Consider the following 56067-nt stretch of genomic DNA (forward strand, 5'->3'; position numbering starts at 1 on the left):
GCCGTCGGGCAGTCAGTCTGGAGTGAGCGGGAAAACTCCGATCCGCGAACAGGGAGATGGAGACCATGGCGAACCGAGTGACCGTCGGCCTCGACGGGTCCCCGGAAAGTACGGCGGCTGCCCGCTGGGCAGCCCATGAGGCCGAGCTTCGCGGTGCCTCCCTGGACCTGGTCCACGCCGAGGAATGGCTGGAGAATCCTCCCCTTCCCGTCACAACCACCGAGGAACGTCGGAGGTGGGCAGAGGCCGTCCTCCGCGACACCGCCGATGAGACGCACCGCGCACTTCCGTCGCTGAAGGTCGACACCCGCCGAGTGGGCGGGCTACCTTCCCTGGCCCTCGCCCGCGCCGCCGAGGAATCCGACATGCTCGTGCTTGGCTCGCGCGCGCTCGGCAGCATCGCGGGTTTCCTCGTCGGATCCACCAGCGCCGCCACCGTCATCGAGGCCGTGCGCCCCGTCGTGCTGGTCCGGTCCATGGACCGCGCGGGCAATCCGCCGGACGGTACCCGCGACCGAGGGCCCATCGTGGTCGGCGTGGACATCCACCAGCCCTGTGACAAGTTGCTCGCCTTCGCCTTCGAGGAGGCCTCCCACCGCCGCTGCCCGCTCGTGATCATCCACGGCTGGTCGCCACCGCCCATCCTCAGCTACGCACCGGCTCTCGACCCCGGGGTCCAGCAGGAAATGGCCCACGGCATCACCACCACACTGGACGAGATGATCAGCCCCTGGCACGAGAAGTACCCTTCGCTGCAGGTCGACTCCCGGGCCACCATCGGCCAGCCGGCGATTCAGATCCTCGAGGCGGCCTCCACCGCCGCCCTCGTCGTCGTCGGCCGCCGCATCCGCCACTCCGCCTTCGGCACTCACATCGGCCCCATCACACACGCCGTGATGCACCACGCGGTCGCGCCGGTCGCCGTCATCGCCCACGAGTGAAGCCCACAGCACAGGCAGGTAAGTCTCATGAACGCATCGTTTCCGGACCTGGCAGCGATTGTTCCGCTCATCGAGGACGCTGCCATGGCTCCTTCCATGCACAACGCCCAGCCTTGGAAGTTCCTCTACCGACCGGCCTCCGGGCTCATCGAGCTGTACGGCGACCCGGGCCGTGCCATGCCCCATGCCGACCCGGACCACCGCGCCCTCCATGTGGGCTGCGCCGCCGCTCTGTTCAACCTTCGAGTGTCCGCAGCCTCGGCAGGCTGGGGCGCTGACGTACGGTTGCTGCCCGACCCGGACGATCCGTGGTTGCTGGCCGCTGCCAGCCTCCGGGAACCGGGGCCCACGGACAGCGATCTCGGAACCCTGCATCCAGCCGTCCGGCGACGTCACTCCAGCCGATTTCCTTTCGTGGAGGAGGAGATCCCTCCAGCACTGTTGGACGGCTTGCGAGCCGCAGCTCTTCTCGAAGGGTGTCGCCTGGCCGTACCGGACGCTTGGCACACCGACACCGTGCTGGGGCTGGTACACGACTCCGAGCATCGCGAGGAGATGGATCCCTCACTGACGGCAGAGACGATGGCGTGGACACATTCCGGCACACCGGACGAGCAGACCCGTCCCGACGGAATTCCTGTGAACGCCTTCGGTCCGAAGCACTCGGGTCGGGGTGGAGTCGTGCGCGACTTCGGTCGCTCTCGGCGCGTTCCCGGTCGTGGGTGGGCCGCCTTCGAACAGAAGCCGCAGATCGTGCTGCTGGGTACGTCGGGTGACAGGCCCGAAGACTGGCTACGAGCAGGACAGGCTCTGCAGCGGGTTCTCCTTCAAGCCACCGCCGACGGGCTGGTCACGTCCATGACCTCGCAGCCGCTCGAATGGCCCGCGCTCCGCTGGACGGTGCGCGATCCGGGCTCGGCGATGACCCACGTCCAGATGGTGATTCGGCTCGGCTACGGACCGCAGGGTCCGGCAACGCCCCGGCGCCCGGTAGCCGAGGTGCTGGACATCCGATGAGATCGAACGTAGAGCTGCGGCCAGGACCTTCGTTGCCGTGAGCACGCGGCGTCGCCACTCGCCTCAGTCCGGTTCCATGTAGGGGCGGCGGAAGACCGGGGCCTGGCCGGAACCGTACGGGCGCACGGCCGCCATCGCTTGGATGACCGCGGCCTCCAGAAGGCCGCCGGTGTCGATGGGGACGGCCTCCTCCCACGGCGGCTCCGCGGCTGCCATGGCCGTGGCCACCTCAGGGGTGGCGTCGGACGCCCCCGGGGCGCGGGTGCTCAGGCGCGCTGCCGACACCTCTCCCGGAGCCTGGCAGTGCAGGGCCACCAGGTCGGCGCTGGTGCGTTCGGCCATGCGCAGGGCGGCTTCACGCTGTCCGGCATCGGACCAGGTGGCGTCCAGAACGACGGACTCGCCCCGGGACAGGAGGGCGGACGCCCGGTCGAGCAGCACCGCGTACGTCCTCGCGGTCCACTCGGGCGTGTACAGCCCTTCGCCGTAGCCCGCGGCCGCGGATTCCTCCGCCGGGATGCCTGCCAGCTCCTTGCGGAGACGGTCGCTGCTGAGCAGCGTGACACCGAGGCGATCGGCCAGTGCGCCGGAGAGCGTGGACTTCCCGCTGCCCGGGAGGCCGCCGACGAGGGTCAGGCTGACAGCCGAAGTGCGCAGGTGGCGCAGCGTCGTGGTGACCAGTCGCCGCGCTGCCGTCTCTGCGCCGCGAGCGCCTTGAGCTGCCTGGATCAGGGACACCTTGGCGCGGACGAACGCGCGGTAGGCGACGTAGTGGTGCCACAGAGACGGCGGTGCGGGGTCGCCGGAATACTCGCCGTACTGGGCCAGGAAGAACGCCGCGGTCTCCGGGGCACCCGTCTGCTCCAGGTCCATGGCGAGGAAGGCCGCGTCGTCGAGACCGTCGACGGAGCGAAGCCGGTCGTCGAACTCCAGGCAGTCCAGGACGCGGGGGCCGTCGTCGAGACAGAAGATGTCCTGGGCGAGCAGGTCGCCGTGGCCGTCGACCACCCGCCCCTGCTCGATACGCGCGTCGAACAGTTCCTCGCGGCCGGCGAGATAGCGCCGCACCAAGCGCTCGATCTCCTCCACCCCGTCGAGCAGCTGGGCGTCGTCGGTCAGTTCCCTGACCTGCGTGAAGCTCGCTTCCCAGCGTGCGGACAGCGCGTCCCGCCTGCCTTGCTCGTCGATGTCCGGGCCGCGGGGCGCGTCCGCGTGACGGGAGGCGAGGAGGCGTGCAACGGTCCGCAGGGCGTCGTCGACGTCGGCGCCTTGGCTCACGAGCAGGGACAGGCGTCGTTCCGCCGGCATGCGGCGCATCACCACGAGGGGTTCGGGCGTGTCCACGTCGGGGCTGCGGAATTCTCCCAGCCCCAGGTAGACGTCAGGGGCGAAGCGGCGGTTGAGAGCGACTTCCTGTTCGCACGCGGTCCGCCGGGCGGCTGTGGTCGTGTAGTCGAGGAACCCCAGGTCGACCGGCTTCTTGACCTTGTAGGCGCGGTCACCGACGAAGAACAGCACGGCCGTGTGCGTCTCGCACACCTCTGCCCGCGGGAGCCGCGGAACATCGACGTCGGCGCCGGTCCGGAGCACGGACGCGTCGGCCCGTTGCGCCGAGCCCATCGACTCCTCGGGGTGGCCCGGCTCAGTCATGGGGAATGACGGCGACGGGGCAGCGCGCGTGGTGGATGGCGGCGGTGGCCACGGAACCGATTGGGGGCGCGAGGGCGGGGCGGTGCCTGCGCCGGCCGACAACCAGTAGTCCTGCACCTTCGGCGGTCCGGACCACGACCTTGGTCGGGCTTTCAAGACCGACACCGGGAGTTACCTCCACGGTCGGGAACTTCTCGCGCCAGGGGCGGAGAGCCTCACTCAGGAGCTTCTGCGCGTCCTGTCTGATCTTCTCGGTCACGTCGTGGTCCACGCCCCAGGGAGCGTGAGCGTGGAGGGGCATGCTCCGGCCATGGACGGCTTGCAGGGGAACACCCCGTGCCGCGGCGGCGGCGAAGGAGAATGCGAGCAGGTCGTCGCACGGACCGTGCAGTTTCAGCGCCACCACTACGCCGCCCGAGGCGCCTGGAGCGGACGACGTCCCCTCTTCGCGCGTCCCGGCGCGTACCAGGACCACCGGCCGCTCGGCCCGTGCCACGACGGGCATGCTGATGTCACCCAGGAAATAGCTCTCGACGGGCTCCATCCCCCGCGAGCCGAGCACCGTCATATCGGACTCCGCTGCTGCCTTCAGCAGTGCCTCCTGGGCATCTTCGGCGACCAGATTGCCGACGATGGTCAGTCCCGGGTGGCGCGCCTGGAGCTCGGCCTTCGCGTTGTGCACGATCCGCTTCGCCCAGTAGTTCTGATCCATCTCGGAGGGAACGTGGGTCGGTTCCGGCGCCAGGAGGGGCCACGCGTGCAGCAACCGCAGCGTGAGCTTGCGGCGGGCGGCTTCGTCAGCGGCCCAACGGGCGGCGGCAAGGCTCTCGGGTGAACCGTCGAGGCCCACGGTGACGACTGGCTCCATGCCGACTGCTCCGTCTGGTAGATGACTGGAATGACGGTGAGGTATCCGTCCGGCCTGCCCGGAGCCCTGTCGTCTCCGCGCTCGCGCCGGTAGCCGTGCAGCGACCGTAGGCGGTACTCGCCGAAGCAACTACGCCAACGCGCCGAGCACACGGTCGCATGTCACCCGAGCAGCACCTGGGCGGGATCAGTGGGTGCGCTCGATGTCCAGTTCCAGGAAGTGGGCCGAACACGAGATGCACGGGTCGTGGTTGCGGACGGCCCGCTCGCACAGCCGGGTGAGCTCGGCCTCGGAGCCCTCACCCCGATCGAGCCCGGCTTGGACCAGCCGGCGCAGGTCCTCCTCGATGGCGCCCTGGTTCTGGGCGGTCGGCGGAACGATGCATGCGTCGGTGACACGGCCCCCGCCGTCGAACGTGTAGCGGTGGTAGAGCAGGCCGCGCGGCGCCTCCGTGGCACCGTGCCCGGTGCTGGCCCGGGCCGGCACCTCTACGTACGGGCGGGCTGGACGCTCGTACTCCGCGATGATCCGCAGGGCCTCTTCCACCGCGTACAGGACCTCCACCGCCCGGACGAGGATGCTTCGGTACGGGTTCCGGCAGACCTCTCCCCGCCGCCCTGCGCCTGCGCGCGACGGAGGGTCACCCAGTCCGGCCTCCCGTGCCGCTTGTAGGGCCAGCGGGGACAGCAGGTGACCGCTGACCGCCCAGCGGGCGAGGGAGCCGGTGAGATGCCTTCGACCGTCCAGCCGGGAGTGGAGGGCTGTGGAGTGTGACACCTGCTCCTCGGCCACGTGGTCGGTGAAATCCCGCAGGGGGAAGCTGTACGGCGGGAGCGTCCCGTCGTACCGGAGCACGGTGGGCACGCCGGACTCGATGGCGTAGGTGTCCTCCTCGGCGAGGGCGAGCAGGTCGGCTTCGCACTCGGCGTCCGGGAATTCGAAGCCGGCAACCCAGCGCACCGTGTCCCAGGCGTCGTCGAGGGCGGTGCGCAGCCGTTCTTCCAGGGGGCGGAGTTCGGCGCGGGTCGGGGCTCTGTGAAAACCTCCGAGCCGGACGTTGACGGGGTGGATGGCCCGGCCCCCGAGCAGTTCGACCACGGCGTTGCCGGTCTGCTTCAAGCGCAGTCCGCGCTTGACGTGCTCCAGATGGGAGCGGGACAGACCGATCACGTCGTCTTCGCCGAGGAAGTCCGGTGCGTGCAGCATGTGGATGTGCAGCGTCTGGCTCTCGATCCATTCGCCGCAGTACAGCAGGCGGCGCAGGGCGGCCAGTTGTCCGTCGACGACGACGCCGCACGCGTCCTCGACGGCACGGCAGGCACTCATCTGGTAGGCGACGGGACAGATCCCGCAGATGCGGGAGGTGAGATCGGGTGGCTCCGTGTGCGCCCTGCCCCTGAGGAAGGCTTCGAAGAACCGCGGTGGCTCGTAGATCTTGAGCCGCGCCTCGATGACGGTGCCGTGGTGGATCCTCAGGTGCAGCGCGGTCTCGCCCTCGACACGGGCGAGTGAGGGGATGCGGAGCTCCTGGGACCGGGGCGTGGGATCGCTCATCCGGGGCCTTCCGCGTCGGTCGTACCGGGCTGTCCTTGCTCCTCCACGGCGGTGAAGGCGGTCACGTTGAAGGTGTGCAGGTACCTGCCGATGTCCTCCTCGCTCATCCCGTCGCGCTGCATGAGCGGGACCAGCGCGGGAAGGTTCGTGGTTCCGGCCGGCCCGAAGCAGCCGTAGCAGCCGCGCCCGTAGGTCGGGCACAGGGCTCCGCAGCCCGCGTGGGTGACGGGGCCGAGGCAGGGCGTGCCGTGAGCGACGGTGACGCAGACGTTGCCGCGCCGCTTGCAGGAGAAGCAGACGCTGTGGTTCGGGATGGCGGGCTTGCGTCCGGCGAGGAACGCGGTGATGACCTCGACGAGCTGGCCGCGGTCGATGGGACAGCCGCGCAGTTCGAAATCGACCGGCACGTGGGCGGAGATCGGCGTGGAGGTCGCGAGGGTCTCGATGTACTCGGGGCGGGCGTAGACGGTCGCCAGGTACCCCTCGACATCGGCGTAGTTCCGCAGCGCCTGCACGCCGCCAGCCGTGGCGCAGGCGCCGATGGTGACGAGGTGGCGGGCATCGGCGCGGATGCGCCGGATGCGCTCCACGTGCTCGGGCGTGCTGACCGAGCCCTCGACGAGCACGAGGTCGTACGGGCCGGGCGCGGGCTCGCTGGACGCTTCCAGGAAGTGGGCGATCTCCAGTTCGGCGGCGATGCCGAGCAGTTCGTCCTCGCAGTCGAGGAGGGTGAGCTGGCAGCCGTCGCAGGAGGCGAACTTGAAAACGCCGAGGCGTGGGCGGGCAGGAGGCTGGGGCGGGGCGGGGGTGCTCATCTCATAGTTCCCGGACGGTGAGCAGGGGCTCGGCCTGGTCGTAGCCGACGACCGGGCCGTCGCGGCAGAGAAGGAGGGGCCCGAGCTGGCAGTGTCCGCAGTGGCCGGTGGCGCAGCGCATGTTGCGTTCGAGGGAGACCTGGATGCGGTCGGGACGTACTCCTTGGTGGATCAGTGCCCGGGCGGTCGCGCGCATCATCACCTCGGGGCCGCAGACGAAGGCGACTGTGTCCAGCGGCGTGAAGCGGGCCTCGCGGAGCAGCGTGGTGACGACTCCGACCCGGCCGGCCCAGCCGCCGGAGGGCCGGTCGACCGTGACGGCGCCGAACGGCTTCTCCCAGGCGGGGAACTCGTCTCCGTAGAGCAGATCGGCGGGGGTCCGGGCACCCGCGAGGACGTTCAGCCGCCCGAAGGCGTGGGGCTCGGCCAGAACGGTGTCGACGAGGGGACGCAGCGGGGCGAGCCCGATGCCGCCTGCGATGACGAGCAGGTCGCTGCCGTGGGCGGCAGCCGTGTCCCAGGCGGTACCGAAGGGGCCGCGCACGCCGACCCATCCGCCGGTCCGCAGGCCGCACAATGCGCGGGAGACGGCCCCCACGGCGCGGACCGTGTGCGTCAGCCGGTGCCCGTCTCCGAGCCGAGACACGGACACCGGGATCTCGCCGACACCGAACGCGTACAGCATCGCGAACTGGCCGGGTGCGAAGCGGTCCAGGGCGTCCCCGGCAGGCTCCAAGACGAGCGTGACCGTGTCGTGCGTCTCGTCGCGGCGGTCCACCACGCGATAGGACAGCGGTGCGGGTGTCATGGTGCTGCTCCGCTCCCCTGCGGTCCCGGCGGTCCGTAGAGGTCGAGCAACCGGGTGCGGGTGGCTCGCAGCCGGTCTCCGATGGTCTCGGCGACGGCGGTGACCAGTGACAGGCCCAGCGCCGTGTCCTCGGCGCACAGGTCATGGACGGCGGCGGCATCGAACTCCCAGGCGCGGACGGGGTCCCGTGTCTCGGCCGCCAGATGCCACTGCCGAGGTGGGCACAGCCATGACCAGCCGAGCAGGCTGCCCGCACCGATGGTCTCGACGACGGCTCGCCCCCGACCGGGCATGTGGATGTCGAGCGCGACCGTGCCCGAGCGGATGATCCAGAAGCGGTCGGCCTTCTCCCCTTCCTCGAAGATCCGCGTGCCGCTTGGAAGGGCGACGTCCCGGGCGAGGGCCATCAGCTGCCCGCGGTGCTCCGCCGTCAGAGCGGCGAGCACGCCCTCGCCAGGAGGACCATCCGGATGCCTGGTCACGGCGTGTTCTCCCGCTGCGTGGCCTCCTGGTGCAGGGCGTGGGCTTCCTCGGTGAGGTCGATGCCCGTGGGACACCACACGATGCACCGGCCGCATCCGACGCAGCCGGAGCTGTCGAACTGGTCGTGCCAGGTACCCAGTTTGTGGGTGAGCCACTGGCGGTACCGGCTGCGCGGGGTGGACCGGACAGGACCGCCGTGGAGGAGCGAGAAGTCGAGGTCGTAGCAGGAGTCCCAGAGGCGCCAGCGCTCGGCGTGATTGCCGGTCAGGTCGGTGACGTCCTCCGTGGTGGTGCAGAAGCAGGTGGGGCAGACCATGGTGCAGTTGCCGCAGCTGAGGCACCGGGCGGTGACGTCGTCCCAGCGCTCCGCTTCCAGGTTGTCCCGCATCAGCGCGCGCAGGTCCACCGGCGGCATGGAGCGGCCCATGCGTTCGGCGGCGGCGCTCACGGCCTGGGTCGCAGCCGCTCGGGTGGAGCCATCGGGGCTCCGCCCCGGCAGTTCTGCGAGGACCGCGGCTCCCTCCTCGCTGCCGCTCCGGCACAGGAAGCGGTGACCGGCATCGTCCACGACCTCGGTGAGAGCGAGGTCGTACCCGGCGTCGGCGGCCGGCCCGCTCCCCATCGAGACGCAGAAGCAGGTGGCACCCGGCTCGGTGCACTCGGCCGCGATCAGGAAGGCGCCCGTCCGCCGGGACAGGTAGGTGGGATCCCGGTACCTGCCTCCGCTCATCACACGGTCCAGGATCTGAATGGCACGCAGATCGCAGGGCCGCACGCCGAGGAACGCGTACGAGATGCTCTCCGGCTCCTCCTCCCGGACAACCGGAGCACCGTCCGTACCGCGGTCCGCGGACCACTGACGGACGCGCTCCGGGTGCAGGAACGACTTCCATGACTGGGGTCCCGCGCTGTGCGCGAAGGCCGCCCCGTCCTCGCGGCGACGGAGCCGGTACCGCCCCGCCTCCAGCTCGACCCCCCACCCGTAGGGCAGTGCGTCTGCGGTGTCCAGCTCGTCGAGGACGATCGCGCCGTCGCGCACGGTCGGGCCGATCACCGTGCGGCCGCGCCGCTTCAGGACACGCACGAGCGCGTCCAGACCGTCACGGTCGAGGACCGCCTCGGCCTGGTAGTCGAGGACGTCTCCGGCATCCGAAGCGTCGGTCATGGTGCACCTCTCGGTCTCCACGTGCCTGGATTCGGCAGCATGTCAGACCTCCCGGCTCCGGGGTTCGAACCCGGTCCGGCGAGTCCGCTCGTCGTGCCGGCGAACATCCGCCTCGATACGCAGGGTCAGAAGCGGCAGGGCGGCCGCGACCGCCGGCGTGAGCCCAGTGCCCAGCGAACGGTCCGCCCCCTCGACCGCATACACGATGAGCCGGCCGGGGCCGCGCCCGACGCGGTCGGCGAGGCACACGGCCTCGGCGAGCCCCAGCCCGTGGGTGCTCTGCCTGCCTGCGGCAGCGGGGTGCGGCATCTCGCCGGGAGCCACACACCACCGGTGTGTTCGCCCTGGCTGAGCCGCAGGTGGGAAGCAGGCGTCGACGACGAGGGTGAGGGCCTTGCCTTCCCAGAGGCCGATCAGTCGGCCGGGGTCTCCGTCGCACTGTGCGAGGTCAGTGCCGGACGGGAGAGGTCGCTGTGCTTTCCGTGCGCGCAACAAGGAGATGGCGGCCCACCCCAGCCCGTCATCGCGCCGGAACTCGTTTCCGATCCCGATGACCGCAGTACCGGCGAGGGGCTTCACAGGTACCCACTTCCTTGTCCGGGCGTCTCCAGGAACAGCCTGCCCTGCTAGCGGGACGAGGTCCTGTGCCGCGGGGCAAACGGCGTATGGCGGTACCGAGTGCGGGACGGCGCACCAAGGCTCTGAGGCCGATCATGGGACTGACAACCGTGGAAGGGGACCGTTCGGCACTGGCCCTCCGATCAGCAGGGCACCGGAACCACCGTCGGCACGGCCCACCGGGCCACACGCGAGGCCGACCTCAGGAACGCGTCCCCTCCTCGCCACTCCACTGCCGATAGGCCGCCACGACTGTCGGAAGCGTGGGGTAGAGACGGCTGGCTCCGATGGACGCGGTGAGGCCGTACGCGTCGAGGTCGTCGCGCAGGTCCTCCTTGACCCGGGCCAACGCCAAGACGATTCCCCGGCGTTCGAGCTCGCGGCGAAGGGCGTCGACAGCATCGAGGGCGGTGATGTCAACCTCTACGTTGGCCTCGGTGTTCAGCACGAACCACTGGACAGGCTCGCGCTGTACGTCGACGGTGGCCAGGGCGCGACGGCGGAAGTCTTCTGCGTTCGTGAAGAAGAGCGGCGAGTCGTAACGGTAGATCAGCAGGCCGGGGATGGTTCGCGCCTGGGGACAGTCGTCAACGTCATGCATTCCGGCTACGCCGGGAACGAGACCCTCGATCGCGTCGTGCGGGCGGGCGACCCGTACCAGCAGCTCGGCGACGGACAGAGCCACCGCCGCCAGCACTCCGGCCAGGATGCCGAAAGTGAGGACACCGAGGGTGCAGCCGAGGGCCAGGAGCAGCTCGCGTCGCCGGAACGCGGCAAGGCGGCGGAACTCGCTCAGCTCCACCAGACGTACGGCGGCGTACACGACAATGGCGCCGAGGATCGCGCTCGGGGTGTGGGCCAGGAGTGGACCGAGGAAGAGCAGGACGGTCAGCACGCAGGCGGCGGAGACGAGGGAGTACACCTGGCTGCGCGCGCTCGCCGAGTCGGCAAGGGCCGTGCGACTGGCGCTGCTACTGACGGGGAACCCCTGGACCATCCCGGCCCCGAGGTTGGCGGTTCCCAGCGCCAGCAGTTCCCGGTTCGCGCGCAAGGGGGTGGGGTCGTCAGGGGAGGCGAAGGCCCGGGCCGTGAGGATGACGTCGGTGTACCCGACGAGCAGGACGCCGAGGGCGGGAAGCAGGAGCTGAGGAACGTCCACGAGAGCGGGAAGCGCGGGGGCGGGCAGGCCCGCGGGTACCGCGCCGATCACGGAGATGCCGTACTCGTCCTCGAGTCCAAAGGCAGCAACGGCCGCCGTCGCCAGCACGAGAACGAGCAGCGGGCCCGGCAGCAGTCGCGATACATGCGGCAACGCCAACAGCAGAGCCAGCCCGACCGCACCGAGGATCACCGTTGGCCAGTGCACCTGGGATGCCTGCCGGAAGAACGAGAGCAGCTGCGGGAAGAACTCCGAGCCCGTGGTGGAGACGCCGGTCAGGCGGGTCACCTGGTCCACGGTCATGATCAGGGCAACGCCTGCCAGGTAGCCGACCAGCACGGGCCGGGACAGCAGATCCGCAAGGAAGCCCAGCCGCAACGCCCAGGCTGCCAGGCACAGCACACCCACCACCACGGCGAGCGCCGCTGAGAGGGCCGCGTACCGGCCAGGGTCCCCGGCGGCCAGGGGTCCGACCGCGACGGCGGTCATCAGCGCCGTGGTCGACTCCGGCCGACGGAGAGCAGACGGGAGGTGCCGGACAACGCGTACAACACCCTGGCCGGAACGACGGCCCACAGCCCGGCGACGGGCGGCAGACCCGGGACGCCCGCGTACGCCATGACCTGGGGCACGAGGTACGCAGCGACAGTGACACCTGCGAGCGCGTCCCCTCGCGGCCAGCCACGCCGGTAGCCGGTAGCCGGTAAGAAAGGGCGGCTTCCAGACGAACTCCCGTGGCGGCACGCCCCCTCCTCCGTCGACAACGACAGGCTTGCGCACGAACGACGCCTTCCAGGCAACGCGGTGTCGACGCCGCGGCGTCGGATGGGCGGACGGGCGAGGTCGTCCACGCCGGAGACTCACGGCAGGGCGCGATCACCCGTGCCCGCCTGCCGTCCGTGGTCGCGCGCGAACGCGTCGAGAGCCTGCCTGGGCGGGCCCTGGGTGTGCAGGAAGCGCTCGTCCAGGATGCCCGCGAGGTCTTCCAGGGCGGAACGCAACACCGTGGCGGCGAGCCGGACATCCCGGTGCCCGGCCTCCGAAGCCTCATCGGCGATGTCGAGGGCGTAGCCGATCTGGAGGGCCAGGGAGGTCCGGTCGTCGCCGTCGTGGAAGTAGTAGGACTCCGCGTACTGGAGGAAGTCGACCGCTGCCACGGACAGTGCTGTGGCCAGGCCGTCCAGCATGGCCGCCCCGGCCGGGGAGTCGATCTGTTCCTTCGAGGGGTGGGTACGGGAGAGGTGGGAGAGCCGCAACGCAAGAGCCCTGCGGCGAGCCAGAGCCGGATAGATGCCGAGGATCCAGGAGACCGTCGCGGTCAGCAAGGCGAACCCGACCAGCGCCTCCAGGGGTGCGAGGAGGCGCAGCCAGCCCTCGGCAGGTGCAACGTCGCCGAGACCGAGCGTGGAGAGCGTGACCAGCGAGACGTACGTCGCGTCCAGCAGGCCTGCATGGTCGTCGGGCTGCAACCCGCCCGCGTACACGAACGCGTCGGGCATGTGAGGCCAGTAGATCAGTGCCCACCCCGCCGCCACGGTGAGGGCCCACAGGGCGACGACAGACACCATGGCAAGCGGACCCGCCAGGCCGGCTGCCGTACGACGGGTGCCCAGGGCGAAGGACAGCCGCCACAGTGTGGTCATGACCAGCCGGCTCAGCCCGCCGTGACGCGTCGGGTGCCACAGCGTGTGGAACACGTCCCGGAGGATCAGCAGTACCAGGGCGGCGCCCGTGGCCGTCACCAGCCAATCCATCCGGAACCCCTTTTCCGCTGCGTTTCGCCCAGGTTCGCGCACCTCCGTGGTCGCTGATCGCAGCCCACGCCGTCCCCCGGTGTCAGAAGCGGGGCCGGACCTCACCGGCAGCCGGAATCGGCCGAGGTTCCGGCCACAGGCGGAACCCGGTGACGAGTTCGGACCGGATCCGCAGGATGCGGGGCATCGCCTCGTTCCTCCACGGATCGAGCAGCGCCGCGAGCCGTTCGGCTTCGTCGCGGTTCACGACGAGCTCGGCGTAGCCGACCACCACGACGCTCCAGCCGAGATGCGTGTCGGGGTCGATGGCGTCGGCTTCGTAGGCGAGGACGATGCCGGGCTCGCCCGGCATCGCCACCAGCGACGCGTGTGAAGCGCCTTCGTCGAGCTGCACGAGCACGTCCTCCCCGTGGACGATGTGGCTCATCGGCCGGATGACTGGCAGCGCTTGGTGGGTGAAGACGATGCGGCCGAGCGAGACGGTACCCAGGAGCCGCAACGCTTCGGAGCGGTCCAGCTGCTCCGTGGACCGCGCGGGGTCCGGGGCAGGGCGGTGGTCCGGTCTCCTGGCGGTTTCGTGATCCATCACGCGGCCCTCCGCTCCGGCCCTGTCTTGTCGGCCTCGGCTTCACTCAGCGTCTTTTCCGTCTCGCACGCCGTGCCAGGGCCGAATGGTCCCCTGTCCTGCGGAATCGGGGGCCGGTCGGCCCATCCCCGGCACCTGCAGTGCCGCTCAGACTTGAATCGGAATCGGCCGGAGGCCGCCATGAGGACCACTCCCCCTACGGGGGTGGCCGAGCGGACAGGTTCTGGATCGTCCGAACGGGCATCGTCGCCCTGGGCACGGCAGTGGTAGCTATCCCTGGCGGCCGGTGTCGGCCACCCGAACCGCCAGCAGTGAGGAGTCCGTCATGCCCGCGTCCCGGTACACCGTCAGCGACGTCATGACCCATACGGCTGTGGCCATCGGCCGCGAGGCTTCCTACAAGGAGATCGTCGAGCTGATGGACCAGTGGAAAGTCAGTGCTGTTCCCGTCCTGGAGGGCGAGGGGCGCGTCGTCGGAGTGGTCTCCGAGGCGGACCTGCTGCCGAAGGAGGAGTTCCGGCGGGACGACCCCGTGCTTCCTGATCAGCTGGAAGAGGCTTCCAAGGCAGGGGGTGTACTGGCCGAGGAACTGATGTCGAGCCCAGCCGTGACTGTGCACCCCGACGCCACACTCGCCGAGGCTGCCCGGATCATGGCGCGAAAGCACGTGAAACGCCTCCCCGTGGTGAACGGTGTGGGGATGCTGGAGGGAGTCGTCAGCCGGAGCGACCTGCTCAAGGTGTTTCTGCGACCGGACGAGGAGATCGGCGTGGAGATCCGCGACTCGGTTCTCGCCGGGCTCGCTCCTCCCGTACATCTGCAGGCGTCGGTGAAGGAGGGCGTCGTCACCTTGCGCGGATCGCTCCGTGATCGCGCACTGGTGCCGCTGATGGCCCGTGCGGTCCGTGCCGTGGAAGGCGTGGTGGACGTGCGGATGGAACTGGAAGGGCAGCCCACCGGGGCCTCCTGAGGCCTCTTACCGCCCCGGAACCCGGGGGCGCCGCCCAGGTGCGTCCGCCTGATCCCCTGAGACAATTCGTATGAAACATACAATGCGGATCGATCACAGGGGCGTACATGTCCGACGTACCGGCAGCCTCCTACGAGGGAACCGTCCGGGTCTTCCTCTTGGACGACCACGAGGTCGTACGCCGCGGCCTGTACGACCTGCTGGACGCGGAGCCGGACATCGAGGTCGTCGGCGAGGCCGCCACCGCCGAGCAGGCGCTGGCCCGCGGACCGGCGCTGCGCCCGGACGTCGCCGTACTCGACGTCCGGCTGCCCGACGGCGACGGGATCACCGTGTGCCGCGAGCTGCGCTCGCGCATGCCGGAACTCGCCTGCTTGATGCTGACCTCGTTCGATGACGAAGACGCGCTGCTCGACGCGATCATGGCCGGTGCGGCCGGCTACGTCCTCAAGCAGATCAAGGGGTCCGACCTCGTCTCGGCCGTACGGACGGTGGCGACCGGGCAGTCGATGCTGGACCCGGCGACGACCGCCCGTCTCATGCACTCCCTGCGGGACCCGGAGACCGTCAAGGCCCCGGATGACGATCGGCTGGCCGCTCTCTCCGAGCGGGAACGTTCCGTACTCGAACTGATCGGCGAGGGCCTCACCAACGCGCAGATCGCCAAGCGACTGTACCTGTCCGAGAAGACGGTCAAGAACCACATCTCAAGGCTGCTGGGCAAGCTGGGGGTGGAGCGCCGGGTGCAGGCCGCTGTCATCGCGACGCAGGTCCATGAACACGAGCCTGAGCGCGGCAAGGGCCGGAGCTGAGTGACTGCGGGGCGTGCTCACTCGGAGGGTGGGAAGCGGCCTCCGTCCAGTGGGACCCGCCATTCCAGTTTCGTGCCCTGCCCGGTCGGCCCGTGCGCCGAAACGGAGAGTTCACCACCCAGGCGTTCGGCCCGTTCACTGAGATTGCGCAGCCCGCTGCGACGACCTCCCTCCGCCATTCCCACTCCGTCGTCGGTGACCAGTACGGTCAGTACGCCCTCGACGGCTGCGATGGACACTTCCGCCCGGCTTGCCCTCGCATGCCGGGCGACGTTGGTGAGCGCCTCCCCGACCACGGCGAGTGCCTCGTCCGCGGTCTCGGCGGGTACGTCGGTGTCGATCAGGCCCTCCATCCGCAGGGCCGGGGCGAAACCGAGTACCTGGGCAGCCTCCTCGACGGCCTGAACGGCACGGAGCCGCAGCTTCGGCGGCACCCCGGATACTTCGTGTTCACGAAGCCCGAAGATCGTCGACCGAATGATCTTGATGGTGGCATCCAGGTCGTCGATCGCCCGGGCAAGTCGTTCCGAAGCCTCGGGATGCTCGACGAAGGGTTGCGCGCTCTGCAGGGTCATACCTGTGGCGAAGAGGCGCTGGATGGCGAGATCGTGCAGGTCACGGGCAATGCGGTCGTGATCCTCCAGCATGCTCATCTGCTCGGTGTCCCGGCGCCGGTCTGCGAGCTCCAGGGCCACGGCGGCCTGGCCGGCGAAGCCGGGCAGGGCTGCGATCTCGGCGCGGGCGAACGCCGGGCGGCCGCGCCTGCGGGCCAGGATGAGGACGCCGCTCAGCTTCTCCTTGGTGCCGAACGTGACGGCGACGGCGGGGCCGAAACCCTTCCACCGTTCCGGCTGCACGGTGATCCGGTCGTCGGCCCCGACGTCGGCCACGGTGATCAGTCCGTCCTCCTCGCCGAGGGCAGCGGCGGCCAGGGTGCCTTCACTGCTGGGCAACACGATGCCGCGATGTGCCTCGGCGCCCTCCCCCAGGGCCAGCGAGCCGCGCAGCTCCCCGCTCTGGCCCACAAGGTAGAACACACCGATGTCGGCGCCCGTGATGTCGCGAGCTCGCTCCAACATCCCCTCCAGCACCTCCGTCTCGGCCGAGCCGGAGAGCAGAGCACTGGTGAAGTCGGAGCTGGCGGCCAGCCAGCGCTCCCGGAGGCGTACCTCTTCGAAGAGGCGGGCGTTCTCGACGGCAATGCCGGCCGCCACCGCCAGCGTGGACAGGACCGCCTCGTCCTCCTCGTCGAAGTCGATACCACCCCGCTTCTCGGTCATGTAGAGGTTGCCGAACACGTCCTCGCGAACCCGGATGGGGACGCCGAGGAAGGAGTGCATCGGGGGGTGGTGGGGAGGGAAGCCGTAGGAGGCGGGGTGACCGGACAATTCCGAGAGCCGGAGCGGCTCGGGGTGCCGGATGAGCTGGCCGAGGATGCCGTGGCCGGAGGGCAGGTCGCCGATCTCGGCCCGGAGGTCGTCGCTGATGCCGACAGGAAGGAACTGGGCGAGCTTCTGGTCGTCACCGATGACGCCCAGCGCTCCGTACTCCGCGTCCACCAGGACGACAGCGGCTTCGACGATGCCACTCAGGACCTGTGGCAGATCGAGCTCCCGACCGACGGACATCACAGCCTCGAGGAGCCCGTTCAGCCGGTCCCGGGTGCCGCGCACCTCGTCGATACGAACCTGGAGCTCCTCGAGCAGTTCGTCCAGCCGGAGCCGCGGAAGCCCAGGACGCACGGGACCCAGCTCGTCCCCGCCCATGCGTACCTCCAGCGGCGCCCCGGGGAAGTTCGGCCTGCCTCTTCACCGTATCCCTGCCCCCACCTTCCCGCTCAGGCTGAAGGCATCATCCGGAGTCGTCCGCGCCGAGATGCCGAATGTGTGCGTCCGGTCCCGGGAAGAAGAGGGTGGTCCTGCCGGTGTCCGACCAGCGGACGTCGTAGGGCGGGGTGCCGTCGTCGTGGTGCAGTCCGACGACTTCGCCGTCGCGACCCGCTTTGCCCACCGTCGGCCCGCCCACCACTATCTCGTCACCGACGCGAGCGTGGGGTCCGTGCTCGGACGTGCGCGTCTCCATGATCATCATCTCCTTCGGAATGCGTGCCGTGCGAGTCGGGCCGCCGCGAAGCCACTGGTGAGGGCGGCTGATGCTCGGCCAGTCGGCGTTCCGCTTCGAGGTCGGTGAGCCCGCCGGGCGCGCGCACCGGTACCTCTGCGGGGGCCGGGGCCATCGCCATGGCGGTCCTATTCGGCCGGAACCGTGATCACCGGGCAGAACGCCCGGTGGAGCAGTCCGTGGACAACGGAGCCCAGGCGCATGCCGGAGTAGCCTCCTCGTCCGCGACGGCCCACCACCACGGCCAGGGCGTGTTCGGCGGCTTCCGCGAGCTCTTCCACCGGGTGCCCGATCGGGACCTCGTGGGAGAGCACCACGTCCGGGTACTTCTGCGACCAGCCGGCCGTGGCCTCGGACAGCATCCGCCGCTGAGCCTGCAATGCGACCTCCTCGTCGTGGAGCAGGAAGACCGGCGGCTGCCACACTGCGATGGCGCGCAGTGCTGCGCCGCGCAGGTCGGCTTCCTCGAAAGCAAGCGCCAGCGCAGCCTTCGAGGACTCACTGCCGTCGATGCCGACGACCAGGTAGGGCGTCTCCTGGGTGGTGTGCTCGGGGTTTCCCACCACGACGACGGGGCAATGCGCCTGGGCCAGGACCGGGACCACCGTGGAACCGGCGCTGAAGAGTTCCGCGGTCCGGCTCAGGTGACGGGATCCGAGCACGAGCATGCGGGCCTGGTGAGACAGGCGTCCGATGGCGGGAACGGGGAATCCTTCGATCAGATCAGTGGCCGCGTCAAGCCCCAGGTGTCGGTCCCGCGCCCAGTCGTAACCTGCCGCGAGGGCTTCAGAGCCCGCCTGGCGCAGAGCCGTCCTGCGGGGTGTGTCATCAACCTGCCGCGTACGCTGCGGCGGAGGCACAGCCACGACGAGTCGGAGCCCGATCCCACGACGGTGGGCCTCGTCAGACGCCCAGGCAAGGGGCAAGTGCCAGTCCCTGGCCGGGTCGATGCCTACGACGATCTCGCGGCGTTCGGCGGTGGCCATCACGATCCACTCCCGTGCTCGTCCGGGTGGCGCGGGATGAGCAGCACAGGGCAGTGCGAGTGGTGTACGAGGCTGTGGGTGTGCCGCCCGAGGGTGGGTCCCAGGTATGCGGACGCCCTGCGACCGCCCATGACCAGCAGGTCGGCGTGCCGGGAAGCCTCTACGAGAACACCGGCGACGGACGCGCTCTTCTCGGCATCCGCCCGCACGGTGAGGTCCGGGAATTCCCGGCGGATTCGCTCCGTCAGCGCGGTCAGGTGCCGGACGTACTCGTCGGCGATCTCCTTGATGTCGTCCATCATGGTCATCACGTCGCCGACGGACTGGAGCACGTTCCACACCTGGAGCAGCCGCAGCTCGGCCTTGCGCAGCTCGGCCTCGCGCGCCGCGTAACGCACACAGTCCAGATCTCGCTCGTCACGGACCCCGGCGAGTACCGTCCCGCTCTCGGCGCCGCTTTCGGTTCCCCTGACGATGATGACGGGCGTCTTCGCACCGGCCGCCACCTTCAGGCCCACGGATCCGAGCAAGAGGGAGTTGAATCCGCCCAACCCCCGGTTGCCGACCACTATGGTGCCGCGACGACCAGCGGCCCGGTGCAGGCTGGCCACGGGGTCGCCACGACCGAATTCCGTGGTGGCGACCAGGCCGGGGTGCTGCTTCTTGACCGCAGCAGCGATGTCGTCGAGCAGTTCGCGGCCGGCAACACGGACGCGCTCGATGGTCTCGACAGATGCGTAGAGTGCCCGGCCGTCCGTGTCGGCGCCGTACACGATGTGCAGCGGACGCCCTCGGCGTTCGGCCTCTCCCGCTGCCCAGAGCGCGGCCTGACGGGCGGGCTCGGAGCCGTCGACGCCGACGACGACGGAGCCGAGTTCGGAACCGCTGACGGTGTGCTCCATGATTCCTCCTCGCCCAGGGCCAGTGAGGGTCTGACCTCACAGTGACACCGCAGGCCCCTGTGGGAAGAGGGCCGCTCAGGACCTTCATGGGGGCCAAAGGTCCCGGTCGGGCCTCCTTCGTGGTCACGCTGTGGTGTCCAGCCACCCGCTGTACGGCTTGAGGGACTCCTGCAGGGACGGAGCTCCGGCAGCCTGCATGTCGCCGTAGGCGGCTCGCTTCATCTGGAGGGCGAGATCCTCCATGGCACGAGCGACCGCGAGTTCTTCGCCGATCTCCGGGACGTCGTCGTCCTGGGGTGCGCAACGGGCGGTGCCGTGGCCCGTGAGCCTGTTCGTGCCCGTGTCGAGTTCCAGGCGTGCCTTCGTCGTGTGGTCCTCCTCGAAGAGGTAGAGGCGGACCTTCCATTCGGCCGTGTGTGACATGGGAGCCTCCGGACGGGTTCAGGCGTTCGTGCTTCGGCGAGTGCGTCGGGCCCAGCGCCGGAGTTCGTCGGTGCCCCACACGAGGACCGGGAAGGTGGCGATGAGCGCGACGACATCGAGGGAGAGGGCTGCGGTGCCGAACAGGTCTTGCAGCGGCGGCGCGTAGACGAGCGCCGCGGTGAAGACCAACTCGAAGGCGATGCCTGCGAGGAGCAGGTGGTTGGTGAACAGGCCGATCTCGCGCAGAGCGGCGTGGTCGGTGCGTGCGGCCATGGCCGTGCCGACCTGGCAGGTGACGATGCCGGCGAACGTGGCGGTGGTCGCGGTGACGTACGCATGGTGGAGGGGGGTGCCGGGGCCGGTGGGGTCGCCGGGGTGCCAGCCCGCCCGCCAGAGCACGTAGAAGAACGCGGTCATGACCAGGGCGGCGGACACCGTACCGAGCCATCCCCAGCTCCGGATGAGCATGTCGCGGGAGATGACCCCCTGCGAGCTCGGTCGCGGCGGACGGCTCATGACGCCCGGCTCGGCCCGTTCCCGGCCGAGGGCGAGGGCGGGGAGAGTCTCGGTGCCGAGGTCGATGGCGAGGATCTGCAGGACGGTCAGCGGCAGGGGGATGGTGCCGGCCGAGAGTGCGAACACCAGGAAGGGCACGACCTCGGGGGTGGCGTGGGCGAAGATGTAGACGATGAACTTGCGGACGTTGTCGTATACGCGGCGCCCGGATTCGATGGCGGCGACGATGGTGGCGAAGTTGTCGTCGGTCAGCACCATCGTGGACGCTTCGCGTGCCACGTCGGTGCCGGACCGGCCCATCGCGACCCCGATGTGCGCACGGTGAAGTGCCGGGGCGTCGTTGACACCGTCGCCGGTCATGGCCACGATCTGCCCGTGTGCGCGCAGCGTGTCGGCCACGTGCAGCTTGGTCTCCGGAGAGGAGCGGGCGAAAACGACCTCGGCATCGCCTTGTGCCAGGAGCTGGTCGAGCTCCTGGTCACCCACCGTCTCGGACTGGGCCACCACCGTGAGGCGCGGTACTCCGATGCCGACCTCCCGCGCGACGGCGGCCGCGGTGGCGCCGTTGTCGCCGGTGACGATGTGGACCCGGACGCCCGCGTCGTGACAGCGGCGGACTGCCTCCGCGACCTCGGGCCGCGGAGGGTCGTACAGGCCGACGAGCCCCAGAAGGCGCAGACCGCTTTCCGCGTCGTGGCGCCGCGCCGGTGTCGCGGCCCCCTTCGGCAGGTCGCGCACGGCGACGGCCAGGACGCGCATGCCGTCGTGGGCGAGCCGGTCCGCGGCAGCGAGCGCGGCGGTGGGGTCCCCGCCGTCAAGGGCGCCCACCACCGACTCCGGCGCGCCTTTGACGATGATGTGGGCGCCGTCCGGTTCCGCCTGCTGCACGACGGACATCAGGCGCAAGCGGGGGTCGAAACGGAAGAGGACCTGGCGGTCGGCGTCCCTCCTGTCGAGGTCGATGGGGGCGCCGTGGGCGCCGGCTCCTTCGACCAGGGCGATCTCGGTCGGGTCCCCGTGCAGGTGGCCCTGGGCATCCCGCGTGACCGTGGTGCACAGGGCCACTGCGCGGGCGAGTTCGCCTGCCCAGGGGCCTTTGCTCGTACCGTGTTCAGGTGTCCACACAGTCTGGAGCCGCATGCGGTTCCGGGTGAGGGTGCCGGTCTTGTCGGTGCAGATCACGTTGGTGGACCCGAGAGTTTCCACGGCGCTCAGCCGCTTGACCACAGCCCCCTGACGGGCGAGGGCCCGTACCCCGACGGCCAGGGCGAGGGTGATGATCGGCAGCAGGCCCTCGGGCACGTTGGCGACCAGCAGGCCGATGGCGAAGATCAGTGAGTCGGTCAGCGGGAGTCCCACGGCCACGCCTGCCACGAGGAACACCGCGCCCATGGCCACCGCGACGGCGGCGATCAGCCAGGCGACCTTCTTGACCTGCCGCTCCAAGGGGCTGGGGTCGCGCTGGGTGCGCTGGCTGAGTGCCGCGATCCGTCCGAGTTCGGTGTGGTCGCCCGTGGCGAACACGATCGCCTGGGCCTGGCCCTCGGTGCAGGCAGTACCGCTGAAGACGAGGTTCGGCTCCTGGAGCAGCGGAGCCCCTGCGAGACCGGGGCCGGCGACGCGTTCGGCGGGGGCGGACTCCCCTGTCAGCATCGACAGGTCGACCTCGATACCGCCGTCTGTGAGGCGTCCATCGGCGGGGACCTTGGCGCCCTCTTCGAGGACGATGAGGTCGCCCGGCACGAGCTCGCGCGACTCGACGGCCGACGGTTGGCCGTCGCGGATCACCCATGCGTGCTCGGGCAGATACCGGGCCAGGGTCTCCACTGCCTGCTCCGCCTGGCGCTCCTGCAGGAGCGCGAAGGCGGCGTTGACGATGACCACGGCGACGATGGCCCAGCCGAGGACCGCTATGTCCGCCACGAAGGCCAGTGCGGCAGCCGCCCAGAGCAGCATGGCCAGCGGGTGGACGAGCTGGCGGACGAGCTCCCGGCCCACCGAGGTACGGGCCTTGCGGCGGACCTCGTTGGGGCCGTAGACGGCGAGGCGGCGGGCCGCCTCGCGCGCGGAGAGTCCACTCGGCCCGGTGCCGAGTTCGCGCCTCAGGAGCGGCAACGGTTCGAGGGGGTCAGGGCTCAGGGGCAGCCCGTTGGCCGGAAAGGGGGGCCGGGTGGCTGCCTCAGTCATCGCCAGGTCCCTTTTCGCGCCGCAGCCTGCCGGACCAGCGCGGCTCCACGGCCTCCCACTCGTGCTCCCACTGGGCCAGGCTGCGGGTCTCGACAAGAAGCAGACGAAGGCGGACCACTGCCCCTGTGGCGAGGGCGAGCAGGCTGAAGGATCCGACTCCCGCGACTGCGGCCGTGAGGACGCGTCGGGCTTCGGCCGACGGCGCCTGCGCCTCCCTGCCCGCGTCATCGACCCAGATCGTGACCGTCCGGCCTGCCGGAGTGCCGAACGGGACGGAGATCGTGTCGGAGTGCTGGTGAGCGGCCGGGTACTCCCAGACGGCCGGAGCAACCGTCCGGGAGGTGCCGCCGGAACGGTTGGAGACCGCGCGCCCCACGGCACCGACCGTCGTCGCCTCGATCCGGTGCCGGTGGCGGGCCGCTTCCCGGGCAGTGCGGCTTTCGGCATCCCAGACGGCCGTCGTGACGACGACGCCGCAGGACAGGGCGATCAGGAAGGAGAGCACGAAGGCGATGTTCCAGCGGCGCCGGGTCCGGTCGGCCGGACGACGCAGCTCGTTCGGACGTCCGCCGAACAGCCGACGCACGCGGTCGGCCGTCGCCGGGCGCGATCGGGTGGGCCCGTCTCCGGGCGTGCCGGGCTCGGACATCGTGCACCTCCGCGCTCTGATACTGCCCGGCCGCTCAGTGGGGAGCGGCGAGTTCGGCGCTGATGTGGTGGGCCCACGTCCGGATCCGCTCGGGATTGCGGAAGTCTCCTCCCTTGCCCGCGCGGACCATGGCCCGGGCGATGAACCCGGGCGTACTGGCGGTGATACTGCCGCCGAAGGTGATGTGCTCGCGTGCGCCGAGGCGCTCCATCTCCCGGGCCACCGCAGGCACCGGCGCGATGTCGTGCTGCTCGGCGGAACTGTCCACGGGGCCGCTGCTGAACAGGTAGACCGGGCGGTGCTGAAGGTAGTGCTCGTTGCGTTCGGCGCAGCGCTTGGCCTTGCCGCTCCAGTGCCCGGCGTACAGGGCGCCGCCGAGCACCACTGCGTCGTACCCGCGTACGTCGTCCACGTCGTCGGCGGGGACCACGACGGCGTCGAGGCCGTCCTCACGCAGGGTCCTGCCGATCTCGGACGCGATTCCGGCGGTCGCACCGTGCTTGGTGCCGTAGGCGACCAGGACGCGCTTGGACGTCATGACGAGTCTCCCTTGCCGTCCGCCGTGGTGCGCTTGACGGGGATGCTGCGCCTGGACTCCTCGGGCGAGGCCGGCATGGGCACGCGCACGGTGAGGATGCCGTCCTCGTACGCTGCCTCGACTTCGTCGGAGGGGATCGGCCCGGGCAGGCGCACAACTCTCTGGAAGGAGCCGTAGCGGAACTCCGAGTGATCCTTCTCCTCCTTGCTCTCGGTGTGCTCGGCGCTGACGGTGAGGGTGTCCCCCTCAACCGTGATCTGGATGTCCTTGTCCGGGTCCATCCCGGGAAGTTCGGCGCGCAGCGTGTACTGCCCCTCCTTGTTGGTCACCTCGATCGGGATCGGGAAGGTGTCGAACGACGACCGCCACAGCGGGAACCGTGGGAATTCGGTGCCGAACCAGTCCCTGAAATCGGGGAACGGGCTGCGCCTGCGCTCCAGGTGCGTTCCTGACATGGTGTGCTCCGTTCCGGCGCCCGATCAGCGCCTTCATGCGTTGCCTTCCTCCACTTTCACGAGACGGACGGCTGCTCCGCTTGGGACCATCGGGTCCCTGATGGGGCCGTTCGGCCCTCCCCGTACCGGACCGATTCGGCGGCGGCCACGTGGTGCTTGACCGCGGCGAAGCTGTCCGGGGCGACGGAGATGGAGTCGATCCCGGCCTTGACCAGGAACTCCGTGAAGGCGGGGTCGTCGCTCGGGCGCTGGCCACAGAGGCCGACGGGGCGGCCCGCTGCCTGGGCACGAGGGACGAGGATCTCGATGCTCCGGGTGACCGCCGGGTTGGTCTCGTCGAAGACGTGGGCGAGGGCTTCGGAGTCGCGGTCGACACCCAGGGTGAGCTGGGTGAGGTCGTTGCTGCCGATGGAGAAACCGTCGAAGCGTTCGGCGAAGTCCTGGGCCAGGATGACGTTGGCGGGGATCTCCGCCATGACGTAGACCTTCAGCCCGTTCTCCCCACGGCGGAGGCCTTCCTCAGCCATGACACCAAGCACCCGGTCGGCCTCTTCGAGGCTGCGACAGAAGGGGATCATGACGACGACGTTGGCCAGGCCCATCTCGTCGCGGACCCGGCGCAGGGCCCGGCACTCGAGGGCGAAGCCCTCCCGGTATCCGTCGCTGTAGTAGCGGCTCGCGCCCCGCCAGCCGATCATCGGGTTGGCCTCGACCGGCTCGAACGGCCGACCTCCGACAAGGCGCGCGTACTCGTTGGTCTTGAAGTCGCTGGTCCGTACGACGACGGGGGCGGGCCACCGGGAGGCGGCGATCCGGGCGATGCCGTACGCCAGGCGATCGGTGAAGTAGCGGGTGCGGTCGAGGTATCCCTCGGTGAGCTGGTCGACGGCGCAGCGGTCGGCGGGATCCAGGCGCTCGGGGTGCAGCAGGGCCATCGGGTGGACCTTGACCTGGTGGGCCACTATGAACTCCAGCCGGGCCAGGCCGACGCCATCGGCCGGCAGGCGCCACCACCGGAAGGCGGCGGCCGGGTCGGCGAGATTGAGCATGACGTGCGTCCGGGTGGCGGGGATGTCCGCGAGGTCGGTCTCGGTCTCCTCATAGGCGAGCACCCCGTCGTAGACCTTGCCGCGTCCGCCTTCGGCACAGGAGACGGTCACCTTCTGTCCGTCGTACAGGGCCTGAGTCGCACGGCCGGTACCGACGACGGCGGGGACGCCGAGTTCGCGGCTGACGATCGCAGCGTGGGACGTGCGGCCGCCGTGGTCGGTGACGATGGCGGAGGCGCGCTTCATGATCGGTTCCCAGTCCGGGTCGGTGATACCCGTGACGAGCACCCCGCCGGACGGGAAGCGGTCGAGGTCGACGGGCGAGTCCAGGACGACGACGGGCCCGCTGCCGATGGCCTCGCCGACAGCGATGCCGTCCACGAGAGGCGTACCTGGCACGGCCGTCAGGCGGCAGCGGCGCAGGGTGGAGGCGGCGCGGCGGGACTGAACGGTCTCGGGCCGGGCCTGCACGATCCACAGGTCGCCGGTGAGGCCGTCTTTGGCCCATTCCAGGTCCATGGGGCAGCCGTAGTGCCCTTCGACGGTCAGCGCCCAGTCGGCGAGGAGCCTCACTTCGGTGTCGTTCAGGACCCTCTGCAAGCGCTCCTCGTCGGTGGTATCAACGGTCCGCGTCAGTCCATGTTCCGCATAGACCGCCTTCCGCCGCTTCACTCCGACACGTACGTCGATCAGCGGGTCCAGATCCGGGTCCTTCAGGCTCGGCTTGAAGACGGTGTACTCGTCGGGGTCGACCTGCCCGCTGACGACCGTCTCGCCCAGTCCGCACGCCGCGCTGATGACGATGACCTCGGGGAATCCGCTCTCCGGGTCGAGGGTGAAGATCACCCCGGCACCGGCCAGGTCCGACCGGACCATGATTTGAACACCGACCGAAAGAGCGACCTGGAGGTGGTCGAAGCCCATCCGCTCCCGGTAGTCGATGGCTCGATCGGTGTAGAGGGACGCATAGCAGCGATGCACCGACTCCAGCAATTGGGCGCTCCCGCGCACGTTCAGGTAGGTCTCCTGCTGGCCTGCGAAGCTCGCCTCCGGCAGGTCCTCGGCGGTGGCGCTGCTGCGTACGGCAACCTCGGGGTCCGCGCGGCCTTCGTCGCGCCCCAGCTGCTCGTACGCCGAGACGATCTCGGCCCGCAGCCCTGGGGGCAGCGGCTCGGCGAGGGTCATCGACCGTATCGCGGCCCCGACCTCATCGAGCGCGGCGCCCTCGTGCAGGCGCGCGATCTGTTCCTCGATCCGCCCCCGGAGTCCGTGTCCGTCCAGCAGCTCTCCGTACGCGGCGGCCGTCGTTGCGAACCCCGGAGGGATGCGCACGCCGGCATCGGCCAGGTGGGCGGTCATCTCACCCAGTGAGGCGTTCTTGCCCCCGACACTGCCGACTTCCTGCCGGCCGAGTTCCGCGAACGGTATGACGCGCCGCGTGCTTGCCATGACGACCTCCGGGCTCAATACGGGAGCGGGCGGCCGGACGGAGTGCGCAGGTCCGGCGGCGCGGGCTTGTGGGGCTGCTTCTGGCGGGACTGGATCCTGATGCGCTGCATCGTGGCCACCTCTGGGAAACGGAGCCCGTATCGGCATCCGGATTCCACGATCACACCGGGAGGTGGCTGCGCCGCAGTGCCGAGAGGTGCAGCGGCAAGGGGCCGACCGGGCCTCACCGGGGAGGGGCCGACCGGCCCATGACAGGCCGAGCAGGGAACCGAAGGGCTCATGCCCGACAGGCGCAGAGCGTGCAGGCTGGGGGTATGTCCGAGACGACGACCACCGACCTCTACGAGGTGACGATGGCGATGTCCTACCTGCGAGAGGGCATGCTCGCGTCGGCCACCTTCAGCCTGTTCGTCCGGGATCTGCCGCCCGGCCGGGGATTCCTCGTCTCCGCCGGGCTGGAGCCGTCCCTGGACTGCCTGTCCCACTTCCGGGTGAGCGCGGATGACGTCCGCGATTTCGCCGTCGCGCTCCACAGACCGCCCGAGGACGTGTCCGGCCTGCTCGGCCTGCGCTTTGACGGGGAAGTCCGCGCGATTCCGGAGGGCCACCTCGTTTTCGCCGGGGAGCCCCTGCTGGAGGTCACCGCCCCGCTTCCCCAGGCCCAGCTCGTCGAGACGTATCTGCTCAGCCAGATCTGCCACCAGACCGCCGTCGCCTCGAAGGCGGCCCGTTGCGTGATCGCCGCGGAGGGCCGGCCCCTGGTGGACTTCTCTCTGCGCCGCGACCACGGCCCCCAGGCCGGGCTGCAGGCCGCCCGGCTCTCCGCCATGGTCGGTTTCACCGCGACCAGCAATGTTGCCGCCGCCACCCGATACGGCATCCCCGCCGCCGGAACCATGGCTCACTCCTACATCGAGTGCTTCCCTAGCGAGGAGGACGCCTTCCGGGCCTTCGCCCGCACCCATCCGGGCCCGCTGACGTTCCTCGTCGACACCTATGACACCGCACGCGGCGTCGCAATCGCCGGCCGTGTTCTCACCGAGCTCCGGCGAGGGCCGGGCTGCGCGATCCGGCTCGACAGCGGCGATCTGGGTGAGCTCGCCAAACGGTCACGCCAGCTGCTCGACGCGGCCGGGCTGACCGACGTACGCATCATCGCCAGCGGTGGTCTGGACGAATACTCCGTCGCCGAACTCGTGCGCACTCGGGCACCGATCGACGTCTTCGCGGTCGGAACCCGGGTGGGCGTCGCCGCCGATGCTCCCTACTTGGGACGCGGCGTACAAGTTGGTCCAGTACGACGGACGCCCGGTAATGAAGCTGTCCTCCGCGAAGGTCACCGCCCCGGCTCCCAAACAGGTGTTCCGCGGCCCCGGCTGCGCGGATGTGATCGGTCTGTCCGACGAGCAACCGCCTGACGGTACGGTGCCCCTGCTCCGTACGGTGATGCGGGACGGCCGCCGGACCGGCCCGCCCGACACCCTCGCCGCGGCCAGAGCCCGCTTCGAGGCTGATCTCGTGGATCTGCCGGAGGCAGCACGCCTCATCCATCGCCCCGAGAGCCCTGTGCCAACAGGTTCCCCGCAGTTGAAGGCCCTGACCTCGGTGGTGAGGGACCGTCTCAAAGCGGCATCCGCCGCCCCCGCTGACAGGAGCGGATGAGCGGGATCCGCTGATCAGCCGACTTCCATGCGGAACCACCGCTGCCGACCGGGGCCACGGACGCGGCCCGTCCACCGGGCAGGTACAGCGGAAGGGGAGGGGCTATTCGGGAGAAGGGGTGCGCGCGTGGCGAGCCGACCGTTGCCGAGCGTGCACAGAGCTTCCCACGCCTATCGTGCGGGTTCGATTCCCGTCTTCCGCTCCAAGACAGAGCCCCAGGTCAGCAACCTGGGGCTGTTGTCCAAACCCCTCAGGGCCCGCTGCCATTCTCGTGCCCCAAGTGCCGTAACGGGGCTTCAGTCCATCCGGGGGAAGAAGGAGGTGCCGGACGCGGACCGGCCGAGGCGGCCGGTCCGCAGTCGCTGGCGCCGGCCTGTCAGTGGCCCTCCTTGCGCCTGCCTCCGATTTGGAGCGGCCGCATCATCTCGTTGTCCTCGTGCTCGACGATGTGGCAGTGCCAGACGAAGCGACCGGGGTGATCGAACCGCGCCTTCACCCGGGTGATTTCTCCCGGATAGGCGATCACGGTGTCCTTGAAACCGAGCTCCCAGCTCTCCGGCGGAATGGGTGCCCCGTTGAACGGCTGCCGGTTCACCACCTCGAACGCCACCTCGTGGATGTGGATCGGGTGGGCGTCCACAGTGAAGTTGTGCAGTTCCCATGTTTCGGTCGCGTTCAGCCTCGGGTTCTCCGTGACCGGGTCGTCCCAGGCGAGCGAGACCGGATTGCCGGCGGAGTCGACCGTCCCGAGCAGGTTCTGGACGGGCGTTCCCGGTGGCACCAAGGGGTTGCTGGAGTTCGCCTCGTTGAGGGACAGCCGACGGGTGACGCTCGCCGAGCCAAGTGGCCTGATCCTGGGCAGCCTGAGCCGATCCGGCGGGACGCTGGTGTCCTTGCTCGCCAGAGGGCCGACCACGAACTTCATCACCTGCCCAGTGGTGGCCGGATCCGCCACAGGGAAGGCCACGCCCGGTTCGCCCCGGCCGAAGGGTTCGTCCGCGCCCTCGTTGATGAGGTACAGCTCGGTGCCTTCCGCAATCCCGGTGAAGTCGACGATGACGTCGGCCCGCTCCGCATTGGCCAGCCGCAGCCGCTCCAGCCGCACTGGTGCGGGCAGGAACCCGCCTTCGTTGCCGATCTGCCAGAACGGTACGGCCGATCGGGCCGGTCTGACGGTCGGACCGTCCGCGATCTTCAGGATGAGGAACCGGGCATTGCATCCATTGAGGAAGCGCAGCCTGTAGCGACGCGGTTCGACTTCGAGCTTCGGCCATGTCCGGCCGTTGACCACCATGGTGTTGGCGAAGAATTCGGGGTTCCAGATGGGGGACACATCGGTCGTGGGAATGTACGGACCCGCGAACCCGTCGAAGAATTCCCGGGTCGTGGGGTAGAACAGCGAGCCGTCCGAATTGAACGAGCGGTCCTGGATGGCCAGGGGGATCTCGTGGTATCGGGTACCCGGCCGATCTCCGGAGGCGGGCGCCGGGCCGGGCAGGGCCCCCTTGGGCAGGTCGCACTCACCGCCGCGGAGCAGATAGAAGCCGGCGGGTCCGGCGTAGACGTTGAGCCGGGTCAGACCCAGGGTGTGGTCGTGGAACCAGAGGGTCGATGCCCGCTGGTCGTTGGCGTACTGGAAGGTCGCGGTACCCGGATCCCACTTCAGGCGGTGCGCATCGGCGAACTTGTCCCGGAACTCGTTGTAGAACGAGCCCACGGTGGCGAATCCCGGAGGAATGTTGTTCGCGCGTGGCAGGTACCACGCTTCCGTGTAGCCGTCGCTCTCCTCGGTGGAATGCCCACCGTGCAGGTGCGTGACGATCGGTACGGGGCCGGTGTACGGACCCGGCGTCGATGTGAAGGTCGGCCGCGAATCCCGCCCGGCATTTCCGCCCGGCGGGTTCGCCCAGTGCAGGGTGGGGTCGACCGCCAGCAAGTGCGGGAGGAAACGGCCCTGGCTGTCGACGAGATCGTTCACCCAGGTGACCCGGACATGCCTGTCTACGCTGGCCTCGATGGTGAACGACGGGTAGTTGAACGTGCTGTTGTCCCCGAGCGAGCCGTATCCCCACAGGGTGGTGGACGGCAGAGTGGGAGGCAATACCTGCTGGCTGAATTGCCGGACGCCGATGACATACGTATCGATGCCGTGCCGCTCCGGGTGCCGGGCGTTCGGCATCACCGGCGGGATCACCAGGTTGGTGACGTATTTCGGGATGGTCGTGGGGTCCAGGGTGGAGACTGGGAATTTCCCGACAGACCTGGCCCCCGGAACCACCGCGGTCTCGTTCGGGAGTGCCACCGCCTCATTAGGGGCCGGAAGGACCAGGGCCGCTCCACCAACGGCCCCGGCTACGAGCAGGTCTCTTCGCGCGATCATCTCTCTCGCCTTCTGCAGCCCGAGGGCATCGATCACTTCCTCACTCAATGTTAAGTGGGGTGCACGGTAAGTAATCGAAGGATGCCCGGCGTAGCGACGGGCTGTCGGGGCAGGCAGCGAGCGAGCCGCAACCGGCACAGTCATGGCCAATATCCGTTGCCGGCAAATAGCCTGCGCTCAGCCTCGGTTTTCTCGTGGTCCGTCGGCCTCCTGGAACCCCAAGGATGCGGCCGGGCGGCGTCGTTGTGTGCGGGCCGGACCTCGTCGAACGTCTCGACCGCTCCGTCCCTGAGCGCTTCCGTGAACGCGTGCTCTTTTCGGGCGGCGACCGTCCATGCAGTGCCGCAAGCCGGCGGATCCGCGGCGTTAATCTGTCGAAATCGGACTTCCACTCACAGCATGCAGCGCGGCGGAATCGAGGAGGACCCCGTCGGTGTCCAGAACGACGGCTCGAAGCGGACTCACTGCCTGATCACCCGGCGCCCAGTGATCCGGATCGCGGTGACCTTCATCCAATGGGTCCTCGGGCCGCCGGCCCAGGGCAGGGAGTACGCGACTGCGTCAAGCCGACCGAGCTCCTCCGCGTCAGTGACGCCTCCCGCCTCGCCTACGACCATAACGCTCCAGCCCAGGCGCGTGGCGTCGTCGATGTGGTCGACCTCGAAGGCCACCTCGGTGCCGGCGGCCCGCGCGAGCACCGCGTCACCCGAGGTCCGGAATGCGATGTCGCGGCCCGCCACCACGTAGTTGACCGGGAATATCGCCGGACCCTCCGGGGTGAAGACAGCGACCCTGCCCACGCCGTGCGTGGACAGCAGTCGTCGGCACTCGCCGTCGGACAACTCGACCAGCTTGGCATCCCTCACGGCCGTGCCTCTGCCTGGCGGGTACTCCGTCGTCGCGCCGGAGAGTTCCGCGGCGGTCGTCCCGAGCGCGTCGGCGAGTCGCAGAAGGGAGCCGATCGCCGGCGCTGCCGCGTGTTCCTCCAGGTAGGTGATGTACGCGCCGTCAGCGCCGCAGCGCTCACCCAGTTCGTCCCGGGTGAGGCCGAGTTCCTCACGGTGCATGGCGATCCGCCGCCCGAGGTCAGTACGTCCGGCCGGCGCCTCTGTGGCGCCCGGCCCGTGCTGGGTTCTCCTCATTGTCTTCACGTCCTCTCGGTGTCAGGGCTGGGTGGCCGGAACCGTGGCAATGTGTGCCGGAGCTGTGGAGACCGGCGGTCACGATGGGTGCCGGGCCGATACGTCCCGTGCCGAGGATCCTGACCGAATTCACCTCGGGCACGTCGCCTTCGGCGATGCTCTCGTCGAGGCCGCGGACGGTGACGGCGTCGGCACGGACGATCGCGCCGACTGCGTCTGTCCGGGCCCTGGAAGGCGAGTGTCTTCACGACGCTCCCCTCTTCCCTTGCATACGTTAAGGAGGTTGCACCGCCAGGCTGAACCGGGCTCGACCGCCTACGCATGGGCCGGTCGGTCCCCTGCGTGGGCCTGTCGGCCCCCTGTCGGCCCTTACACACGGTGCAATGGTGAGAACCGGATCCCCTTACCGAAGGGAGGGCGGGTCATGTCCGAGACAGCCCCGCGCCCCGCTACCGCCTCGCCCAGACCTGCACTCCTCCGGTTGCTCGGTGCAGTACGCACGGTCACCGGCAGCAAGTTCCTCGTCGAGAGCGACCACGCCCGCATCCTGGTCGACTGCGGGCTCTTCCAGGGTTTCGCGGACCTGCGCCGTCGCAACTGGGACAAGCCCGGCTTCGACGCCTCCGACCTCCGCGCCGTGGTCGTGACCCATGCTCACCTGGACCACTGCGGCTATCTGCCGCGCCTGGTCCGGCACGGCTTCCGTGGTCCGATCCTCTGCACCCCCGGTACGGCCCGCCTCGCCGAGATCGTGCTCCGCGACAGTGCCCGCCTCCAGATGGAGGCCGCCGAGCACGCCAACAGTCACGGCTGGTCCAAGCACCGCCCCGCCAAGCCGCTCTACGACGACTCGGACGTCGAGAACACGTTGAAGTTCTTCGACCCGGTCGAGGTCGGCAGCGAGATCGAGATCATGGCCGGAACGAAGCTGACGCTGCACCACGGCGGACACATCCTCGGCTCAGCCTGGGCCCACCTCACGCTGGAGGACGGCCACACCCTGGCCGTCAGTGGCGACCTTGGTCGTCCCGGGCACCCCCTGCTGCTGCCCCCGGAGCCGTTCACCGGCGCCGACGTGCTGCTGATGGAGTCCACCTACGGCAACCGCCGCCACGACCACGAGACGGCACGGCGCGAGTTCGCTGCCGTGATCACCCGAACGCTGTCGCGAGGAGGAACCGTCGTCATCCCGGCATTCGCGATCGACCGAACCGAGGTCGTCCTGCACGAGCTGGCCGAGCTGCGCGGCGACGGCACGCTGCCCCGCCACGTGCCCGTCTACGTGGACAGCCCCATGGCCCTGGCCGCCTTGGACGTGTACCGCGACGCCCTGCGGTCCCGCGCTCCCGAACTGCGGCCCGAGATCCTGGCCCAGGGCGAGGCGGTGTTCAGCCCAGAGCCCTTCCTGGCCGCCCGTACCGTCCAGGAGTCCATCGACATCAACAGCACCACAGGCCCCGCGGTCATCGTCTCCTCCGCCGGCATGGCCACCGGCGGCCGAGTCCTGCACCACCTGCACCGGCTGCTGCCCGACCCCCGCAACGCCGTCGTGATCGTCGGCTTCGCCGCGGCCGGCACCCGGGCGCGTGACCTCGTCGACGGAGTCCGCACCCTCAAGATGTTCGGCGAGTACGTTCCCGTACGCGCCGAGGTGGCCGACGTACCCCACTTCTCCGCCCACGCGGACGCCGACCAGATCATCGACTGGCTGCGCGACGCCCCGCCCCCACACACCACCTACCTCGTCCATGGCGAGGAGACCGCCGCCGAGACCCTCCGAGACCGCATCGACCACGAGCTGGGATGGACGGCCGTCGTACCCAAATCCGGCGAGGCCGTCCTGGTCCGCTGACCCGGGCCGTATGGGCCCTGCGGTATGCACCGCGAGGCCCTCCCGCACCCCAAGAGACCGGCACGACCCTGAAGGGGAACGGCTGGAGGCACACCATGACCGCCATGACCACTCTCCTCGACGAGATGGAACCCGAAGCACGCCAGGCTCTGCTCGCCCACGCCCACCGCGTGGACATCCCCGCCGGAACCCGCATCTTCAAGGAACGGCAGCGGGCCGACCGCTTCTGGATCATCGAGAACGGCACCGTCGACCTCGACCTGCACGTCCCCGGCCACAAGGCCGCCGTCGTCGACACCCTCGGTTCAGGAGAGCTCCTCGGCTGGTCATGGATGGTCCCGCCCTACTCCTGGCACCTCGGCGCCGTCACCACCCACCCCGTTCGGGCGCTCGAATTCGACGCCGAGGCCGTACGGAAGCTCTGCGACGAGAACGCCGCCGTGGGCCGTTGCATATCGACCGCTGTCGCCGCAGTCATCGCCCGTCGCCTCGACTCGGCCCGTACCCGGATCCTCGACCTGTTCGCGCCCCACCACAGCGACATGCCGCTCGCCTACGCCCGCTGAGGACCAGCCATGACCTCCACCCCGTACACCGTCAACGACGTCATGACGAAGACCGTCGTCACCGTCACCGCCGCCGCCGAATTCAAGGAGATCGCCACCGCGATGGAGCGCTGGAAGGTCACCGCGGTCCCGGTCATCGAAGGCGAAGGCCATGTCGTCGGCGTCGTCTCCGAAGCCGACCTCCTCACCAAGGAGGAGTTCCACGAACACGGACCGAGCCTCATCGAGCAGATGCGCCGCCTCGGCGACACCGCGAAGGCCGGATCGGTCCGCGCCGAGCAGTTGATGACCACACCCGCCGTCACGATCCGCCCCGACGCCACGCTCCCCCAGGCCGCCCGCCTGATGGCCGACCGCCACATCAAACGGCTTCCAGTCGTCGACGCCGACGGCACCCTCCTCGGCATCGTCAGCCGCGCCGACCTCCTGAAGGTCTTCCTCCGCGCCGACGACGACCTGGCCGCCGAGGTCCGCCGCGAGGTCGTCGACCGTCTCTTCCCCCTCTCGCACCGTGACATCACGGTCGACGTCACGCACGGGATCGTCACCCTGTCGGGAAGGACCCGCGACCCGCACCTCATCCCCGTGGCCACGCGCCTCGCCCGGGCCGTCGAAGGTGTGGTCGGCGTGCACTGCCGGCTCGAAGGCCCCGCCTCTGCGTAAGCGCCATGTCAGCCTTACGGGGCCAGGTCCCGCTTCATCAGCAACGCGTGGCCGAGAACGAGCCCCACGACTCCGACCCCGACCAGAACTCCCAGCTGCGGCCACAGCACATGTCCCTGTGCCAGTGCGTCACCCGGTGTGTAGTAGTGGAAGGGGCTGATGAACCGCAGGGGCGCCGCCTTCGACCAAGCCAGCGCGATGAAGTTCACCGCGAAGCCGACCGCCCCGATGGCGATCGTCGCACCGATCACCTGCGCGCGTCGGCTCCCCCAGGCCGACACGGCCAGGGCCGGTCCGGCCAGGCACAGCGCGAAGCCGCACCCCATCAGCCCCGCCGCGAAGACACCGCTCAACGGCACGTCCCGGTGGATGTCCGGGGACAACCAGACGCCTGCCGCCACCGTCAACGTCGCTGAGGTGTTGAGGGCGAGGGCGGCGATCACCACGGCGGCGGTCCGCTCGGCGAGGAGCCGGTTGCGGCTCACGGGGCGCACCACGATGGGCTCGATCGTCCCGGATTCCACGTCGGCCGCCACCGCGGCCGCGGCCAGCGCCCCGATAGCGGTCAGCTGCATGGCGATCCAGAAGGGATGCACCAATCCGGCCCCGAGCAGCCCCGGGTAGCTGGCGATCGATACGTCTCCGCCCGAGCCGCTGAACGCACGGTACGCCGACGGAGGGCCCTTCCCGCCCGCAGAGAAGAGCTGCCCGGGCGCGATCGTGTTCGCCACCACCACGATCAGGGCCTCGAAGGCGACCATCCCCACCATGAGGGCCACCAGCATCCGCCGACGCCGGTGCAGTGCCAGCCACAGCAGGGGCCACCGCGTCTTCACGGCGCGGCCTCCTCCGCCTTGCCGTTGCGGTACAGATCCAGGAACGCCTCGTCCAGACCCGCCTCCTCCACGATGACGTCGGCCACCCCCAAGGCCAGCAGCTCACGCAGTGCTTCCACCACCTCGCTCGGGGGTACGAGGAGCTCCACCCGGTCGCCCTCCCAGCGGGGCGCCCACTGTTCCGCGCGCCCCAAAGGGCGCATCCCCTTCCCGTCAGCGAAGGCCAGACGAATCCGCCGCGCCCGCGCCTCCCGGAGGGCGGCCACGCTCTCCACGGTTACCAGGCGCCCTTCCCGGACGATCGCCACGCGTCCGCAGGCCCGCTGCACCTCCGGCAGCACGTGGCTGGACAACAGCACCGTGCGGCCGTCGGCCGCTGCCTGCTCCATCAAGTCGAAGAACGTTTCCTGGACCAGAGGGTCCAGCCCCTCGGTCGGCTCGTCCAGGACCACCAGCTGGGGATCGTGCTGCAGCGCCTGCACCAGGCCCAATTTCTGCTTCATGCCGCGCGAGTACCCGCCCACCGTGCGCCGCAGGACCGCGGGCGTCAGCCCCAGCCGCTCGCACAGCTCAGCTCGCCTCGTGCAGGGCCAGCCTTGGAGTGAACACAGGAGGTCGAGGGTCTGCGCCCCGGTGAGCTCCGGGTACAGCCGCAGCTCACCCGGGAGATAGCCGAGTTCCCGAGCCACCCGGCGGTGATCGGCGAGCGGGTCCATCCCCAGCACCCGGACGTGTCCGGCGGTTGGGCGCAGCAAACCCGTCAGGCACCTGAGCGTGGTGGTCTTGCCCGCCCCGTTGGGCCCGAGGAAGCCGAACACCTCGCCCCGACCGATGCCGAGCGTGAGTTCCTCCACCCCGACCACTGCCCCGTAGCGCTTGGTCAGTCCCCTGAGCTCAATCGCATCCATGGCACCCACCCCACCAGTCTGTGCCCTGGCCCAGGCCGACGCGCAGCGAGCAGGGAGCCTCCCCGGGACAGCACCGAAAATCCCCCCAGGGGTACTAATGCGTTGCCGGCGGCATGCGCCAGCGCATGAACAACGCCGACGAAACCCAGCGCCCCCATGACCGAGGAAAAACTCGAAAGCTCATCCTCACCCTCGCCTGACCGGCACCCGGAAGACACCCGTGCCGTTCTGCGCCACGGCTCGGGTGTCACGCGGGCCTCCGCCGGGCGCAGCGCACGGCCCGGACTCCGGCGGAGGTCGCATACGGGGCCGTGCTCCAAGAGTCCGCCCAACGGGTCGACCGCACGTCGGCCTGCGGTTGTCACCACCTGCCACCTGGTCGCATGTCGGCCTGCGCATCGTCTGCCGTCTCTACGAGATGAGCGGATGCGCTGCACGACGGAGCCGACGTAGCCGCTTCAGTCGGACGGCAGCCGGCGAACGCGAGCGCCGAACACACGCCACCGCCGCTCATTGTCGCGCACAAGCGTTGCCGATTCCGCGAGGAGGTCCGCCGCCCGGTCGAGCAGCTCGGACGCCGAGAAGAGGTATGCAGGGGCGTTCCGCTGGGACCCCAGGTCAGCTCGCAGCGCCGCGGGAGAGAACTTGACCCGATCCAACAAGTCAATGGAGCGGCGCAGCAGATGGGCAACCAGCGCCAGCAACCCCGCCGACTGCCAGTCGTTGGCGACGATGCGGTGCCGCTCCCCGAGCAGATCGGCAAGCACTGGATAGGCAGCCAAGAGGCCGACGGCCTCCCATGCCTGCTCCATCGCGTGCGCCAGCCAGATTCCGGTCTGCTCACTGTCTTCCGCGATTTCCCTGACATCCCGCTTCAGCCGCTGAAGCTCGACGGGCTCGTCCGCCCCTTCCATGAAGAGGATCCCCGACTCCGCGACAAGTCCGGGGGCATTCAGATCCTCCGCACCTGCGAACGGATTCCGTGCCGACTCACCGACGTCGGTCACACTCCATCTGCCCGCCAGCGACTTCAGCGCCCGGGACCGCGCCTGAAGCTCGCCCGCCTGCCGCAGCGGAGCCTGTGCGTAGAACTGCTCGTGTTCGCGATGGAACCGGGCTAGGTTGACGATCACCTGCAACAACGGTTCAGGAGGGATGGACGTCGTCTGCTCCTCGGGCATGCGAGAAGTGTCCGCCCGGAGCGGCGCCCACCGGTTGACAACACGCCCCCCCCCTCGTCGCGGACCGAGACCAGCGAGGCCACCACCGCAGTCGCCGAATCTCCCCCTGCCGGTGCAGAGCCAACCGCAGCGGAGCCCATCGGCCCCCGGCGTCGCAGCAGCCGTCGCGGCTCCCTCACCAGGAGCGCAGGCCGCTCTACGGGCGGAGCCGAACCCATCCCGGAGGCGAACCGGTCATGGCACACCCCGTTGAGCACCACACGACGGGCAAAGAGCACAGCACGGCGGTGCTGGATGTACGGGGCCCGGTGTGCGCCACCCGGCAGAGAACGGCTGCGGCTGTACTCGGACGCCGGGCCGGGTGCGCTCTCAATCACGGGCTGCTGAACTTCCGGTCTGAGGCCGTGATGCGGCGCCGTCGTTCGCGTTCAGGTCCCCGCAGGCAGTCCGACCCCAGGCAAGTGCAGGCCGCGCCTGCGCGACGCTCAAGATCATGCATCCAGGACCGACAGGAGCCTGCCGTGGAATCTCCCCACGGTCCATGGCCGGCCCTGGCCAGGCATGCGCGGTCAAGCCGGCTCATCGACGTGCACTCATCCGGCAGCATGAGCCGGCACCTCGTCCGTTCCACGGTGAACCGCGGGGGTGAGCGGCCACGGCGCGAAGGGGACAGGTCCCCTGGTGCGCACGGCCTCCACCGCGCACTGGTGTACCGAGCGAGCCTCCTCGGAGGACGGGCAGGGCACAGGACTGCCGACCAGCGTGCACCACTTCGACGCGCCCGCGTACTGGACGGCAACATGTGCCTGCCCTGCGTCCCAGGTGGTGCGGACCGTCAGTTCCCCGGTGAGGGATCCCGCTTCGGCGGTGAGCACCCCGCCGGAGCCGGTGAACACCCCTGGGGTGGTCCATGTTGTGGATGCCATGTCAGATCACCTCGGAACAGGTCGGTCTGTCCTCATGTCATGGTCTGCCGCCGGGGCGGAGCAGCACAGGGCCATGCGGTCCCACAACGGGGGTCCGCTCGGCCCTCGCCGACTCCGGCACCCCGTCCTACGGTCAACCACATGGATCCAGTGGGAAGGAGCCGGACGATGAACGTGTCCGCGTACATGTCCGCCCCCGCTGTGTCCGTCAACGCCACCACGACGATCGGGGAGGCGGCCCGATGCATGGACCTCCACGGCGTCGGCTGCTTGGTCGTGACGGAGGGAACAGTATTGCGCGGCATTGTCACCGACCGTGACATCGCAGTGCGCGCCGTGGCCGGAGAGTTCGACCGCGATGATCCTGTGGGAGCGGTCATGACCGCTCCGGCTGTCACCGTCGATGCCGCCCAGGACATCCACGCGGCGTACCAGACGTTCCGCAACAGCGGCGTCCGGCGCCTGCCTGTCCTGGACGGGCGGCGAGTCGTGGGCATGCTGACCGTGGACGACCTGCTCATGGACGTCTTCCGCAGGGTGGCGGACCTGCTCGGCCCGGTCGCCTGGAGCGTCCTCGAGGAGCCCCCCGGCCCGCGGGACGAGATCGGCCCGCGCGCACGAAAGCAAGGAAGGAGCCCGCCCGCTTCTCGCGGATCCTGATCGGGGCAGCTACGAATTGACTGCCCGGAGCCTGAAGCCGGTGACCACGCCCGGTCTGATCCGAACGGCATCTGATGACGGTGCGTCGGCCCAGGACTTGAGGCGCTGCGCATAGCGGTTCAGCTCGGTCGGGTCGGTGACGGCGCTGGCATAACCGGTGGCCACCACGCTCCAGCCCAGACGGGTGTCAGGGTCGATGGCGTCGGCCTCGTAGGCCACGACGACGTCCGGGCTGTCCGGGGCCGTGAGCAGGGCCGCCAGTGTCGAGCCGTCCTGGACGCGGATGATGATGTCGCCGTCGTCGAGGAGGTGGTTAACGGGGCGCACAGCGGGCAGAGCGTGGCGGGTGAACACGATGCGGCCCAGTCCGACGGTTCCGAGCAGCCGGAGCGCCTCCTTGGTGCCGAGTTCTTCCGTTCGCCTCTGGGGCGTAGGGCCGGCAGGAGCGACGGCAGCGCTGCCGACCGGGCGGTTCTCCATCGTTGGCACCCTCCGTCCATGGGACCGGGGCGGGGTCGCGGTGTGCTCTCCAGCGTCCCCGTTCCCGACGCGCCCAGGCATAGGCCGTTCGGTCCCTGCCTGGGCCCACAGGACCCATACCCCGGGCAGACCCACTCGCCAAAACTGGATATGGACCCGAATCAGGAGGCCGTTCATGAGCACTCCTTCTCCCATCCGCATCAATGCCGCGCTGCCGGCCGACTGCCGTTCGCGCTTGATGGAGTTCGCCCGCGAGGTCAACCTCGACGAGGGGACCCGCCTCTTCCACGAGGGGGGGGTCGTGCGGACCGGTTCTGGATCGTCCGGTCGGGCACCGTGACCCTGGACGTGCACGTTCCCGGTCGACGCGCCCGCGACCGACGGGGGGCACGGTGACGGTGAGGACACCGTCGGCGGCAACGATCGACGCCTCAGAACGGGTGGCCTCGGCGTGACGGGCGGTGGTTCGTCAGGGCCTCCCCGATGACGGCGGGCATCTCGTCCGCGACTTCGGGTGATGCGTCCGTGTCGATGAGGCCCTCCATGCGCAGGGCCAGGGCGAAGCGGAGGGCTGCCGCGGCTTCGACCACGGCCTGGACGATGCGGGAACGCAGTTTGGGCGAAGCACCGAAACGAAACCGGCGAGCCTCCAGTCGTCACCGGCGTCCACGAGAACGACGGCGGCCTCGACGATACCGTGCAGAACGTGGGGCAGGTCGAACTCACGGCCAACCGACATGACGGCCTCCAGCAGGCCGTTCAGCCGGTCGCGAGTGCCACGGACCTCGTCGATGCGGACTTGGCGCTCTTCGAGGAGCCCTCCGGCCATCGGAGGCCGTGCCGGGCGACCACCTCTACGGTGGACCCGGCAGGCGCGGACGTCCATTCCGGTCTGGGCGCTATTGCTCCGTACGGCGGGGCCTGCCCGATGCTGCATGCAGGTGCCGGACATGGGCGTCCGGGCCGGGGAAGAACACTGTGGTACGACCCGTGTCGGACCAGCGCACGTCGTAGGGAGGGGTGCCGTCCTCATGGTGCAGGGCGATGACTTCGCCGTCTCGGCCCGGCTTTCCGACGGTGGGGCCGCCCACGACGATCTGGACGCCCACCTCGGCGTGCACGCCGGTTCCCGGTACATACGTCTTCATGATCATGCCTTTCTGTGGAACGCGCCCCGGAGGATCCGGGCGGCGATGAACGCCCCGAGGCAGGCCACGGCGGCGAGCCCCGTACCGGACCAGCCCACGGGCTCGGTGTCCAGCAGGGACTGGAATGCGGGCACGTACAGGGCGGCCGTCCCAAGGAGCGCGGAGACCGCCACGGAGGCGGGGAGGAAGAGGTTCTGCCTGGTGAGCAGTCGGGCGCGTAGGCCCAGGGCCACCCCGAGCTGGGCCGCCAGCAGGGCCAGGAAGAGCACGCTCTGCCAGGGCAGGTCCATAGCACGTGCGACGATGCCGGCGGCCAGGCTCAAGGTCGTCACAACTGCGGCGAGTACCAGGAGGCGTTGCCACACGCCCGCGGCCAGGATGTGCTGTCCGGGCGGGCGCGGTGGGCGTCGCATGGCCTGCGGAGTGACGGGTTCGGCGCCCATGGCCACGCCCGTCAGCCCGTGGGTGAGGAGGTTGATCCACAGGATCTGGCCTGCCCGCAGGGGCAACGCCAGGCCGAGCACCGGGCCTGCCAGCATCACCAGTATCTCGGCGGCTCCGCCCGCCATGGCGTAGACGAGGAAGCGCCGGATGTTGTCGTAGACGCGGCGGCCTTCCTCTACGGCCTTCACCACGGTGGACAGCTCGTCGTCGGTGAGCACGAGGTCCGCCGCCTGGCGGGCGACCTCGGTTCCGCGGGCGCCCATGGCCACACCGATGTCCGCCTGGTGGAGGGCGGGGCCGTCGTTGACGCCGTCCCCGGTCATGGCCGTTACGGCGCCCCGGGCGCGCCATGCGCGGACGATGTCCAGCTTCTGCTGCGGGTCGGTCCGGGCGAAGACACGGATCCGGGTCAGGTCGGTGTCCGGGGCCGCGGCCAGTTCCGGCCCGGTGAGGACCTCACTGGCGGATCCGTCCTCGACGAGGCCGGTACGCACGGCGATGGCTTGGGCCGTCGCCGGATGGTCGCCGGTGATCAGGACGGGGGTGATGCCCGCCGCGCGGCATGCTTCCAGGGTCGTGGCGGCCGACACTTTGGGCGGGTCACTGATGGCGACGAGGCCCAGGAGGCTCAGTCCGTGCTCGGCCTCGGGAGCCGGCCGGTCCCACACGAGTCGCTCGGTTCCTGCCACGGCCAGGACCCGAAAGCCTTGCGCGGCCAGAAGAGCGGCCTGACGGCGGGCCCCGTCCAGAAGCTCCTGCGGTGCGGCAAGCACCTCGGCGGTCAGTACCGCCTCCGGCGCGCCCTTGAGGCATACCAGGACGTTTCCGTCCGGAAGATGGTGCAGTGTGGTCATACGCTTGCGGAGGCTGTCGAAGGGAGCTTCCGCGAACCGGGGACAGTCCCGGTGCAGGGCGGCCTGGTCCGGGCAACCCGCTCTCGCGGCTGCCGCCAGCAGCGCGGCCTCCATCGGATCGCCCACAGCCGTCCACATGTCCGAGCCCTTTCCGGGGGGCCGCAGGCCGGCGTCGTTGCACAGGGCCGCCGTCGTGAGCAGTTCCTGCAGTGGCCGGAGCTGGTCTGCCGCCAGGGGCTGCCCTTCTCGGGTCAGGCTTCCCAGCGGCTCGTAGCCGCTGCCGGTCACATCTGCGGTGCCGGAGGGCGTCCACAGGTGCTGGACCACCATGCGCCCCTCGGTGAGGGTGCCCGTCTTGTCCGTGGCCAGGATGCTCACGGAGCCAAGGGTTTCCACGGCCGGCAGACGGCGGACCAGGGCGTTGCGGGCTGCCATCCGGCGCGCTCCGAGCGCGAGGGCGAGTGTGACCACGGCGGGGAGGGACTCCGGCACTGCGGCGACAGCCAGGCTGATGGAGGTCACGGCCATCGTGCTCCACGGGAGGCCCCGTGCCAGGCCCAGGGCGAAGAACAGCACGCACAGGGCGATGGTGACGGCCGCCAGGATCCGGCCCAGTGATGCGAGGCGACGCTGGAGCGGGGTGAGGTCCCGGCCCGTGTCGAGGAGAGCCGCGATGCGCCCGAGGGCACTCGCCGGCCCCGTGGCGGTCGCGGTAGCGGACCCTCGGCCACGGACGACGACGGTGCCTGCGCTGACCGTGTCGTCCGCCGTCTTGTCCACCGGCTCGGATTCGCCCGTGAGCATGGATTCGTCCACCAGGAGTGCGGATGCCTCGGTCAGGTCGGCGTCTGCGGCGACGATGTCCCCCTCCCCCAGCAGCAGGAAGTCACCCGGCACCACCAGTGCCGCCGGAACCTCGTGCGGGGTGCCGTCGCGCAGCACTCTCGCGTGCGGGGCGGAGAGGGCGGAGAGCGCGGCGACAGCGCGGTCCGCCCGGACTTCCTGCGCCACTCCCACGGTCGTGTTGAAGACGACCACCAGGCCGATGACGACGGCGTCCGGGTGGTCCCCGATCGCTATGGTCAGCACCATGGCCCCGAGGAGCACCATGATCAACGGGTCGCGGAGTTGGGCCAGCACCCGTCGGTGCAGCGGCGTGGACCGTGGGGGTGCGACTTCGTTCCTGCCGTACCGGGCCAGGCGGCGCTTGGCTTCGGCCTGGGTGAGCCCCGGTCCCGCCGGGAAGCCGACAGGCCGCGTGGTGGTCGTACGTATGGTCATGGCGGCGTCATTCGCTCGGCACGGTGATCACAGGGCAGTGCGCACGGTGCAGGAGGCCGTGGACGACGGAACCGAGGCGCATTCCGGTGTATCCGCCGCGACCCCGGCGGCCTACCACCAGGGCCAGGGCGTGCTCGGCCGCCCGCGCCAGTTCCTCGACCGGGTGGCCCGTCATGGCCTCGTGGGTGACGTGCACGTCGGGGTACTTGTCCGACAGGCCTGCGGTGGCCTCGGAAAGCAGTGCGCGCTGTGCCCGCAGGGCGACTTCCTCGTCGTTCGGCATGAACAGGGCTGGTTGCCACACGCAGACGACCCGGAGCGCGGCTCCGCGCAGGTCCGCCTCGTCGAAGGCGAATGTCAGCGCGGCCGTGGCCGATGCGCTTCCGTCGAGGCCGACGACCACGTAGGGCGGCTGCCGGCTGATGTGCTCCCCCTCGCCCACGACGACGACCGGGCAACTGGCCTGGGCGCTGACGGGGACCACAATGGAGCCCGCGCTGAAGAACTCCGCGGTGCGGCTCAGGTGTCGCGAGCCGAGCACGACCAGCCGGGCCTCCTTGGCCACCCTGCCCAGGACAGGGGCGGGGAACCCGTGGAGCAGGTCGCCGGTGACGTCCACCTCCGGGTGACGGGCGTGTACCCAGTTACGGGCCTGCTCGAGTCTGTCGGCTCCCGCCCGTCGCAGGGCCATGTGGCCGGGGGTGTCGTCGACGTGGTGGGTGTCGTGCTGCGGCGCCACCGCGAGCACCAGGCGCAAGGGAAGCCGACGGCGGTGCGCCTCGTCGGCGGCCCAGGCGAGGGGCAGATGCCAGTCCCTGGCTGGGTCGATCCCGACGACGATGTCTCGGCCCTTGCGGCCGGTCATGGCCTGCTCCCGAAGTCGCTGCCCATCCGGGGAATGAGGAGGACGGGGCAGTGCGCGTGGTGCAGGACGCTGTGCGTGGCCCTGCCCAGGCTGCGGGTAATCCCGAGGGCGCCGGGGACCCGGCGGCCGCCCATGACGAGCAAGTCGGCGCGGCGGGAAGCCTCGACCAGGACGCCGGCCACGGAGATGCTCTTCTCGGCGTCGGCCCGCACCTCGAGGTCGGGGAACTCGTCGCGGACCGCGTCGGTGACGGCACGCAAGGCTTCCGCGTGCGTGGCCGCGATCTCGTCGACGTCGTCGAGCATGCTCACGACCAGGCCTACGGACTGCAGGATGTTCCAGACGTGCAGGAGTCGGAGCGATCCCTTGCGCAGTACGGCCTCGCACGCGGCGTAGCGGGCGTACAGGAGGTCGTGCTCGTCACGGATGGCGGCGAGGACGGTTCCGGTCTCCTTGGCCCCGTCGAGGCCCCGGACAATGACGACCGGGGTCATGGCGGCAGCCGCGACGTCCAGGCCGACCGAGCCGAGCATGAGCGAGTCGAATCCGCCGACGCCGCGATTGCCCACCACGATGGTGCCGTGCAGGGCACCGGCCCGGTGGAGGGTGCTGACGGCGTCGGCTCGGCTGAACTCCGTGCTCACGCGCAGACCTGGGTACTGGCCGGTAACAGCCTTCGCCGTTTCGTCCAGGAGTTCCCGGCCGTTGGCGCGGACCCGTTCGATGATCTCCGCCCACAGGTAGAGGGTCCTGCCGTCGGTGTCGGCCCCGTAGACGATGTGCAGGGGGCGGTCGCGGCGTACGGCCTCTGCTGCCGCCCACATGGCGGCCGTACGTGCCGCGTTCGAGCCGTCGACGCCAACAACCACTGAGCTCGTATCCGGGGTGCGGAAGGTGCTTTCCACGGTTCCTCCCAACCGATAAGCCGACGGGGGACACGACTCACGGTGGCACTGCCGACGCGCCCGGGCGAGGGCCGCCCGGGACCGCGATCGGGACCAAAGGTCCCCATCGTCCCGCGCGCCGCCGCTCCGCCCGAGGGCCATCGCCCTCCCGGCCTCTTCTTGTCCGTCCAGGGGCGGAGATCGCCGCGGGCGGGGTCGTGGAGCAGGGTGAGAGCGAGGTCGACGAGTCGATGGTGAAGTCGGCCGATGGCCGCTGCGCCCACCCGAGCTGCCTGCCCGGTCCCAGGGTGCCTCGCCCCAGACCGGTCCGACCAAGTTCACCAGGATCTTGCCCGAATGCCGCAGCGGTCACCGGCTACCCGATGCTCCCGTTAGAACTACCGGCCGAGTAGCAGACCCAGCCGTGAGCCGGAATGCAGGAGACGTCAGACTGTTCCAGTATGGGAGCCGGGTCGGACGTGTCGCTGTCCACGGAGGTGAATACGTTGATGCCACCCGGGCGGCGCCGGGCCAGTGGAGCTGGACGAGACCTTCGGCCGCACGGACCAGTTCCCGGGTGGGCCACGGGTACGTCATGCGCCGTTCCGGCCTATTCGGATGCCGGGCCGTACTCCCCTCGGGGTGAGGGCTGAAGACAGCAGCGCGTCCCTGGCCGACCGGTGGCCTCACGATCACCGTAATTGAGGCCCGAGCAGCCACAGCACCAGGCTGAGAACGGCCTCCGGCAGCCAGCGCGAGAGGACAGCGGGCATGGCAATGCCTCATCCGATCAACGGTCGGCACGATCGTCAGGACTCGAAGCTCTCCCAGGCCGCGGCCACGGTCGGGATTGACCTCAGCGCGTGGGATCAGGGCCCGGTCTCCTCAGGCTGCGGTGAGCGGGGCCGTGCCCAGCACGTGGTGCGCGAGGTATGGGCCGGCGCGGCCTCCAGGGCACCGCGATGAGTACGGCCGCGACTCCGTCCCCCTCCACAGCCGAGACTACCGACGATGCGGGGGGATCGGGGAGTGCCTCCGGACCGTCGATCCTCACCCTGACGATGAATCCCGCAATCGATCTCTGCTGGGAGGTCGATCGCCTGGAGGGCATCGGAAAGAACCGTGCGCGGGTCAGGTCGGTGGCCGTCGGGGGCGGAGGGATCAATGTCGCCCGTCATGTCGTACGGCTCGGAGGACGAGCCACCGCCTTCCACACCGCCGGAGGCGAGGTCGGCTTGCGCCTGAACCGACTGCTGGACGAAGAGGGCATCGACCACGTCGCCGTCGACATCGACGACGAAACCCGCGAAGCACTCGTGCTCTTCGAAACGCAATCGCGCCGCAGTTTCCACATCGTGCCGCCCGGCCCGCGCCTGCACCGGCGCGAGGGAGAGCGGTGCCTGGAGGTGCTGGAGCGGTTCGTGGCCAGCAGTCCCTCGTACGTCGTCGCCAGCGGCAGCCTGCCCGCCGGACTGCCGGACGACTTCTACGCGACCGTCGCCCGCCGGGTCAGGAGAGCCGGATCCCGGCTGATCCTCGACACCTCCGGGCCGGCGCTCCCGGCAGCGCTCGCCGAGGGCGTGTTCCTGTTCAGGTGCAACCGAACCGAGGCCGAGAGCCTGACCGGCCACCCCGTCAGCGGCTTCGACGACGCCCGATCCCTCAACGAACGCCTCCTCACCACGGGGGCCGCCGAGATCGCCGTCACCACCCTCGGAGCGCTGGGCGCGCTGTGCTCGACCGCGCACGGCCACACCGAACTCCACGCACCGCCGCTGCCCGGTGAGCCCCTGAGCGACGCCGGAGCAGGAGACAGCATGGTCGCCGCCCTCACCACGCGGCTGGCCGCCGGCGAGGACCCCGTCAGCGCCTGCGCGCTGGGGGTGGCCACGGCCGCCGCGGCGATGCTCACCCCCAGCACCGAACCGTTCGACGTGGAGGTGGCGCGGTCCCTGCGCTCGCAGGTGCGGACCGCCCGCCGCGGCTGAGCAGGGTCTCGCAGCCGGATCCCGGGACTACCCGAAGGGCACGACGGCGACCGGTGCGGCGCAGTGGTGGATCACGGCGTGCGCGACGTGACCGATGTGGGGCCCCATCGGTGCCGGGTGCCTGCGGCCGCCCGACCACCACGAGTTCCGCCCCCTCCGAGGCCTCCAGGAGCTGGACTGCGGCGGCTCCGATGACGGCTTCCTCGACAACTTGGACGTCCGGGTAGCTCCTGCGCAAGGGCCGGACCAGTTCTGCCAGAGCGGACGCGACGTGGCCGCCGACCGTCTCGCCGATGCCTGGATCGGCCACCAACGCGTACACGGACGGACCGGGCGGGGGCCAGCCGTGCACGACCCGAACGCTCACGCCCTGACGCGCCGCCTACAGGAACGCGAATGCGAGCACGGGAGTGTTCGGGTGTCGGAGGTCGGCGCCCATGACGATCTCGCCGACAGCCGGCTCGGGTCTCGTTTCCGCGGCCGCAGCGCCCGCCCGGTCGGCGCGTACGAGCACGACCGGCTGGTGGGAGCGGCGAACGACGGCCAGAGAAACAGACCCGGCCAGGAACCCCGCGAGCCCTCCGAGCCCGCGGGAGCCGAGCACCATGAGAACCGACTCGTCGGCGGCCGCACTCAGCAGGGAGCAGGCGCGAGCTCGCGCCTCTTCGGTCGTGACCTCCAGCCCCGGGTGGTCCCTGCGCAATTGCTCGGCCGTGTCGCGGAGCAGTCCCGTGGACCGCTCCGCATCGTAGGCGGCGATCGGGTAGGGAATCGCAGGCGCGACCGGCCACTCCTCCACCTGGACCACGTGCAGATGGGCCTCACGCCGTACGGCCTCGCGCGCGGCCCAGGCGGCCGCTGCGAAACTCTCGGAGGATCCGTCCAGACCCACTGTGACCTGGACCGTCATTTCGTACCTCCTCCCGGACGCGTCGGCCCGGAACGACCGGAAGCGTCCGAGCGAGCGCGGTCTCCAGCGTCGTGCTCCGACTTCGGTGGCGTGAGGGGCCGACTGGGCCAGAGAGCTGCCCGAAAGACCCATGCCCGAGGCCGACGGATAGCCCACCGTGGCAGCATCCACCGGAACCGGAGGTACGGCCATGACCGACACTGCACCGGAAAAGTCTGGTACCCGGCTTCCAGGAGATGCCCACCGGCTCGATGTCACCCACGTCGCGGGCGACGTCTACGTGGTCGACGTGCGCGGCCACCGCTTCCGTGTCGACCAGCCCACGGATGCGGGCGGCACGGACACCGCGCCCACGCCGACCGAGCTGTTCGCGGCCTCCTTGGCCACGTGCGTCGCCTTCTACGCGGGGCGCTACCTGCTCCGCCACGGTCTGTCGAGCGACGGCCTGGCCGTGCGGGCGGAGTTCGCCATGGCCACCGACCGACCCGCCCGGGTGGCCACCGTGCGCCTGGTGATCGTGCCGCCCCCGCAGATGCCCGAAACGCGGCGCGCGGGCCTTCTCGCCGTCGCCTCGCACTGCACCGTCCCTCCAGCAACCGCCGGAGATCGGCATCGACCTCGCGTCGTAGCCGCTGCTCAGCGCAAGACGCTGATCCTGTCGGCGCCTGGGGACCGAGCCGGGCAGCGAACACCTGACGCACCGAGCATCTCGGCCCCACACCGGTCAGGTTCTCCGACCGCTGGGGCGGCATGACCGAGCCAATCATCGAAGCCTCCACGGATGCCGGCACCGGCGCGACGGCGGAGCTGATCCGAGTCGCCGATGTCCAAGCGCTCGTCAATGTGAACGCCGGCGCTGGACGGGCTCAGGAACTTGCCGACTCCTGGAATCCTCCGCTCGTGGCCCTCGACGCCATGGGCTCGAGGGGAATCTGGCAGTTCACGAGCCGGCCTGAGGCCGCCTGCCACAACCTGATCGGGCCAGCAGTGGACACTTGCTTCCGGGCAGATCTGGAGGGACCGCTCTGGGCCGTGGCAGTGGCGGGCATCTACGACGCTCCAGACGAAGCTGCGTACCAAAGTCCCGTGATCCCCGCGCAGGACACTCTCCTCGGCGCCGCACAGAGCACCGGGGCCACGGCCCTACAGCAAGGCATGGCCGGCTTTCAGGAACACCAACGCTCAAGTCAAGCGTGCATGACGAGCTCCCGATCGTTGTCGTCCTTGCCCGGCCGGACTTTCTGCCCGACGTCCTGTGGTTTTGGAATGCTCGTGCTCTGCGCTTGCACGTACACACCGAGGTGCCCCTCTTGCTGTTTCCCGACGATGCACCAAAGAACTGGATCAACTTCGCGGGCGACATCCGGCTGTCACAGGTCCGCTCGGAGCTCCGCGTTCAACCGGACGTCGTCCTCATCAGTCGGAGCGTTGCGGAGGATGAGCTGCACGAAGCGGCACGTCAGGCCGGTCTCACGGGCCAGGAAGGCGGCGCTGAACCCGTCGGTCAGTGCGGGCAGGTGGCCACGAGGGAGGCGGGCAGGACGTCGACGAGGAAGGTGCCGGTGGGGCGAGCCGCCGACAGCCACACGAGGCCGGCGGCCAGGACGAGCAGGCCGCCCGCGATCAGCAGCTTGGGGCCGAAACGGCCGAGCAGTCGTGCGGTGACCGTGGTCATGAGCAGCATCAGCAAACCTGTCATGGGCAGCAGCGCCGCTCCGGAGGCGAAGGCGCCGTATCCGAGCACCTGCTGGAGGTAGAGGTTGAGGAAGTACCACATCGGGATCCGGGCTGCCCCGAGCAGGGCCATCGCCAGGTTGGAGACGCCCAGGCCGGGGGTGCGCCAGATGCCGAGCGGCACGAGCGGCGCCTTCGAGACCCGCTGGATCAGTACGAATACGGTCAGCAGCACCAGACCCGCGAGGAGTTCGACGAGGGTCGCGGCCGAGGTCCAGCCGGCTTCGGGGGGCGGACGACGGCGAAGACGGTGAGCGCGAGCCCGGCGGTGACGGCCGGGAGGAAGCCCGTGGCCAGCAAGGTGGCGACGCCGATGGGGACGTAGACGACGAAGACCCAGGGCCAGCTGGCCCACTCGGTGAACACCCCGCCCAGGAACACGCCCGCCGTACCGCCGGCCGGTGCGGCGGCGCCGTAGAGGGCGAGGGCCTTCCCGAGCTCCTTGGGGTCGTGCCCGAAGAGCATCACCAACAGGGTCATGGAGGCAGGTGCGATGAGCGCGCCGCCAACGCCCTGCACCGCACGACCTGCGACCTCCACCCAAGCGGTGGTCGCGGCCGCAGCGACCACGGAGCCGGCGATCAGGACGCTCCAGCCGACCACGAAGACCTTCCGGGCTCCGAGGAGGTCGGAGAGGCGGCCCCCCAGAAGGAGCAGTCCGCCGAAGGCAATGACGTAGGCGTTGAACACCCACTGCAGATCCCCTTGGGAGAAGCCCAGGTCGCGATGCATCTCCGGCAGCGCCACGCCGATGATCGACGTATCCGTGATCACCATGAACTGTGCGGCGGCGAGCACACCCAAGGCCCACCAGCGACGCGGATTGACGGTAGACATGACCGCTCCCACGAGAGAATTCAATACCCCCAGGGGTATCTACTGATGACGCGATCCGTATACCCCCCACGGATATTTCCCCAAGGGGCAGGAAATCCTGCCCGGCTTCGCACCGTGAGGAAGAGGCGCTTACGATGCCGCTATGGATCAGCAGGCGAGGCGCGCGGTGACGCCCCTCGGGCTGCGCTCCCACCTGCTGCTGGTCTTGGCCGTACTGGTCGGGCTCGTGGCCATGCACGGCCTGGGGCCGGGTGCTGTTCCGGCTTCCGCCGCCGCACCCGGGTGCGCGGCCGCCGACGAGACGGCCATCGGGCACGGCACTCCTGTCGCGGGCGAGCACGCAATGAAGCTCGACCCCGCGGTGCGTGCCGACGAGCCGGTCGGCGACGGCGGCAGCGGGCACGCCCAGCACGCGGATGCGACCTGCGCCGCCGCGGGCACGGCGGGCACCCCGGTCCTGGCCTCTCCGGCCGCCGCCTTGACCATCGTTACGGCCGCGCCGGTCCTCGATCTCGGAATCGACATGAGCAGTGCGGTTGGCGGACGCGCGCCACCGTCACTGAGCGAACTGCAACTCCTGCGCGTATAGGGCAGCCCGAGCTCTCGGACCAGCCCTTACCCCGGCACGCCCATCGCGCGCGCCTTCACCGCAGGAGTTGCACCACTATGACCACCAAGCGTTCCCTGATCCGTCGCGCCATCGCAGTGGCCGCGGCCGCCACCGCCGCCCTCGTCCTCGCTGCCTGCGGCGGGAACGGCGACAACGCCGGTTCGGCCCACAACGGCCACAGCACCGCCTCGCCGTCCGCGTCCGCCCCGGCACAGCAGGGCGACCACAACGCGGCCGACGTCACCTTCGCCCAGGGGATGATCCCCCACCACCGTCAGGCCATCGAGATGGCCGGCCTCGCCGCGACCCGCGCCGAGTCGGCCGAGGTGAAGAAGCTCGCCAGCGAGATCAAGAAGGCTCAGGACCCGGAGATCAAGACTCTGTCCGGCTGGCTGGCCTCCTGGGGCGAGCAGGTCCCGGCCGAGGGCCAAGGCCACGGCGGGCACGACATGTCCGGGATGATGTCGGCCGAGGAGATGAAGCAGCTGGATTCCTCGTCCGGCAAGGCGTTCGACACCGCCTTCCTCCAGATGATGGTCAAGCACCACGAGGGCGCGGTCGCCATGGCGAAGACCGAGCAGTCCGACGGGAAGTACGGGCCCGCCAAGGAGATGGCCGGAGCGATCATCACCTCCCAAGGCGCGGAGATCGCCCGGATGAACACCCTCCTCGGCGACAAGAGCTGACGCGATTCAGCACGCCTCGGTGCGGGCAGCCGGTGATGGCTGCCCGCACCCGCCTGCCTGTCTCTTCTCAATCGTTCTGGACCTCACACATGACCATCCGCTTCCGGATACCCGCGGTCGCTGTGGCGGTCGGCGCCTGCTGCTGACCGCCTGCTGGACCACAAGCCCCAAGGCCACCGCGCCCAAGGCCGACGATCCCGTCCCGGGAACCGGGCACCTCCACGGTCTCGGCGTGGACCCCGCCGACGGCACCCTCTACGCCGCGGGACATCTCGGCGTCTTCCGCCTCGGCCCCACCGGCGCCGTACGGATCGCCGACCGCTATCAGGACACGATGGGCTTCACCGTCACCGGCCCGCGCACCTTCCTCGCCAGCGGCCACCCCTCCCCCACCACCCCACCGCGACCTCACCTCATCTGGGCCTGATCCGCAGCACGGACGCCGGCCAGACCTGGAGCACCGTCTCCGCCGGAGGGGAGGCCGACTTTCATTCACTCCAGCAGGCCGGCCCGGTCCTCTACGGCCTCGGCAGCCAGACCTCGCAGATCTGGGCCGGCAAGGATGGCGGCGCGACCTGGGAACGGCGCGCGAAGATCCCGGGCGGTGACCTCGCCGCCCACGCAGGGGCGGCTCAGGAGGTGTGGGCGACCACCCGCGACGGACTGCTGCACAGCACCGACGGCGGTGCCACCTTCGAGCCGGTCCCCGGCGCGCCGGCCCTGGCCGCCGTAGAGCGGCCCGCCCCGGACCAGCTGATCGCCCTCGCTGCCGACGGCAAGGTCGTGGCCAGCGGCGACGGCAGGTCCTGGAGCGAACGCGGCCGCCTCCCGGGCGGTGTACAGCCCGCGGTACTGACCGCGGCAAGCCCCGCCCACCTGCTGGCCGCCGACACGAACGACGCCGTCTACGAGTCCAAGGACGGCGGACGCACGTGGAATGCCGTGCACCAACCGGGCCCTACGAACCCAGGGCACTGACTTGCCCGGAGTCAGCCGCAAGATCACCTATCGGAGTGAAGCCTGCGGGGACCGCCCCGCAGGCGGGTACGGGGCCGTGGATAGGATCGCTACGTGAGCACCGCCCGGCCCCGCACCTCCACGTTGCGGACCCGCGTCCTCGCGGGCCCGCGATGCGTGCTGCTGGTGGCCCTGCTGGTGTTCGCCTTCCTCTACTCGCACGGCGTCAGCCTCGACGGGGTCCGCGGCCACACCGACACGGCCGTCGGCGTCCTCACGTCCACCACGGATCCGGCGCTCGCCGAGAGCACCCCGGACGGCCATCACGGCGAGGGGCACGGCGCGGCCCACACCGCCGAGGAGTGCGCCACCAGCACGCCGCAGCAGCCTCCGACGCTGATCCCTCCCGCTGAGCACGCCCTGACGCCGATCCTGCCGGCGGCACCCGCTGCGTCCCCGGACCGGTATCACGGTCCCGCTCCTGCCCTGGGCGGCTCGCGACCGCCAGGCACGACAGCGATCCTGCGCATCTAGACCACCCTGGCTCCCGGCGCCTCCATAGGCCGTCGGTGAGCTCATGCTGCCCGCACATACGTAACTCTGCCCGCCCCGAACCGGGGCCGGGCCCGGTGCAGCCTGCCCTCCGGCATCCGCTCCTGCCGCTACGGCGACGCGACCGTCGCAGGCTCGGCCCGGGCTGCACCCGTACGCCTGCAAGGAGTCCCATGACGCCCACCCAGCTGGCCGACCGCGCCCCGGCCGTGCCCGTCCCCGCACCCCGGTCGGCCGGCCGCAGCAAGATCCGCGAAGCCCGCTCCCGACTCAAAAGGCTCCTGGCCCGCTACCTCGGATACGTGGGCTACTTCGTCGGCGCCGGGCTGATCAGCGGCGCCGTCGTCCACCATCCCCTGGACCCCGCCCGCTACACCCGCATCGCCCTCTACGGCGTCCTCGTCTTCCTCGCCGCGACCGCCCTCAACGAGTTCCTGCTCACCCGCCGCAAGGCGACGTTCAAGCAGGTGGCGGGCATCATGGGCGCCTCCCTGCTGCTCTCCTTCGGTATCGGCATGCTCAGCGGCGGCCTCCAGCACTTCGAGGACTTCCCCACCCGCGCCGCCACCCTCATCCCCGCAGGCATCCTGCTCTCCTTCATCGCCTTCGTGATCAAAGACGAGGACGCCTCCTGGCGACGCATCTTCGGCCTGACCGGACTCGCCATCCTCCTCACAGCCGTCGCCGCCTTCGCCGGCCTGCGCTACGTCGCGTCCTCCATCGCCCCGGAATCAGGCGGGCACAGCCACGGCACCGGCACCGGCGCCGGCGAGAGCGAGACCCACCACGAGGAACCGACCGTGACCGGCAGCACGCAGCCGACCCCGCAGTCCAAGCCGACGGCTCCGGCCCGCACGGCTCCCGCCACTCCCCCGACTGAGCAGCCCCAGGACGACGGACACGCGCACGGGCACTGACTCCGCGGTCACTCCATCGGCGGCTGCTCGGCACCACCCAGCAGTACGGCCAGCAGCCGCCCGATGATCGTTTCCGGCTCCTCACCGCCGCCGGGAACGCGTGTCATCAGCAGGTGATGCATCGTGCCGACCAGTGCCAGCGCGATGGTGGCGGTGTCGGCGTCCGAGGCCATCCGGCCGCCACCCTGCTCCGCCTGCAGGTAGGCGGTGAAAGCGTGCTGGATCACGTCGAACGCAGGCGCTCCGGACTGGAAGCCTTCCCTGGTGCGCAGCGCGGCCGCCGGGCGCGTCAGCGCCAGGCCCACCACCGCTGGAGGCAGAGCATCGAGCAAGGCGAGGACGACGCTCTGGAGATTCCCCGCGACCGTGGCCTGCCCCACCTTCTCGTCCAGCGCCTCGGCTTGGCGGGCGCTGCGCGCGAACCGGTCCAGGACCAGTTCGGCGACGAACTCGTCCAGGCCGGCAAAGTGGGTGTGCAGGACGCCCTTGCCGCAGTCTGCCTCAGCGGTGACGGCCCGGCTCGTGAGGCCCGCCGCACCGTCACGGGCCACTACGCGCTCCGCCGCCGCGAACAACCGCTCGCGCAGGTCCGGAATCGCCACTCCACGAGGTGACACAACAGCCCCTTTCATCAAGCCCGTTGCAAGTATGGGCGAACGCCCATACTGTTTGGGCACTTGCCCATACTAGAGCCGGGGCGCCGCGCTGCGCCCCGGCGGGACGGAGTTCACCCATGGCTCGATTCGCCAACACCGCACAGGCCGAGGCGTGGAACGGTTACGAGGGCGAGCAGTGGGCCCGCAGCCAGGAGCGCTGGGACGCCATCAACAACGGCTTCAACCAGCCCCTCCTGGACGCCGCAGCCATCACGGAAAGCGATCACGTGCTGGACATCGGCTGCGGGGCCGGGCGCAGCACCCTCCTCGCGGCCCAGCGCGCCGTCCGGGGCCGGGCGCTCGGGCTGGACCTGTCCGGCCCCATGCTGGAGCGGGCCCGCGAGTGCGCCCAGCGCGAAGGGGTGGAGAACGTCTCCTTCGTGCAAGGCGACGCCCAGGTCCACGCTTTCGATGCTGAGGGATTCGACGCGGTCATCAGCCGGTACGGCATGACCTTCTTCACCGACCCCGTCGCCGCGTTCGCCAACCTCCACCGCGCACTGCGGCCCGGCGGCCGACTGGCCTTCATCTGCGCCGCCGAAGCCGAAGCCAACGAGTGGCTTGAGGCGCTGGCCTCACTGGAGGGCATCCTGCCGCTCGGCGGCTTCGGCAAGCCCGGCGGCCCCGGCATGTTCTCACTCACCGACCCCGAGCACATCCGCACCCTGGTCACCGCGGGCGGGTTCGGCGAAGTCGACGTGCAGCGGCTCGAGGTGCCGGGAAACTGGGGCGCCGACGCGGCCGACGCCGCGGCGTTCCTGCTGGACTCCGGCCCGGGACGCCATCTACTCAGCCAGGTCACCCCGCCGCAGCAGGCGGAGGCGCGCCAGGCACTGACGGATACCCTGCACCGTCACGAGGCAGAGGGATCGGTGTGGCTGCGCAGCAGCTCCTGGCTGGTCACTGCCATGCACAACGGGGCTGGACGAAGCTGACAGCCTCCCGTACGGGGCCGCTGCCGCTCAGGAGCGGACCATGCGGGCGATGGCCTGGGGGGCTTCGGCGACCTGGCC

The 56067-nt window shown here is 70.1% G+C and carries 49 protein-coding genes and 8 pseudogenes (1 of these 57 only partly in view); 19 read left to right on the forward strand and 38 right to left on the reverse strand.

What is annotated here, in order from left to right:
* The first annotated feature begins 65 nt into the window (after positions 1 to 65).
* Complete coding sequence (locus ACWGE1_RS12435) at positions 66 to 941, forward strand: universal stress protein (protein ID WP_453420467.1); 876 nt, start codon at positions 66 to 68, stop codon at positions 939 to 941.
* 27 nt (positions 942 to 968) lie between these two features.
* Positions 969 to 1958, forward strand: coding sequence for an Acg family FMN-binding oxidoreductase (locus tag ACWGE1_RS12440; RefSeq protein ID WP_453420468.1), 990 nt, complete (start codon positions 969 to 971; stop codon positions 1956 to 1958).
* 63 nt (positions 1959 to 2021) lie between these two features.
* Here the strand turns inward: ACWGE1_RS12440 and ACWGE1_RS12445 are convergent, their stop codons facing one another.
* The 11 genes and pseudogenes from ACWGE1_RS12445 to ACWGE1_RS12495 form a co-directional block, all read right to left on the reverse strand.
* Entirely contained in the window at positions 2022 to 3497 is a 1476-nt protein-coding gene (locus tag ACWGE1_RS12445) for a bifunctional aminoglycoside phosphotransferase/ATP-binding protein (protein ID WP_453420501.1), read from the reverse strand.
* 103 nt (positions 3498 to 3600) lie between these two features.
* Positions 3601 to 4476 carry a universal stress protein gene (locus ACWGE1_RS12450; RefSeq protein ID WP_453420469.1) on the reverse strand — a complete coding sequence of 292 codons (876 nt, stop codon included), beginning with the start codon at positions 4474 to 4476 and terminating at the stop codon, positions 3601 to 3603.
* A 186-nt stretch (positions 4477 to 4662) separates the two neighbouring features.
* Positions 4663 to 6030, reverse strand: a complete 1368-nt coding sequence (locus tag ACWGE1_RS12455; RefSeq protein ID WP_453420470.1) for a Ni/Fe hydrogenase subunit alpha — start codon at positions 6028 to 6030, stop codon at positions 4663 to 4665.
* Entirely contained in the window at positions 6027 to 6845 is an 819-nt protein-coding gene (locus tag ACWGE1_RS12460) for an NADH-quinone oxidoreductase subunit B family protein (protein WP_453420471.1), read from the reverse strand. The genes ACWGE1_RS12455 and ACWGE1_RS12460 overlap by 4 nt, the downstream gene beginning before the upstream one ends.
* 1 nt (position 6846) lies before the next feature.
* Positions 6847 to 7653 (reverse strand): FAD/NAD(P)-binding protein, encoded by an 807-nt coding sequence (locus ACWGE1_RS12465; RefSeq protein WP_453420472.1) that lies wholly within the window; start codon positions 7651 to 7653, stop codon positions 6847 to 6849.
* Positions 7650 to 8135 (reverse strand): cyclic nucleotide-binding domain-containing protein, encoded by a 486-nt coding sequence (locus tag ACWGE1_RS12470; RefSeq protein WP_453420473.1) that lies wholly within the window; start codon positions 8133 to 8135, stop codon positions 7650 to 7652. The genes ACWGE1_RS12465 and ACWGE1_RS12470 overlap by 4 nt, the downstream gene beginning before the upstream one ends.
* Positions 8132 to 9301, reverse strand: coding sequence for a 4Fe-4S dicluster domain-containing protein (locus tag ACWGE1_RS12475; RefSeq protein WP_453420474.1), 1170 nt, complete (start codon positions 9299 to 9301; stop codon positions 8132 to 8134). Before ACWGE1_RS12475 ends, ACWGE1_RS12470 begins: the two co-directional genes overlap by 4 nt.
* 42 nt (positions 9302 to 9343) lie before the next feature.
* Positions 9344 to 9880, reverse strand: a complete 537-nt coding sequence (locus ACWGE1_RS12480; protein WP_326746994.1) for a hydrogenase maturation protease — start codon at positions 9878 to 9880, stop codon at positions 9344 to 9346.
* A 241-nt stretch (positions 9881 to 10121) separates the two neighbouring features.
* Positions 10122 to 11842 (reverse strand): annotated as a pseudogene (gene sulP, locus ACWGE1_RS12485) (sulfate permease).
* A gap of 96 nt (positions 11843 to 11938) precedes the next feature.
* Positions 11939 to 12832 carry a potassium channel family protein gene (locus ACWGE1_RS12490; protein WP_202203288.1) on the reverse strand — a complete coding sequence of 298 codons (894 nt, stop codon included), beginning with the start codon at positions 12830 to 12832 and terminating at the stop codon, positions 11939 to 11941.
* Positions 12833 to 12914: 82 nt separating this feature from the next.
* Complete coding sequence (locus tag ACWGE1_RS12495; protein ID WP_329096278.1) at positions 12915 to 13418, reverse strand: pyridoxamine 5'-phosphate oxidase family protein; 504 nt, start codon at positions 13416 to 13418, stop codon at positions 12915 to 12917.
* 358 nt (positions 13419 to 13776) lie between these two features.
* Between ACWGE1_RS12495 and ACWGE1_RS12500 the strand changes: the two genes are divergently transcribed.
* Both ACWGE1_RS12500 and ACWGE1_RS12505 read left to right on the forward strand, forming a co-directional pair.
* Positions 13777 to 14388 carry a CBS domain-containing protein gene (locus ACWGE1_RS12500; RefSeq protein WP_453420502.1) on the forward strand — a complete coding sequence of 204 codons (612 nt, stop codon included), beginning with the start codon at positions 13777 to 13779 and terminating at the stop codon, positions 14386 to 14388.
* Positions 14389 to 14495: 107 nt separating this feature from the next.
* Positions 14496 to 15200 carry a response regulator transcription factor gene (locus ACWGE1_RS12505; protein ID WP_326746996.1) on the forward strand — a complete coding sequence of 235 codons (705 nt, stop codon included), beginning with the start codon at positions 14496 to 14498 and terminating at the stop codon, positions 15198 to 15200.
* A gap of 17 nt (positions 15201 to 15217) precedes the next feature.
* Here ACWGE1_RS12505 and ACWGE1_RS12510 read toward each other — a convergent pair whose 3' ends face one another.
* The 10 genes and pseudogenes from ACWGE1_RS12510 to ppsA all read right to left on the reverse strand — a co-directional run bounded on the left by ACWGE1_RS12510 (position 15218) and on the right by ppsA (position 26475).
* Positions 15218 to 16966, reverse strand: coding sequence for a GAF domain-containing protein (locus ACWGE1_RS12510; RefSeq protein WP_453420475.1), 1749 nt, complete (start codon positions 16964 to 16966; stop codon positions 15218 to 15220).
* A 106-nt stretch (positions 16967 to 17072) separates the two neighbouring features.
* A pseudogene (locus ACWGE1_RS12515) lies at positions 17073 to 17282 on the reverse strand (DUF1918 domain-containing protein); the annotation flags it as partial.
* A 167-nt stretch (positions 17283 to 17449) separates the two neighbouring features.
* Complete coding sequence (locus ACWGE1_RS12520; protein WP_453420503.1) at positions 17450 to 18307, reverse strand: universal stress protein; 858 nt, start codon at positions 18305 to 18307, stop codon at positions 17450 to 17452.
* On the reverse strand, positions 18307 to 19209 hold the full coding sequence (locus ACWGE1_RS12525) for a universal stress protein (RefSeq protein ID WP_326746999.1): 903 nt from the start codon (positions 19207 to 19209) through the stop codon (positions 18307 to 18309). The genes ACWGE1_RS12520 and ACWGE1_RS12525 overlap by 1 nt, the downstream gene beginning before the upstream one ends.
* A gap of 123 nt (positions 19210 to 19332) precedes the next feature.
* Entirely contained in the window at positions 19333 to 19632 is a 300-nt protein-coding gene (locus tag ACWGE1_RS12530; RefSeq protein WP_389806729.1) for a DUF1876 domain-containing protein, read from the reverse strand.
* 18 nt (positions 19633 to 19650) lie between these two features.
* Positions 19651 to 22335 (reverse strand): cation-translocating P-type ATPase, encoded by a 2685-nt coding sequence (locus ACWGE1_RS12535; protein ID WP_453420476.1) that lies wholly within the window; start codon positions 22333 to 22335, stop codon positions 19651 to 19653.
* A complete protein-coding gene (locus ACWGE1_RS12540) occupies positions 22328 to 22984 on the reverse strand; it encodes an Rv1733c family protein (protein WP_326747002.1) in 657 nt (218 codons plus the stop codon). The genes ACWGE1_RS12535 and ACWGE1_RS12540 overlap by 8 nt, the downstream gene beginning before the upstream one ends.
* Before the next feature lie 34 nt (positions 22985 to 23018).
* Complete coding sequence (locus tag ACWGE1_RS12545) at positions 23019 to 23522, reverse strand: flavodoxin domain-containing protein (RefSeq protein ID WP_326747003.1); 504 nt, start codon at positions 23520 to 23522, stop codon at positions 23019 to 23021.
* Positions 23519 to 23977 carry an Hsp20/alpha crystallin family protein gene (locus tag ACWGE1_RS12550; RefSeq protein ID WP_030648591.1) on the reverse strand — a complete coding sequence of 153 codons (459 nt, stop codon included), beginning with the start codon at positions 23975 to 23977 and terminating at the stop codon, positions 23519 to 23521. The genes ACWGE1_RS12545 and ACWGE1_RS12550 overlap by 4 nt, the downstream gene beginning before the upstream one ends.
* Positions 23978 to 24033: 56 nt before the next feature.
* Positions 24034 to 26475 carry a phosphoenolpyruvate synthase gene (gene ppsA / locus ACWGE1_RS12555; protein ID WP_453420477.1) on the reverse strand — a complete coding sequence of 814 codons (2442 nt, stop codon included), beginning with the start codon at positions 26473 to 26475 and terminating at the stop codon, positions 24034 to 24036.
* Positions 26476 to 26789: 314 nt separating this feature from the next.
* Between ppsA and ACWGE1_RS12560 the strand changes: the two are divergent.
* A pseudogene (locus ACWGE1_RS12560) lies at positions 26790 to 28137 on the forward strand (nicotinate phosphoribosyltransferase).
* A 376-nt stretch (positions 28138 to 28513) separates the two neighbouring features.
* Here ACWGE1_RS12560 and ACWGE1_RS12565 read toward each other — a convergent pair.
* Positions 28514 to 30553 (reverse strand): multicopper oxidase family protein, encoded by a 2040-nt coding sequence (locus tag ACWGE1_RS12565; protein ID WP_453420478.1) that lies wholly within the window; start codon positions 30551 to 30553, stop codon positions 28514 to 28516.
* 425 nt (positions 30554 to 30978) lie between these two features.
* Positions 30979 to 31659 carry a helix-turn-helix domain-containing protein gene (locus tag ACWGE1_RS12570; RefSeq protein WP_453420504.1) on the reverse strand — a complete coding sequence of 227 codons (681 nt, stop codon included), beginning with the start codon at positions 31657 to 31659 and terminating at the stop codon, positions 30979 to 30981.
* Positions 31660 to 32083: 424 nt separating this feature from the next.
* On the opposite strand from ACWGE1_RS12570, the gene ACWGE1_RS12575 reads away from it, so the two are divergent.
* From ACWGE1_RS12575 to ACWGE1_RS12585, 3 genes are all read left to right on the forward strand, one after another.
* Positions 32084 to 33511 carry an MBL fold metallo-hydrolase RNA specificity domain-containing protein gene (locus ACWGE1_RS12575; RefSeq protein ID WP_453420479.1) on the forward strand — a complete coding sequence of 476 codons (1428 nt, stop codon included), beginning with the start codon at positions 32084 to 32086 and terminating at the stop codon, positions 33509 to 33511.
* 104 nt (positions 33512 to 33615) lie between these two features.
* Positions 33616 to 34077 (forward strand): Crp/Fnr family transcriptional regulator, encoded by a 462-nt coding sequence (locus ACWGE1_RS12580; protein ID WP_202203272.1) that lies wholly within the window; start codon positions 33616 to 33618, stop codon positions 34075 to 34077.
* A gap of 9 nt (positions 34078 to 34086) precedes the next feature.
* Entirely contained in the window at positions 34087 to 34740 is a 654-nt protein-coding gene (locus ACWGE1_RS12585) for a CBS domain-containing protein (protein WP_053613062.1), read from the forward strand.
* Positions 34741 to 34754: 14 nt separating this feature from the next.
* Here ACWGE1_RS12585 and ACWGE1_RS12590 read toward each other — a convergent pair whose 3' ends face one another.
* The 4 genes from ACWGE1_RS12590 to ACWGE1_RS12605 all read right to left on the reverse strand — a co-directional run bounded on the left by ACWGE1_RS12590 (position 34755) and on the right by ACWGE1_RS12605 (position 38591).
* The gene (locus ACWGE1_RS12590; RefSeq protein ID WP_453420480.1) at positions 34755 to 35576 is read right to left on the reverse strand and encodes an ABC transporter permease subunit; all 822 of its coding nucleotides are present in this window, start codon (positions 35574 to 35576) and stop codon (positions 34755 to 34757) included.
* Entirely contained in the window at positions 35573 to 36484 is a 912-nt protein-coding gene (locus tag ACWGE1_RS12595; protein ID WP_453420481.1) for an ABC transporter ATP-binding protein, read from the reverse strand. The genes ACWGE1_RS12590 and ACWGE1_RS12595 overlap by 4 nt, the downstream gene beginning before the upstream one ends.
* A 458-nt stretch (positions 36485 to 36942) precedes the next feature.
* Positions 36943 to 37665 carry a hypothetical protein gene (locus tag ACWGE1_RS12600; RefSeq protein ID WP_453420482.1) on the reverse strand — a complete coding sequence of 241 codons (723 nt, stop codon included), beginning with the start codon at positions 37663 to 37665 and terminating at the stop codon, positions 36943 to 36945.
* A 593-nt stretch (positions 37666 to 38258) separates the two neighbouring features.
* The gene (locus tag ACWGE1_RS12605) at positions 38259 to 38591 is read right to left on the reverse strand and encodes a hypothetical protein (protein ID WP_453420483.1); all 333 of its coding nucleotides are present in this window, start codon (positions 38589 to 38591) and stop codon (positions 38259 to 38261) included.
* A gap of 168 nt (positions 38592 to 38759) precedes the next feature.
* On the opposite strand from ACWGE1_RS12605, the gene ACWGE1_RS12610 reads away from it, so the two are divergent.
* Positions 38760 to 39251, forward strand: coding sequence for a CBS domain-containing protein (locus ACWGE1_RS12610; protein WP_453420484.1), 492 nt, complete (start codon positions 38760 to 38762; stop codon positions 39249 to 39251).
* A gap of 9 nt (positions 39252 to 39260) precedes the next feature.
* Here ACWGE1_RS12610 and ACWGE1_RS12615 read toward each other — a convergent pair whose 3' ends face one another.
* A complete protein-coding gene (locus ACWGE1_RS12615) occupies positions 39261 to 39731 on the reverse strand; it encodes a pyridoxamine 5'-phosphate oxidase family protein (RefSeq protein ID WP_453420485.1) in 471 nt (156 codons plus the stop codon).
* A gap of 175 nt (positions 39732 to 39906) precedes the next feature.
* Here ACWGE1_RS12615 and ACWGE1_RS12620 point away from each other — a divergent pair.
* A pseudogene (locus ACWGE1_RS12620) lies at positions 39907 to 40103 on the forward strand (cyclic nucleotide-binding domain-containing protein); the annotation flags it as partial.
* A gap of 59 nt (positions 40104 to 40162) precedes the next feature.
* On the opposite strand, the gene ACWGE1_RS12625 reads toward ACWGE1_RS12620, so the two are convergent.
* From ACWGE1_RS12625 to ACWGE1_RS12650, 6 genes and pseudogenes are all read right to left on the reverse strand, one after another.
* Positions 40163 to 40321, reverse strand: coding sequence for a hypothetical protein (locus tag ACWGE1_RS12625; protein WP_453420505.1), 159 nt, complete (start codon positions 40319 to 40321; stop codon positions 40163 to 40165).
* Positions 40322 to 40356: 35 nt separating this feature from the next.
* Positions 40357 to 40560: pseudogene (locus ACWGE1_RS12630) on the reverse strand (histidine kinase); the annotation flags it as partial.
* Between the two features lie 88 nt (positions 40561 to 40648).
* A pseudogene (locus tag ACWGE1_RS12635) lies at positions 40649 to 40852 on the reverse strand (DUF1918 domain-containing protein); the annotation flags it as partial.
* A 29-nt stretch (positions 40853 to 40881) separates the two neighbouring features.
* Positions 40882 to 43458: a cation-translocating P-type ATPase gene (locus tag ACWGE1_RS12640; protein ID WP_453420486.1), complete on the reverse strand. Its 2577-nt coding sequence runs from the start codon at positions 43456 to 43458 to the stop codon at positions 40882 to 40884.
* 7 nt (positions 43459 to 43465) lie between these two features.
* A complete protein-coding gene (locus ACWGE1_RS12645) occupies positions 43466 to 44323 on the reverse strand; it encodes a universal stress protein (protein ID WP_453420487.1) in 858 nt (285 codons plus the stop codon).
* Positions 44320 to 45228 (reverse strand): universal stress protein, encoded by a 909-nt coding sequence (locus tag ACWGE1_RS12650; RefSeq protein WP_453420488.1) that lies wholly within the window; start codon positions 45226 to 45228, stop codon positions 44320 to 44322. Before ACWGE1_RS12650 ends, ACWGE1_RS12645 begins: the two co-directional genes overlap by 4 nt.
* Before the next feature lie 941 nt (positions 45229 to 46169).
* On the opposite strand from ACWGE1_RS12650, the gene ACWGE1_RS12655 reads away from it, so the two are divergent.
* A complete protein-coding gene (locus tag ACWGE1_RS12655; RefSeq protein ID WP_453420489.1) occupies positions 46170 to 47195 on the forward strand; it encodes a 1-phosphofructokinase family hexose kinase in 1026 nt (341 codons plus the stop codon).
* Positions 47196 to 47577: 382 nt separating this feature from the next.
* Here the strand turns inward: ACWGE1_RS12655 and ACWGE1_RS12660 are convergent, their stop codons facing one another.
* Positions 47578 to 48105: a universal stress protein gene (locus ACWGE1_RS12660; protein WP_453420490.1), complete on the reverse strand. Its 528-nt coding sequence runs from the start codon at positions 48103 to 48105 to the stop codon at positions 47578 to 47580.
* A 157-nt stretch (positions 48106 to 48262) separates the two neighbouring features.
* Here ACWGE1_RS12660 and ACWGE1_RS12665 point away from each other — a divergent pair, with 157 nt between their 5' ends.
* Positions 48263 to 48859: an OsmC family protein gene (locus ACWGE1_RS12665; protein WP_453420491.1), complete on the forward strand. Its 597-nt coding sequence runs from the start codon at positions 48263 to 48265 to the stop codon at positions 48857 to 48859.
* Between the two features lie 765 nt (positions 48860 to 49624).
* Here ACWGE1_RS12665 and ACWGE1_RS12670 read toward each other — a convergent pair.
* Positions 49625 to 50676: pseudogene (locus ACWGE1_RS12670) on the reverse strand (MFS transporter); the annotation flags it as partial.
* 142 nt (positions 50677 to 50818) lie between these two features.
* Between ACWGE1_RS12670 and ACWGE1_RS12675 the strand changes: the two are divergent.
* The 6 genes from ACWGE1_RS12675 (at position 50819) to ACWGE1_RS12700 (ending at position 54398) form a co-directional block, all read left to right on the forward strand.
* On the forward strand, positions 50819 to 51265 hold the full coding sequence (locus tag ACWGE1_RS12675) for a DUF6153 family protein (protein WP_453420492.1): 447 nt from the start codon (positions 50819 to 50821) through the stop codon (positions 51263 to 51265).
* A gap of 77 nt (positions 51266 to 51342) precedes the next feature.
* Positions 51343 to 51972: a DUF305 domain-containing protein gene (locus ACWGE1_RS12680; RefSeq protein WP_453420493.1), complete on the forward strand. Its 630-nt coding sequence runs from the start codon at positions 51343 to 51345 to the stop codon at positions 51970 to 51972.
* A 232-nt stretch (positions 51973 to 52204) separates the two neighbouring features.
* Entirely contained in the window at positions 52205 to 52399 is a 195-nt protein-coding gene (locus ACWGE1_RS12685) for a hypothetical protein (RefSeq protein ID WP_453420494.1), read from the forward strand.
* Positions 52400 to 52611: 212 nt separating this feature from the next.
* A complete protein-coding gene (locus ACWGE1_RS12690; RefSeq protein ID WP_453420495.1) occupies positions 52612 to 52950 on the forward strand; it encodes a WD40/YVTN/BNR-like repeat-containing protein in 339 nt (112 codons plus the stop codon).
* Between the two features lie 93 nt (positions 52951 to 53043).
* A complete protein-coding gene (locus ACWGE1_RS12695; protein WP_453420496.1) occupies positions 53044 to 53463 on the forward strand; it encodes a hypothetical protein in 420 nt (139 codons plus the stop codon).
* 191 nt (positions 53464 to 53654) lie between these two features.
* Positions 53655 to 54398: a hypothetical protein gene (locus ACWGE1_RS12700; protein WP_453420497.1), complete on the forward strand. Its 744-nt coding sequence runs from the start codon at positions 53655 to 53657 to the stop codon at positions 54396 to 54398.
* An 8-nt stretch (positions 54399 to 54406) separates the two neighbouring features.
* Here the strand turns inward: ACWGE1_RS12700 and ACWGE1_RS12705 are convergent, their stop codons facing one another.
* Complete coding sequence (locus ACWGE1_RS12705; protein WP_453420498.1) at positions 54407 to 55015, reverse strand: TetR/AcrR family transcriptional regulator; 609 nt, start codon at positions 55013 to 55015, stop codon at positions 54407 to 54409.
* 116 nt (positions 55016 to 55131) lie between these two features.
* Here ACWGE1_RS12705 and ACWGE1_RS12710 point away from each other — a divergent pair, with 116 nt between their 5' ends.
* Positions 55132 to 55989 (forward strand): class I SAM-dependent methyltransferase, encoded by an 858-nt coding sequence (locus ACWGE1_RS12710; protein ID WP_453420499.1) that lies wholly within the window; start codon positions 55132 to 55134, stop codon positions 55987 to 55989.
* Between the two features lie 27 nt (positions 55990 to 56016).
* On the opposite strand, the pseudogene ACWGE1_RS12715 reads toward ACWGE1_RS12710, so the two are convergent.
* Positions 56017 to 56067, reverse strand: a pseudogene (locus ACWGE1_RS12715) (metal-sensitive transcriptional regulator); it runs 231 nt beyond the window's last position.

It is taken from the genome of Streptomyces sp. NPDC054932 (genome assembly GCF_053610205.1).

What these genes read in the sequence shown, in the direction of transcription:
- ACWGE1_RS12435 (WP_453420467.1), top strand. Translation starts at nt 66, where the DNA reads ATGGCGAACCGAGTGACCGTCGGCCTCGACGGGTCCCCGGAAAGTACG.
- ACWGE1_RS12440 (WP_453420468.1), top strand. Translation starts at nt 969, where the DNA reads ATGAACGCATCGTTTCCGGACCTGGCAGCGATTGTTCCGCTCATCGAG.
- ACWGE1_RS12450 (WP_453420469.1), bottom strand. Translation starts at nt 4,476, where the DNA reads ATGGAGCCAGTCGTCACCGTGGGCCTCGACGGTTCACCCGAGAGCCTT.
- ACWGE1_RS12455 (WP_453420470.1), bottom strand. Translation starts at nt 6,030, where the DNA reads ATGAGCGATCCCACGCCCCGGTCCCAGGAGCTCCGCATCCCCTCACTC.
- ACWGE1_RS12460 (WP_453420471.1), bottom strand. Translation starts at nt 6,845, where the DNA reads ATGAGCACCCCCGCCCCGCCCCAGCCTCCTGCCCGCCCACGCCTCGGC.
- ACWGE1_RS12465 (WP_453420472.1), bottom strand. Translation starts at nt 7,653, where the DNA reads ATGACACCCGCACCGCTGTCCTATCGCGTGGTGGACCGCCGCGACGAG.
- ACWGE1_RS12475 (WP_453420474.1), bottom strand. Translation starts at nt 9,301, where the DNA reads ATGACCGACGCTTCGGATGCCGGAGACGTCCTCGACTACCAGGCCGAG.
- ACWGE1_RS12490 (WP_202203288.1), bottom strand. Translation starts at nt 12,832, where the DNA reads ATGGATTGGCTGGTGACGGCCACGGGCGCCGCCCTGGTACTGCTGATC.
- ACWGE1_RS12495 (WP_329096278.1), bottom strand. Translation starts at nt 13,418, where the DNA reads ATGGATCACGAAACCGCCAGGAGACCGGACCACCGCCCTGCCCCGGAC.
- ACWGE1_RS12500 (WP_453420502.1), top strand. Translation starts at nt 13,777, where the DNA reads ATGACCCATACGGCTGTGGCCATCGGCCGCGAGGCTTCCTACAAGGAG.
- ACWGE1_RS12505 (WP_326746996.1), top strand. Translation starts at nt 14,496, where the DNA reads ATGTCCGACGTACCGGCAGCCTCCTACGAGGGAACCGTCCGGGTCTTC.
- ACWGE1_RS12510 (WP_453420475.1), bottom strand. Translation starts at nt 16,966, where the DNA reads ATGGGCGGGGACGAGCTGGGTCCCGTGCGTCCTGGGCTTCCGCGGCTC.
- ACWGE1_RS12520 (WP_453420503.1), bottom strand. Translation starts at nt 18,307, where the DNA reads ATGGCCACCGCCGAACGCCGCGAGATCGTCGTAGGCATCGACCCGGCC.
- ACWGE1_RS12525 (WP_326746999.1), bottom strand. Translation starts at nt 19,209, where the DNA reads ATGGAGCACACCGTCAGCGGTTCCGAACTCGGCTCCGTCGTCGTCGGC.
- ACWGE1_RS12530 (WP_389806729.1), bottom strand. Translation starts at nt 19,632, where the DNA reads ATGTCACACACGGCCGAATGGAAGGTCCGCCTCTACCTCTTCGAGGAG.
- ACWGE1_RS12535 (WP_453420476.1), bottom strand. Translation starts at nt 22,335, where the DNA reads ATGACTGAGGCAGCCACCCGGCCCCCCTTTCCGGCCAACGGGCTGCCC.
- ACWGE1_RS12540 (WP_326747002.1), bottom strand. Translation starts at nt 22,984, where the DNA reads ATGTCCGAGCCCGGCACGCCCGGAGACGGGCCCACCCGATCGCGCCCG.
- ACWGE1_RS12545 (WP_326747003.1), bottom strand. Translation starts at nt 23,522, where the DNA reads ATGACGTCCAAGCGCGTCCTGGTCGCCTACGGCACCAAGCACGGTGCG.
- ACWGE1_RS12550 (WP_030648591.1), bottom strand. Translation starts at nt 23,977, where the DNA reads ATGTCAGGAACGCACCTGGAGCGCAGGCGCAGCCCGTTCCCCGATTTC.
- ppsA (WP_453420477.1), bottom strand. Translation starts at nt 26,475, where the DNA reads ATGGCAAGCACGCGGCGCGTCATACCGTTCGCGGAACTCGGCCGGCAG.
- ACWGE1_RS12570 (WP_453420504.1), bottom strand. Translation starts at nt 31,659, where the DNA reads ATGAGGAGAACCCAGCACGGGCCGGGCGCCACAGAGGCGCCGGCCGGA.
- ACWGE1_RS12575 (WP_453420479.1), top strand. Translation starts at nt 32,084, where the DNA reads ATGTCCGAGACAGCCCCGCGCCCCGCTACCGCCTCGCCCAGACCTGCA.
- ACWGE1_RS12580 (WP_202203272.1), top strand. Translation starts at nt 33,616, where the DNA reads ATGACCACTCTCCTCGACGAGATGGAACCCGAAGCACGCCAGGCTCTG.
- ACWGE1_RS12585 (WP_053613062.1), top strand. Translation starts at nt 34,087, where the DNA reads ATGACCTCCACCCCGTACACCGTCAACGACGTCATGACGAAGACCGTC.
- ACWGE1_RS12595 (WP_453420481.1), bottom strand. Translation starts at nt 36,484, where the DNA reads ATGGATGCGATTGAGCTCAGGGGACTGACCAAGCGCTACGGGGCAGTG.
- ACWGE1_RS12600 (WP_453420482.1), bottom strand. Translation starts at nt 37,665, where the DNA reads ATGCCCGAGGAGCAGACGACGTCCATCCCTCCTGAACCGTTGTTGCAG.
- ACWGE1_RS12605 (WP_453420483.1), bottom strand. Translation starts at nt 38,591, where the DNA reads ATGGCATCCACAACATGGACCACCCCAGGGGTGTTCACCGGCTCCGGC.
- ACWGE1_RS12610 (WP_453420484.1), top strand. Translation starts at nt 38,760, where the DNA reads ATGAACGTGTCCGCGTACATGTCCGCCCCCGCTGTGTCCGTCAACGCC.
- ACWGE1_RS12615 (WP_453420485.1), bottom strand. Translation starts at nt 39,731, where the DNA reads ATGGAGAACCGCCCGGTCGGCAGCGCTGCCGTCGCTCCTGCCGGCCCT.
- ACWGE1_RS12640 (WP_453420486.1), bottom strand. Translation starts at nt 43,458, where the DNA reads ATGACCATACGTACGACCACCACGCGGCCTGTCGGCTTCCCGGCGGGA.
- ACWGE1_RS12645 (WP_453420487.1), bottom strand. Translation starts at nt 44,323, where the DNA reads ATGACCGGCCGCAAGGGCCGAGACATCGTCGTCGGGATCGACCCAGCC.
- ACWGE1_RS12655 (WP_453420489.1), top strand. Translation starts at nt 46,170, where the DNA reads ATGAGTACGGCCGCGACTCCGTCCCCCTCCACAGCCGAGACTACCGAC.
- ACWGE1_RS12660 (WP_453420490.1), bottom strand. Translation starts at nt 48,105, where the DNA reads ATGACGGTCCAGGTCACAGTGGGTCTGGACGGATCCTCCGAGAGTTTC.
- ACWGE1_RS12675 (WP_453420492.1), top strand. Translation starts at nt 50,819, where the DNA reads ATGGATCAGCAGGCGAGGCGCGCGGTGACGCCCCTCGGGCTGCGCTCC.
- ACWGE1_RS12680 (WP_453420493.1), top strand. Translation starts at nt 51,343, where the DNA reads ATGACCACCAAGCGTTCCCTGATCCGTCGCGCCATCGCAGTGGCCGCG.
- ACWGE1_RS12700 (WP_453420497.1), top strand. Translation starts at nt 53,655, where the DNA reads ATGACGCCCACCCAGCTGGCCGACCGCGCCCCGGCCGTGCCCGTCCCC.
- ACWGE1_RS12710 (WP_453420499.1), top strand. Translation starts at nt 55,132, where the DNA reads ATGGCTCGATTCGCCAACACCGCACAGGCCGAGGCGTGGAACGGTTAC.